We start from the raw sequence: 57,671 nt of genomic DNA, 5'->3' as shown, positions 1-57,671 counted from the left end.
GGTCGTGCAACGAGTGCGGGCGGAAGATGCTGAAGGCGTTGCTCAAGAGAACTATCGTGAAGCGGAATCGGCGCGTCAGGTGGCAGAAACGCAGCGCCAGATTGCCGTAAAAGAACGGACTCGTGCCGAAGAACAGCGCCAGATTGCTGTTACCCAACGGAACCGAGCTGAAACCGAAGAAGCAAAAGCTCTTGAAGCCAAGCAAGCCGAAGAATATGAGGCTTACGTGGCTCGCATTGGGCTTGCCAATGCGAAAATCGAGGAGAATGCCTTCGATCGGGCGCAGACTTTGCTCGATGAGTGCAATCCGGCTCTGACCAACTGGGAATGGGGCAGGCTCTCGTATTTATGTAATCTCAGTAATGAGACCTGGCAATTGGGCGGACCGGTTGAAGCCGTAGCCTATTCGCCTTCTGGCAAAAACTTTGCCAGTGGCGATCTAAACGGCAAAGTCACGCTGTGGGATGCCTCATCTGGAGAAGAACTTCACACACTTGACGCAGGTCAGTACGTGCATGGCGTCGCATTCGATCCAACAGGAGAGCGGCTCGCCGTCGGCAGTAGTGACAACAAGATCCGCATCTATCGGGTTTCTGACGGTCAGTTGCTTTCCACACTTGAAGGTCACACCGATGCGGTGCTTAGTGTGCAGTTTTCCGAGGACGGCGGCCAATTGCTCTCGGCAGGCTACGACAACACGGCCCGTCTGTGGGATGTGACGAGCGGCGAAGTATTGCAAACTTTACAGGGTCACAATTGGTGGGTCTGGTCAGCACAGTTCTCACCTGATGGGCGTCGCATTGTGACTGCTAGTCAGGATGGCAAAGCAATCGTCTGGGAGCAAGCTGATGAAGAAGGCCCCTACGTTGAGTCGACCCAGTTCACGCAACATCGCGGGCCTGTTTATGCGGCACGCTTTTCTCCGGACGGCTCACAGATAGCGACTGCAGGCTATGATCGCCGTGTTCTCTTGTGGAATCCTGAAAAGGTTCATCCCCCGGATATTGCTCGCCGACTCGATTCCTTGCCTGACCTGCCTTCGCCATTTGTTGAGCTAGGCATACACGAAGGTCCAGTGCGAGGTTTGTCGTTTGCACCTGACGGGGAAACATTAGCTTCCGGCGGACAAGACAATGTCGTTCGGATTTGGCAACTCGCCTCTGGCACTCAGGTCGCACAACTGCGCGGACATGCGAGTCATGTCCGTGATTGTGTTTTCTCACCCGATGGCGAATCGCTGCTCTCGGCTGGTCGTGATGCTCAGGTCAAACTTTGGCAACCGCAACGCTATGCAGAGATGGTGGTTCTCGAAGAGGGACCAAGGGGCGAAGCTGATGCGGTGCTTGCTGCGAGTTTCTCACGGGATGGGGAAGAAGTGGTTACCGCTGGTCGTGATCGCACCTCAACGCTGTGGAGTGTCGCTGATCGCAAACCACTTCAGCATTTTGCCGAGGGCCATGAGTTCCTGGCTTCGATAGCCCAGTTTTTTGATGATGGGTCACGTCTGGCAACAGGTGCCGGGGATAGCACGGTGCGTATCTGGGATGTTGCCACAGGAACTGAGTTACAAGTGCTGGAAGGGACTGGCTATACGGCTGCTTTAGCAGTCTCGCCAGATGGGAGGTGGATCGCTTCGGGAGGTGCGGAGAACGAACTGCAGATTTGGGATGCCAACACAGGGCAGCCTATCATCTCGCTCGCAGGGCACGAAGCACCAGTAACATCTTTGTCATTTTCCTCAGACAGCAACATGTTGGCCAGCGGCGACGATCGCGGGCGAATACTGCTCTGGCAGCGTGATCCGCAATCAGGAAACTGGTCGATCACGCATCAGTTGTCGGGCCACAGCCGTTCGATCGTGGATGTGGCATTTGCACAAGGAGACCGTTTGCTTGTCTCAGCCAGTGGCGACAACACCTGCGGCATTTGGGATGTCGCCACAGGCACCGAGCTACGTGATCGGGTACTGAAGCATCCGGAGTGGATCAACGCGATGGATGTTTCGGACGATGGCACCCAAGTGCTGACCAGTTGCGACGATGGTCGAGTGCGGCTGTGGTCTGTGGATGATGCCGAATTGTTGTCCACTTTTTCTCCAGCGGGAGAAGATGTCGTTTACACGGCAGTCGATTTGTCGCCCGATGGCTCGACTGCCCTGGTGACTTGTGCCGCAACGGGCAAAGTATATCTGTGGGATCTCACTTCCCAGGAGGAGATTGGCCCTGAGAGTTCCTGGCTTGACTTGGGCAAGGGTGTTTGGGCAGCGAGTTTTGCACCTTCAGGTGAGAGCTTGATCACCATAGGTGGGAACGATGCACGGCTCTGGGACGTTGATTCGCGCAAGCAGCTTGTGAGTTTTAGCCCTCATGGTGCCGTGGCCGATGCCGACGTTTCGCCCGATGGCCAATGGATCGTTACGGGAAGCTGGGACCAATCCGCCAAGATTTGGGATGTCCAATCTGGCAAGGCGATCCGCAAGCTTGAAGGAGTGCACGAAGGATATGTCAACAGCGTGCAGTTCTCGCCTGATGGCAAACAAGTGCTCACCGCAAGTGACGATTCCAAGGCACAACTTTGGGATGCAGCCACTGGCAAGCCGCTCGATCCAGCCTTGGTGGGGCACGAAGACCGTGTGCGCCAGGCTAGATTCAGTAGCGATGGCTCACGGATCGTTACGGCCTCAAACGACAAGACCTCCCGCGTGTGGGACACTGATTCAGCCCAAGAGCAACTTGTCCTGCGAGGTCACGAATGGGCCGTGCTCTGTGGCGAGTTTTCTCAGGACGGCACACGCATTATCACCGGTAGTGAAGACAACGTAGCGATCGTGTGGGACGCCACCACCGGCGAGCAAATTCTCAAACTCCCCGGTCACACCGACAGCGTGACCGCCGTCGCATTCTCCCCCGACGGCACTCGCGCTCTGACCGGCAGCCAAGATAATACGGTCAAACTCTGGGATGCCCAAACCGGCAAAGAGATTCTCACGCTAGAAGGCCACCGCGAAGCGGTGACGAGTGTCTCCTTCTCCCCCGACGGCCAGACGGTACTCTCCAGCGGCCGCGACGGCCAAACCATCCTCTGGCCAGCAACCCACTGGGACAACTAAAGCGAGCCGCGTCGTCCTCGACCCCGGTCAAACCGAAGTGAACCTCACGTTGTTGTAGTTCTCGTCTTCGCGGTAGCTGCCAAGCCTTGCCATCAAAAGTAATTCCTATCACTATCACATGCACGTAAAAGTGATGCTGGGGAATCCCAGAATTTGGGAACATATCGCTGGAGAGTTCTGTCCAGTTTCTAGCGGCGCTCGATAAAACCTCGGAACTACGCGGCAGACAGTTTCTAACTGAGGACGTGCACACCGATGCTAGTTAGCTGATGCCCAATTCGGCTAAGGTTGTGCAACCAGAGACATCTGAGTTCATCAGTAACGCCCCGCTGGCTACCGTTTTCACAGAATATCACGCGCGGCTTTGTGATTCCGCATCGCAGAAACTCGGGGCCAATGAGACGCCACCGCTCCTGCGATACGTACAAAGTCGGGGGTAATAGAATGCTATAAGGTGAGAGGTAGAGCAGTAGTAAGGTGACGGCGACATTATTGCCAAGCCGCAAGCGGTGGCGCTTCACCAGTTCGGTGCGGGATTTACCTCTTGAACGTCCTCCTGAAACCTGCGAGACCGACTACGCCTGCCCCAAGTAGGAGCATGGAGGCTGGTTCGGGGATTTCGGGTCTAGGTGGAGGGTCCAGGGTGCCTCCTGTTAGTGAAGATGGTCCTTGTGGATTGATCGCAAACTCATTGATGCTTGCGCCTGGTGTAAGAACGGTAAAGGTAGGGTCAGCGTAAGCGGCTGCACTGTAAAATGCATCGGGATTCTCATGCACTCCAGGCTGAAATTGAATCCGATAAGTGTCTTCTCCCCTAACGAACGCGTATAACTCGACCATGTACTGATAGTTCCCGCCAAGTTGATAGACTGCAGGTAGAGTCACTGTGGCTGTTGCGTTCAGCTTTTCACTACGTTGGTCATAGGTCACTCCTGGAAGAGGTTCGTCGAGATATGTGGATACTGAATCGTACCAAACAGGCGCACCATTGACGATGTTCCCCCCAAATGCAGCTGGAAAGTATTGATAGATACCTACTATAGCGCTTGTACTCACCGAAGCCTGGTTAATAGAAAATATTTCAACCAAGAGGTTATAAGATATCTCCAAATCAACATTACCGGTGCCCTGCAATGTGAATCCGGATTGCTGTTTGGCTGTTGCAACAACGCTAGAATGTGTTCCCTGAATGGAAGCCAAAGCATAGTCCTCGCCCCATTCGCTAATGGCAGCGTAGGCATCATTCGTGTCACCAGGATCATCCACAACGGTCAGTGACGTGTCCGACCCGTTAACTCGGCCATACTGGTCCGCTCCTGAAAACACGTAAGAGATTTGATAAGGAGTCGCAAAAGCAGAACCATCAAGAAAGAGCAATACTCCAAATACTAACAATCCAAGTTTTTTCTTCATTATTCTTGCTCCAAGTCTTTCAGTGATTTGCGAGTTGGAATGGCCAATAGCGACTCTGCCCCTCAAGCTTACCAGGTCACGCCATCCGGCTTACAAGTTATACCGATATCTGATAGGAGATCTGATTTCGGCCTGCCAGAAGTACAGTCTACTGAGGTAGAAGTACTAATTCAAGGAATTTTAGCCGATATTTCCTATTTGGGATTGCCTGGATACACACTACTTGGCGTCTTCAGATTTCTATTTCAGCAGATTGTTAATTAGCGGCGTTGAATCTGCGCACCGTACGAAACGGACTATAGAAATCCGCTAAATAGAGAGGCTAGTGTCGATGACCGACGGCTCGAACGGCATTTGTCTAGCAGCCTCGGGTGTGACACGCCCCAGCCATAAACAGCATTTTACTTCGGTCCGAGGGTGTATCTGACCTCCCCCAGAAGCGATTTTTCCGAATCCGCGGCGGTGAAAATAACCGATGCAGATACGGTAAGGGCCAGGACGCGGTGGTGCCACACCGCCGCTAGTAACGACAATTTGCCAATCGGCGGAAATCCGCTCGATCAGGGTTCACCCGCGTTCAATTCTTCTCACCCACTTACAAATACGTATTAATCAAATTCTCAATCATCTCCTGCCGTCCACTACGGTTGGCGGAAATTTCACCCTTGTCCAGCATGATCTTCTCCAGCGAAGCGAAGTTGTGTTTGCCGGCTTCGATCTCGGCGCCCAGGCCGGTGTCCCAACTGGCGTAACGTTCTTTGAGTAGTCCTTCCAACCGGCCATCAGAGCGAATCGCCGCGGCGATTTTCAGGCCACGGGCGAAGGCGTCCATACCGCCGATGTGGGCGTAGAACAGATCGATGGGCTCGAAGCTCTCTCGGCGGACCTTGGCGTCGAAATTGACGCCGCCGGTGGTAAAGCCACCATACTTCAGCAGCGTGTGCATGCATTGGGTTGTGAGATAGATGTCGGTAGGAAACTGGTCGGTATCCCAACCCAACAGCATATCGCCCGTGTTGGCATCGATGGAACCAAGCGCCCCCGAAGCCCCTGCGAGATCCATTTCATGCTGCATTGTGTGCCCCGCCAATGTCGCGTGGTTGGTCTCGAGATTGAGCTTGAGGTGGTCGATCAAATCATACTGCCGCAAGAAATTCAGGCAGGCCGACGTGTCGCTGTCGTATTGATGCTTGGTGGGTTCCTTCGGTTTCGGCTCAATGTAGAACTGCCCGGTGAAGCCAATTTCCTTGGCGTAGTCAACGGCCATGTGCAGGAACTGGGCCAGGTGATCCAGCTCCCGGCCCATATTGGTGTTCCACAAATTTTGATAACCTTCGCGACCACCCCAGAAAGTGTAGCCACCTCCAGCTAGTTCGAGCGTTACCTCCAAGGCCTTTTTGACTTGAGCCGCGGCATAGGCAAACGCATCGCTGTTGGGGCTCGTCGCGGCACCATGCATGTACCGAGGATTGCTGAATAGATTGGCTGTGCCCCAGAGCAGTTGGATACCGGTTCGCTGCTGCTCTTCTTTGAGCACCTTGGCGACCGCATCGAGATTCTTGTTCGACTCAGCAAGCGAAGCCCCTTCGGGAGCAACGTCGCGGTCGTGGAATGCATAAAACGGATTGCCGAGTTTTTCAAAAAACTCAAAAGCCACCCGGGCTCGATTTTGTGCGTTCTCAACGGACTCCGAACCGTCGTCCCAAGGCCTGACAGCTGTACCAGGTCCAAAGGGATCGGAGCCCTGTCCGCGGAAGGTATGCCAATAGACGACACTAAACCGCAGATGGTCTCGCATCGTTTTGCCTTCGACTTTTTCGTCGGCATCGTAATATCGAAAGGCGAGGGGGTTCTTGCTCTGGGGACCCTCGAAAGGGATACGTTCGATTTCGGGGAAGGCAGTCATGGATCAGTGAGTCTCTCGTTAGTGCAACCAATTTCAAGTCCAGTCCTGTCGCAGCGATTCTTTGTGACAGGCACGTAAACGTATGAATATAGCGGTAGCAAGTGTCCTAGGGCCAGTGGCGAATCTGTGGGAAATCTGTGTTGTCATAGGTAAACGCGGAGTTTATGGCCCGAATCGTACCGCACTAGCAATACTCCACCCGCCTGGCAGTGCCATTTGGTAGACCTTCTCAGTTAGGCAAGTTAGAATGAACGAACAGGTCGGACAGAGGCAGCGAATCTCTCATTCGCGTTGACCGATCCTGGTGGGGCATGTGGACAGAGAAGTGGGAAGCTTGGCAATGTTAAAACGACTGTGTGTCGCTCTAGCCATTCTGGCAATGGCGTGTTCTGCGTCGGCTGAAATTGTGCGCTTTAATACGGTACTAGGAAGTTTCGATGTTCAGTTGTTTGCCGATGTCATGCCAAACACTGTGCAGAATTTTCTCAATTATGTGAATACCGATCGCTACGACGGCACGGTAGTCCATCGCAATAGTGACACATTTGACTCGGGACTAGGGGGGTTCAGGGATTTTGTAATCCAAGGAGGAGGATTTACTCTACACGATCCCAATCCTCCAAGTACGACTATTACTTACTCATCGGTAACTACGGATCCTCCGATCAATGATGAACCAGGCAGTGGAGTCACAGGGCCATCAAATGTTCGAGGGACGATTGCTATGGCCAAATCAGGTCCGAACACCGTGACAAGCCAATGGTTTATCAACCAAGGAGACAACTCAGTACTTGATAGTCCTACTCGACCGGATGGCGGCTTTTCAGCTTTTGGAATGGTCCTAGGCAACGGGATGGATGTGGTTGATGCAATAGGCGACTTGCCATTGCCATCCGATTTTGGATTCTCGATCGGTGCACCGTTTAATGACTTACCACTTAGGAATTTTTCTGGAAGCTCGATCTCCGATATTCGCGTTGCGAATACTGTGACAGTCAACAGTGTCACGCAGTTGGCACTGGCTCCTGGAGACTTTAATCGCAACGGCGTGGTGAATTCAGCTGACCTAACAATTCTTCGAAACAATTACGGTATGTCTCAGGGGGCATTCTTCGACGATGGAGATGCTGATATGGATGGCGATGTTGATGGTGCTGACTACCTGCTCTGGCAGCGTAGTTTTGGCCAGCCGGCACCTCCGCTTGGTGCCATCAGATCCATTCCTGAGCCAGCCACTGCGATACTCGCTGCCCTTGGCTGTTTGTTTCTCGCGACACGCCGCCGATAGTCGCCTACTCGGCGATATATTCTGCGTACTTTTCCGCGAGTTTGGCTTGATTCTCATCTCCACGGTGTAGCACGATGCGATAGTGCAATATAAGGGATTCACCCGAAGCCAACGTCATCCGGAGCGGTCGTTCACGGACTCCGCCCTTTTCATTCGTGAAGGCAAGCTTACCCAGAGGGTTGCCTGCGAAAAGGCCATAGGTCCGCACGTGCCAAGGGGCAGGATAATCGAGGCTCTCAGGATGGGAGAAAATAGCCATGCCGACCTTCTCGCCATTAACAGGCCCTTGATAATCGACCCACTCTGCCGGTTGTGCCCATGCAGCGCCGTCAGTCAATCCACGACTTGAAACAATACGCCCTCCCTGCTTGTGGTCGACATTCATGCTGTCGGCTACTCGCACGGCGAAGAAGCCTTCTTTGCTGTCAGAGAGCCGGAGTTCACCCTCGCTCGCCGTGAGGACAAGTCGGCAATCGAGCCACCGCTGATCTCCATCGGTGCCGAAAGTCCAGGTTCGCTCATCTCCGCAGATTTTATTGCCTTCGCTATCCAGCCAATCCGTCGTTGCGACAACGATGGCAGAATCACCATCGCAATCAACCCTATCGAACGATCGGTGTACCTGCTTGCCAGCAGGGAAGGGACGGTTAACACCTTCTACTTTTGTATGCCAAAAGTCCGCTTCGTTTATCCCCTCGTATCCGATCCAAACTGAAAGGTGGTGGGGGTGGTCCTTGGCTTCTTCAAGTTTGGTAGGACCAACTGGCCAGGCGCGGGTCATGGGCTCCCCCGTTGGGCCGATGACTGGCCACAACACGGGTTTGTTTTCGGAGTTCGTCAGGTAGCGGGTGAATAACTCACCATCGATATTGACCGTGACGCCGTCAGCTTCTTCGGTAACCGACATTTTGCCAGAGGGTTCATCCTCTGCAGCGTTTGCTGGCGAACAGGTGAGGGATACTAAATTTGAAGAGCAGCAAATCGTGGCAAGGCCAAGCAATAATCGCGATACTGGATAGCGTAACAATTGTGTGTCTCCTAGAAAGTAGAGTTATTAATGAGTCGGCACGGCTAGTCTAGCACGTTCTTCCAATAGATAGAATTGGCTAAAAATCTAGGAAGGTAGTCTAGGTCGCAAGTATGCCGATCATTGAAAGCCTCCCTTTGCGCACTGACTCAGCGGAAATAGAATACCTGAAGGATCAATTTCTTGTAGTAGGTGGAAATAGCAATTAAAACTCAAAACGCCTGGGAAATTGTCGAAGGAAGTGGACCGATCATTGCAGCGGCGATACACGACGGCCATGCCGTGCGTGAGGAGCTATTGAGCTTGATTGCGCTTTCGGAGGCTGATCGGCTGCACGAAGAAGATCCACATACCTCTGTTTGGGCAAACGTCGCACCTTCACGCATTATAGGAAAACGATCTCGGTTCGAGGTTGATCTCAATCGTCCCCGGGAGAAGGCGGTCTATCAGGTGCCCGAGGATGCCTGGGGACTCAAAGTTTGGCACGAACCTTTGCCGCCCGATCTATTGGAGCGGTCTTTGGAGGAATACGATCAGTTTTACTCTGCAGTGGGCCAATTGCTCGACAATACGGTGAAACGCGAGGGTCGCGCTGTCGTCTACGATCTGCATACTTACAACCATCACCGTGCTGGCCCAGATGCTCCATATGACGACCCTTCTCTCAATCCTCAGGTGAATCTGGGTACCGGCACGATGGATCGTTCCCGCTGGGCAGTTGTGGTTGATCGATTTCTTGAAGATCTACAGGAGTTCGATTTCCCTGGTGGTCGACTTGATGTACGTGAGAACGTAAAGTTTCGCGGCGGCAACTTCGGAAAATGGATCCACGAGCACTATCCAGACTCGGTATGTGTGTTGTCGATTGAGTTTAAGAAGTTTTTTATGGATGAGTGGACTGGCGTCGCTGAGGAAGAAACGGTTGGCGCCATCAAGTCGGCATTGGAGTCGACACTCCCTGGAGTGCGAGAGGAATTGGCTAAGCTGTGACTCAAGCACCCAACTTGCCGTTAACCAAGGGAGATATTCAGGAAGTCCGAAAGCGACTCGAGGCAGGGCAGTCCGTGAGGACTGAACTGCCTGAGGGGGGGATGATCTACATGGATCGGCCACTCCCATTTTTGTGTGTCTATCGCGAACCACCTCACAATGATCTGGGGACCCGTGCCTTGGTGCAGGGTGAAGCAGCGTACCTAGTGGTCCCTCAGAGTGCGACGAAAAAGGAGATCGGTCCACTCGTTGAGACCATCGTGAAGACTCTTCGTAATCGATTCAATGGATTCTTAATCGTGGAAATCTGGTCTTCCGCCGACAGCGACGTCCAAGCGGCGTTTGCTGAAAGTGAGATGGAGCCCACCGAGCTAAGACCGAACTTCTCGATTGTCGCCCGTGGCCCCAACGCACCGATGCGCACGATAGAAACCCTTCGCCGCCAGCTTGAGCGTGTGACCTATCTCAAGCAACATTCAACCGTCCATGTCGACACTAGTTCCGACGCATTCGCTGGGAGTCTGACTACATTGCTCACCTCCAACAGCCTGCGGCAATGGGGCAGTGAAGTTATTGGACTTAGTGTGCGACCCATCTACCGCAATCCGCAAACTGGCGAACTCTATCCCGCCGTAATCCGATCCCTTAAGAGAAGTATCGGACGGGCACTCAAACAAGCCTTCTTTACCTTCTCCAAGACACATACGAATACAACCCCGGAGCATTTTTACTCGCTTGGCCGACGAACCATTTTCAAGTCAGTCAAGATGATTGATCGTCGACTCAATGAAATCAGCAAGAGCTTCAGTTTCCTGTTGCAAGTTACCCCTGTGAATGCGGATGCGGCCTGGGAGGAGTTTAAGCGGGGACGATTCGAAAGTGAGCCACGCTATTACTATCGCCCCTTATCGATCGATGCCACTGAGTTGAAACGGCAATTGTTTTCGATTCCTACCGGAAGTATTGAAGACCCCACTCTTGGTGAACTCTTCCACCAGCGGCAGGATGAACTCGATCGAAAAATTACGATGCTTTGTGATATCGGCACCAAGCGTTTCGTGCTCGGAAGTCGACAAGTCTATGGCGAAATCAATACGGATTTGCTTGTCCTGGCTCGCAACCTACTCGAACACATCAGCCCTCGCAGTGGAGAGGATCGTAGCAAACGCGAGCTAGATGCTTTTGCATTTGCCGAGCGAGCCACGCAAGAAATAGAATACTACCGCGCACAGCTACCCGAGTTTGCAGCCGAAGCGATTGTACGCGAAGACATGTACTCAGGACTTATGTGTTCTGATGGGCACCTCTTGATCGGACGTGAGACGCGTATCCCACATAGCCGTGTGGAAGCCCTGCTGCAACACGAAGTTGGTACGCATCTGCTGACCTACTACAACGGATTAGTAGAACCTTTTCAGCTTCTGCATACGGGGCTCGCTGGCTACGATTCATTGCAAGAGGGCATAGCTGTGCTGACCGAGTATTTGGTTGGTGGACTTAGCAGGCCACGACTGCGACTGCTGGCAGCCCGCGTGGTGGCCGTGCAGATGTTACTCTCGGGAGCAAACTTTGTGGAGACGTTTCGCACTTTAACCAAGCAGTACGGCTTTCGCCGGAGGACGGCCTATACCATCACGATGCGGATTTTTCGCGGGGGCGGTTTTACCAAAGATGCCGTGTATTTGCGTGGATTAGTTGAGATATTGGACTACTTGGGTGATGGTGGCAAGCTGGACCCCCTGTTCGTGGGCAAGATTGCCAGCGAACATATACGGTTCATCCGCGAATTATTGCACCGCCGGATGATTGAACCTCCCGCTTTGCTCCCTCGGTATTTACAGATGCCTGGAGTACAGGGAAGACTAGAAAAGCTAGGGGCGGGAATGTCTGTGCTAGAATTGATCAAAGGTAAAACTTAACAAGGAATTTGTATGCGTATTGGATTTGTCGTAAATGATGTTGCTACCGAAGAAGAAGGCTACACAACTACGCGTCTCGCCATGGCCGCTGTCAATAGGGGGCATGAAGCCTGGTTGATTGGCACAGGCGATTTTGCCTTTGACCCTGATGACTACGTACGCGCCAGAGCTCGATCTGCTCCAGGTTCGAAGTACAAATCTACAAAGACATTTCTACACGATCTGCGCGGTCCGCGCGGTAAAGCCCAGCGGATTACAGTGGACGATTTGGATATCCTGATGTTGCGAAATGACCCTTCGCAAGATCTGGGTCGTCGCAGCTGGGCCCAGCAGGCGGGGATCGTGTTTGGACGGGCGGCCATGCGTCGGGGTGTGATTGTGCTCAATGATCCGGAGGGTCTCAACAATGCCATCAACAAGATGTATTTCCAGTTGTTTCCCGAGGAAGTGAGGCCTGACACGCTCATCACGCGAGATCGTGATGAGATCAAAGAGTTCGCTCGCAAACATTCCAACGATGTTGTGATCAAACCCTTACAAGGTTCGGGAGGGCAGGGGGTCTTTCGAATTGTCGGCGATCAACTTGGAAACCTCAATCAAATGATCGAGTCGATTTCTCGCGATGGTTATGTTGTCGCACAGCAATACTTGCCTCTTGCCGCCGAGGGAGATATGCGATTATTCATGATGAATGGGCAGCCTCTGCGCTACAAAGGCAAGTACGCCGCGTTTCGCCGGGTTCGTTCCGGCGACGATATCCGCAGCAATATTCATGCTGGTGGTAAGAAGGCACAGGCAATCGTTGACGATAAGGCGTTGCGAATCGCAGAGATCGTGCGTCCCAAGTTAGTGGCGGACGGCATGTTCTTTGTCGGCCTCGACATCGTGGGCGACAAACTGATGGAGATCAACGTGTTCAGCCCCGGCGGTTTAGGAAGTGCTCAAAGCTTTGAAAATGTGAACTTCACCACCCCAGTGATTGAAGCCCTGGAACGCAAAGTGCAATACATGGGTCACTATCAACGCAACTTTAACAACGTGGATATGGCGTCGCTGTAGGCTATTATTAGCCGCGACGCGGCGGGCGAGTAGCACGAGTCCAAAGCGGAGCGAGATCCGAGAAAGGTAAAAACATGTTTGTCGTAACCGTGTATTTGTCAATCGATCCCCAGCAAGTAGCCTCCTTTAGGAAAACTGTGCTAAAGCATGCAAACAACTCGCTGACGAAAGAAGAAGGATGCCGCCGATTTGATGTTAGTTTTGATCCCGATAACGACACGCGAGTTTTGATTTACGAACAATACGACGACCGCGCCGCTTTCGACGTTCACACCGCCTCTGATCACTTCAAATGGTTCGGCGACACGGCTGGTCCATGGATTGCCGACAAGCAGCTCGATACGTGGGAATTGGCAGATGGATCATTAACGCAATAACCTGGACAATTAACCCTCCCTATGTACAATTGAAGATAGAAAGATTTCAGTTGCCATGAAGTCCTTATCTAGTATGTAAGCTGAAGCGTTGAATAAACGTGAGATTTTCACTTACGTTAGATATTCAATTGTCGGAAAGAGAATTCATGAGTAAGACTGCTTGTCTCGTTTTTCTGATTTCCTACGTTCTCTTTTTAATTCCTGAATCCTCTGCCGGTATTCACTCCTGTACATCTAATGGTCATGTGTGGTCCTGTTACTCGTCGCGACCTGTAACTGCGGAAGAGGCTGGGGCTATGGTTGATCCCGCACCTGCCGGAGGAACCGTTTTTGAGTTCTTTGTGACGACTGATTTTGACATCGTGGGGATTCACAATGTCATTGTTTCGCCAGCAGAGAGGTTGTTTCAAGCCCCAATGTCTTCAGACGTAAGTCCTCCAAATGAAGTATTAACGCCGTTTTTCCCGTCCATAACAGCGGATTCTTGGATCACCACTCCTGGCGACACAGTTCCAATAGGTGCTGATGATTATCATGCTCCTTTTTTGACTCCGAACAGTGCTTGGTTTGACTTAGACAACAATGGAGCTCAAAGCAATTTCAAGTTTGCACAGTTGACATTCGGCCCACAGGACTCGTTGAGTTGGCGTTTTTCTTTTAGTGTGGGTCTTCAGGACGGTTCGCGGTTTGAAAGCTATCCGTTCGATTTCATTTGTCCCGAGCCTAGCGCTCTCGCACTGGCAGGCATGTGTATGATTGGCTTGATTGTGCGCCTCCCGATCAAGTAGCAAGAACCTATGCTCCTCGCCAGTCGATTTTACACCATTGCGTCAACTATTTGTTGGCTTTCTGACAGATAAAGCCATCAGCTGCATCCCTAACTCATAAAATCGGAACGTGATTCCACATCGATACTGCAAACAGTCTTCAGTTTTTGAAAAGGCTCTGCAAGACTAGGGAAGTTAGGATGATAATTCGCCTCATCCGTTGGGGCAGCGATATGTTCCCGCCAGACTTAGCGTTTATGGTAATCGATCACCAAGTGGCCAGTGAGAGAACGCGAAGAGGTCCGTGGAGTTTCACCTTTGCCCTTTCGCCCACTCTGTGTATCGTTTGCGATAATCGTAGCCAAAATAGTCGATTGAGAACTCATTGCGAATCTTGTACTTCTTAAAGATCTTGATGATCCTCCCATCGGTCCATGCTGCCAGTGAATCCTCGCGTGCTTGAGCCATGCGATTCCAGAGGATTTCCTTTTCCTCGTCGGTCATTTCTGGGACCATGCCGACGTAGGCGTTGAAAGTCCGCTCAGCGCCGGGGGAGCGAGTGATGATGTCCAGCAGCCTGGTCGTTTTTTCTTCCCCGATCTGTTCCTTGAGCGCGATCAGTAGTCCTTGGATTTGCGGAGTGAATTGTGCATAGATCGGATCAATCTGCTCGGTCATAATCGTCAGTGCCTTCAGTTCGTCCTTCTGACCACCGCCGCCCCCGCGTGCTGCATCCCATGCGTCCCATGCGGCGTCTAATTCTTTGTCAACTTCCTGGTGCCAGGCCCACACCCTGGCAAAGTGCTGGCTGACGAGTGCAGCAGTTTCTTGTGTCTTGGACTCGTGTTTTAGATCTAATCTGTCCGCCAATTGCTTTCCTTTTCCTTCCACGTCGCGTTGGATTTCTTCTGGCAGTTTTGGAGCCCACCATGTCGGCGCGTTGCCTTTATCGATAGCGGCTTGTGTTCTGGCCGCGACAACCGCCGCTGTCTCAGCCACTGCGGATGAGAGAGACAAACTTACGGCGAGCAGTGAAACAACAGACAAAACTAAGTTGTGCATGTTAGACTTCCGATTGAGTAGCAGGGATGTGAATGTCAAATCATCGGTCGATTGGAACGAGTGTACTAAAAGAGAATCTATACAACCTACAGTCGCAAGAACTATCGAACACCCTGGTGCGAATATTGCACCATTTTTTGCATTGAAAGAGGAAGTCCAGCACTCCCATTCGGACCCTCGCCAAGAAAAGTGAAGTCTTTATGGTACCATGATCGCGAAATGGTGATACCATGAACAAGTCACTCGTCACTCCCACGATCAATTCGTGGTGATCATTGTGGAGTCATTTCAAATAGAGGAATAAGAATCATGGCGTTATCGAAGCAACTAATTTGTGGCATCCTAGTAGTGACTGGATTAGCTGTAGGCAAGGTACAGTCTCAAGAAATTGCCTCGACAAGTGATGACAAATCTGCTCAGCAGATCCAGCAGCCTGAACCCGGTATGGCACCACCGTTGCCATTCGAGATGCCCTTTGGTGTGCCGGCGTTTCCGGGGGCCTGGGGGGGCGGCATGTTCGCGACCGGGGGACGCGGCGGAAAAGTGATCGCTGTCACCAATCTGAACGACAGCGGTCCGGGCAGCCTGCGAGCTGCCATCGAGGCCGATGGCCCGCGTATTGTCGTCTTTCGTGTGGCTGGCATCATCCCGCTTGAATCCAACCTGGACATAGACAATTCCGATATTACAATCGCCGGCCAGTCAGCACCGGGGGATGGGATTTGCATCGCTAACCACTCACTCAATATCAACGCCTACAACGTCATTCTCCGCCATTTGCGTGTGCGGCGGGGCAACCCTTCGGGAGGGCAGGGGTCGGACAACATTGGTGGGAATCCCAGAGGCCAAATCATCGTTGACCACTGCACAGCCAGTTGGGGTCGGGATGAGAATCTCTCACTCTACCGATTTATGCATGATCGACCGGATCTGCCGCAAGTCAACGGAAGGGTTCAGCAAGTCAAGCATCCCGTCAGCAATCTGACGATCCAATACTGCATTTCGAGTGAGGCACTGGGGCCAGGCCATGAGTTTGGCGGAACCTGGGGTGGTCGGGACTCAACGTTCCACCACAACCTCTTCGCCTGCAACACGGGGCGTAACCCCTCGATCGGTATGAGTGGAGAATTCGACTATCGCAATAACGTTCTCTTCAACTGGAGTCACCGCACAATGGACGGTGGCGACGAGACTTCCTTGATCAATGTGATCAACAACTACTACAAACCCGGACCGGCCACCAACGACAACATGCGCAGCACCATCGCTCGGATCGAGCAGCGCGACATGTACTCACCCCCCAGACGCTTCCAAGAGGGGAATTGGTATCCCCAGACGGGCAAGCGACCGGGCAAATGGTATGTGGCTGGCAACATTGTTGAAGGTGATCCAGAGGTAACCGCAGATAATTGGAAGGGTATGCGTCTCCTGGACAGAGTTGGCACATCGGATATCGCGAGAGTCCACACCCCGTTCGAAGGTTGGCCGATCAATCAGCAAACTGCCATGGAAGCCTTCGAAGAGGTGCTGACCAAGGCTGGCGCAACCCTTCCTCGACGTGACACAGTCGATGAAAGAGTAAGTAAGATGGTTCGCACCGGCGAGGTGTCCACTGGCAATGGGATCCTGCTCAATCCCGACCAAGTCGGTGGCTATCCCAACTATGCGTTTTCGCCTGACGACGTACCCGCCGACACCGATGAAGACGGGATGCCCGATGCTTGGGAAAAAGAATACAGCCTGGATGCGAGCTCTGCAGAAGATGGCAACATCGATACGGATGGTGACGGTTACACCAATGTCGAAGAGTATCTCAATGGCACGAATCCCCAAGAGAAGGTGGACTACACCAACTTTGGAAACAACGTTGATACCATAAGCTAGCTCGCCTGTTTCACTCGGCTGCTTTTTCTTCCTTTGGAGGCATTTCAAGCCGATCTTTGGAAAGTGCTTCCGCCACTCCTGTCACCTCGTCGGCACCTACGGGGACGTGGATGCTGGAGCCTTCGAAGTCGTCGCCTACGGGCTCGACCTCGCCTCCTAAGTGTTCAGCGAGGAAGGCCTCGGTGACGGCATTGAAGGACATGCGGTTCTGCTCACCAGCAAAGCCGTGGCCTTCGTCAGGGTAGAGCACGTAAGTCACGGGAATGTGTTTGATCTTCATGGCCCCGACAATTTGGTCGGCCTCAAGTTGCGTCACGCGGGGATCGTTGGCACCCTGGCCGATCAATAGCGGACGGGCGATCTTGTCGACTCGCGTCAATGGTGATCGTTCCAAGAGTTCGGCCTGACCCTCCTCGGTTTCGACGTCTCCTACGCGGACCTTCATCACGGGCATAAACGGCACCCAGTAGGGCGGGATATTTTGTAACAGAGTGACTAAGCTCGAAGGCCCGACGATATCAACCCCGCAAGCGAACACATCGGGGGTGTAGGTCAGACCTACCAGGGTAGCATAGCCTCCGTAGCTGCCCCCCATGATGGCGATCTTATCACGCTGGGCGATACCCTCGTCGACGGCCCAGTTGACGGAGTCGATCAGGTCATCATGCATTTTGCGCGACCATTCGCCGTTGGCGGCGTTAGTGAAATTCTTTCCAAAGCCGGTCGAGCCGCGGTAGTTGACACTCAGCACTGCATACCCTCGATCCGCCAACCATTGATGGGTGCTGTTGAACCCCCACTCATCGCGGGCCCACGGACCACCGTGGACGTCGAGAACTAGGGGCAGTGGTTTGTCGGGTACACCGTCCCCATCAGGGTCACTTCCAACGGGAAGCGTGAGATAGGATACCAGATTGAGTCCATCGCGACTCTTGATCACTGGGGTGTGCATCTTGGCCAACTTGTATTGGTCCAGATCATCCCGGCTGCTGAACAGGAAGCTCGCCTTCTTGTTAGGACGGTCGTACAAGTAGAACTTGATCGGACCATCATCGAGCAGAAACGCCACGGTCCATAGTTTGTCATCTAATGTGCGGCTCGTGATGAGCACTTCACCATCTTCGACTGATTCCAGATATTCCAGATCTGCACGGATTGACTCGTCGAGTATTTTCCACTCGTCGCGGGTGTAGTTGAAGCTCACGGCCTGGATCGTTTTCTCGGTGGGATGCACGATCATGCTACCGACGTCAGCGCGAGGATCCTCGGCCACCAATTTCTTGTCGCCGGTTTCCAGATTGATCGCGAACAACGCCCCGGTGTCGCGTTTGCGACTGTCTTGCAGGTAGAGCACATTGCCCGACTTATCAAAGCCAGCGGGCCCGGTGTTCATGGCGTCCTCGGGACCCGTTTCGATAAAATTCTCCCACTCAGCCCCTTCACCAGTCTCGCCGGCTTGTTTGGGCTTCATCAACACGGTGCCCCCCTCGGGCGTGTAGTTGAAGGCAAATCGGACGTCGAAATCATCGTCGGTTACATAGGCAGCCATTCCCTCGTTCTGCTGGATGAGTTCGCGGTCTCCGGTCAAAATGTCTACGCGATAGATGTCGTGAAGTTGCGGGATACGATCGTTGAGGCCAACGAGGATCTCATTCGGAAATTTTTGGCTGACATCTTGGACCTGGGCATGAATGTTGTCCAAGGGCGTGAGGTCCTTGGTCTCACCGGTAGCGACATCGGTTACATAGATGTGCCAATTCTCGTCACCCGCTTTGTCTTGGGTGTAGATGATGTGATCACCCGTGTAAGCCCAATAGTGCCCACGAATGTCGCGCACTTTGTCTTTGGTAACCGGTTTGGCTTTTTCCAGGTCATCAATGGGCGCTACCCACACATTGAGAATGCCATCGACAGGAGCAAGGAAACTGAGCCATTTTCCATTGGGGCTCACGCGTGCATTGGCCCGTTGGGGGTTACCGAACAAAATACTACGGGGAATCAAGGTAGGCTCCTCGGTTGAATTGGAGGTGGGTTGTTCTGCAGTAGACGTCTGGCCCTCGGCTGAGGACAAAAAATGAGGCATCGCCAAACCGGCAACGATCACCAAAAGCATAGATCGGAATGACATGGGAATACAATCGGGTTGAAAACACTTCATGGGAGTCTGCTCCGGAGGGCTGGCCAAGGTCGTCAGTGGTGGTATTGTTCCCGCTTTTGCCCATTGCATCAAGCGGAGGTCGGATAGAGGACGCTTAGATAGTTCAAATGGGGAATCCACTGCGTTACACTAGTGCTTTGTCAGATGGCACCCCAAAAAAACGAAGTTGTCAAAGCACTAGGCAGCGGCAGTTCTTTTGAAATTCTCATTTGCGGTGGTTTTCGTCTTACTCTCTTATGTCTACGAAATCGAAGCAAGATCGTTCGCCAGTTTTTTCGCCCTCTTCGTGGCCTCTGCTTCTGGTAGCGATTTCCCTGATTATGGGGATTTCTGCAGATCGCTTTCTGGGAGATTGGCTGATCTCAGGACCGCTCACTTGGTGGCTGATCGCAGTCGTGGCAACCTCGGCAGCGATGACTCTGCTGAATTTTGGACGGTCTCAGATATCGATGGTTGCCCTCCTGCTCGCTGTTGTGGCCCTTGGCGGTGCATGGCATCATTTTCGCTGGAATACCATTGGGCAAGACGAACTGGTGCGGTTCGCTCCTGCAGTCGCGACTCCCGTTTGTTTGGAAGCAATCGTCACAAGTCCGCTGCAGCATTCTCCCGCCCCACCCTCCAATCCTCTGCGTGCGATCCCCGCAGATTCTCAGAGTCAGCTCTTGGTAGAGGTCACACGCATTCGCGATGGCACCAACTGGCACGACACTTCTGGCGAGACGCGACTCCGGATCAATGGCACACTTAGAGAGATCTCTCCCGGCGACCGAATTATAGTCTTTGGTCAATTGGGGAAATCTCGACCGGTCCTCAATCCAGGGCAATACGACTATGCGGCCGCCGAACGTTCAGGCGGCAGATTGTGCGAACTCTTTACGGGTTCGCCTGAGTGTGTGACCGTGGTTCAGAATGGAGGATCCTTTAGTCCGGGACGCTGGTTGGCCGCGATTGGCAATCGATGTCAGGCTCAGATTGCACGTTACGTAGGATCGTCAAGTGGACCAATCGCCCAAGCCCTCTTGCTAGGAACCCGTTCGGAACTAAGCGACGATACGCTCAAGTCGTTCATGAAGACGGGCACGATTCATTTGCTGGTGGTTTCTGGTTTGCATGTCGGCCTGTTGGCAGGCGCCGTGTGGTTGCTGCTTGGCGCGTTCCAGGTTTCGCAACGATGGTGCCTGGTCCTATCCGCCGCACTGGTCATTCTCTACGCTGCCGTTGTCGGTGCAGGTCCACCCGTTGTACGGGCGAGTGTACTGGTGTTGACGACCTTGTTGGCTATCGCAGGTTCGCGGCGGGCTTCGGCTATCAATCTCCTTGCTGCATCGGCACTGGTGGTGTTGGCGCTGAGTCCCAGCGAGCTGTTTCGCGGGGGTACTCAGCTGAGCTTTCTCGGCGTGGCGGTTGTGGTTGGCTGCGCAAAAACGGGGCTGATACAGGGGACTCCCGATCCGCTCCAGCGGATGATCGCCAGCTACATGTCGTGGCAGGAACTGACGATTCGCTGGCTTGCAAGCCGCTTCAAGAGTCTGGCGATCGCCTCATTCTTGGTGTGGCTCTTTGTTGCCCCACTGGTGCTTTATCATTTCAATATCATCTCGCCCAGCGGTTTCCTGATCACTCCGGTATTGTGGCCCTTCGTGGCCTTAGCGCTAATCGCGGGTTTAGGAATTTGCACGGTGGGCTTTGTCTTTCCGCCGGTGGCCTGGCTGCTGGGAAAGATCTGTGGGGCTTGCTTGTACGTGACCGAAGGCACCGTCGCTTGGGCCAGTCAACTACCAGCGGGACACACCTACGCCCCCGGCCCCACGCTCTGGTGGCTCGCGGTGTTCTATGGTGCATTGGGGCTGATAGCAATCTTCCCCCAGCTTCAAGTGCATAGAAAACTACTCGTCGCAGCAGCTGCATTGTGGGTAGCGGTTGGTTTCGGCGTTTCCGCCTGGCAGGCCACGCGCTCTGACGAGTTGCGATGTACTTTTCTCGCTGTAGGCCATGGCACGTGTGTTGTGCTGGAACTGCCGGGGGGGCAAACCATGCTCTACGATGCGGGGAGCCTCGGCTCGCCAGAGAGTGCTGCGAACACGGTCTCCGGTTTTCTCTGGTCGCGAGGCATCACGCATATCGATGCGATCGTGGTCTCGCATGCCGATGTGGACCACTACAACGGTGTGCCGGGTTTGCTTGAGCGCTTCGAAGTGGGGGCAATCTATGTGTCACCCCTCATGTTCGATCCGTGGGCGAACGATGGTGATCTCACGGCCCCGAATCTTCTCAAACAGAAGGTGCTTGAGGCCGACGTCCCTTTGCGAGAAGTATGGATGAACGACCGCCTGAGCGTGGCAAACACAGCTGTGACGATTGAGATTCTCCACCCGCCTCGCTACGGGGTACCTGGTCGCGACAATGCGAACAGCATCCTGCTCTCGGTGGAATTCTCCGGTGCCAGGATTCTGCTCCCTGGCGATCTTGAGTCACCGGGGATCGAAACTGTGATGGCGGAACCACCGCTTGATACGGACATCTTGTTGGCCCCTCATCATGGCAGTCGGTTTAGTGATCCTCCCGGATTTGCAGCGTGGTGTTCCCCGGAATGGGCCGTGATGAGCGGCGGGTCGTCGATCGACGCCACGAGCTTTGCTTCCACCTCGTACCGCACTGAAGGTGCCGAAATTTTGCATACTGCCCAGACTGGCGCGGTGGAGTTTGTGATCGGCCCGGGTGGCATCTCTCAGAGGAACTATCTGCCTTAATGCGAGACTGTCCTCGGATTCGGTAAATCTGCGGTAAACCCCGTAGATTAACAGGCATTATTTCCGTGCTAGCCCGCATGAGGAATCCGAACTTTTTGGCGGATATCCGGCCCAACGCCCTAGCGACTTTCCCACAGGTTTTCTATGCTATCGGCATAAAATAAGATTGAGTCTCAACTGCTAATATTTGCCTTGAGGTGAAGATCGAAATACAAAGACACATTCAACTTTGACCGCACGGAACGAATCCAGCTTTCGGTTTTACAAAAACATATAACCTCCCGCCTGAAACGCATTAAGGAGCCACGACAGTGTCCACTGTTTCCCCAAGTGAGCGCCCTCCCCGCAACCGCACAACTGAAATGTCAACTTCGATCAAACAAACAGGCACCGCTGCCGTGGCTGCCGCTAATGCTGCCTATGTGCGCGGCAAGCAGGCGTTTGATGAGTTGGGCATGAATTGGCCCATTGTCATCTGGATTGCTCTGGTGCATGCGTTGGCTGTTGCCGCACCGTTCTTTTTCAGTTGGCCGGCTCTAATTACCTGCGTCATCCTAGCGTTTGTGACCGGCAGCTTGGGTGTCTGCATGGGTTATCATCGTTTGCTAACGCACCAGAGTTTTCAAACCTACAAGCCAATTCGTTGGTTGCTCGCATTCTTGGGTGGACTGTCGGGCGAAGGCTCGGCTCTGACTTGGGTTGCCCAACATCGCAAGCATCACGCCCATAGCGACGAAGATGGCGATCCTCATTCTCCCCGAGATGGTAAGTGGTGGTGCCACCTGCTGTGGTTCATGCCAGACTTTGGTCGCAAATGGCATCGCGAGCTCTTGCACCGTTATGCTCCTGATATGGTCAAGGACAAAATGATGGTTGTGATCCATCACATGTTCTTGCCCTCGCATTTGATTTTAGCCGCCGTGTTATTCTTGATGGGCTACTTCGGTCCCACAAGTTGGGGCCTCGGCTCCGCCTGGGGTGGTTGGTCGATGGTCCTCTGGGGCCTGGGTGTGCGAATGGTCTATGTGCTGCACATCACTTGGTTCGTGAACTCGGCCACGCATCTCTGGGGCTATCGCAATTACGAAACGAGCGACAACAGCCGCAACCTCTGGTGGGTTGGTTTGTTGGCCTGGGGCGAAGGTTGGCACAACAACCACCACGCCTATCAACGCGTCGCCAGCCAGGGCCATCGCTGGTGGGAAATCGACTTCACCTACTGGTGCATCCTGCTGATGGAAAAAACGGGCCTCGCTTGGGATGTGATTCGCCTGAAGGATGTGCGGAAGCCGGCGATGTGAGTGGGTCAGTGGTCAGTGGTGAGTGGTGAGTGGTGAGTTGCTTCACAGTTCGCCATCGTTCTGACTAGCGCCTTGCGCATACCAAGATTCTTTGCAATATCTTGCGCACTGCGGCGAGAGAAATCTCTCGGTTCTTTTGTCGAAAAACCAGAAACGCAAAAAAAATTAATTGCACGCACTCTATAAAACTAATGTTTTTTCAAGGATTGCGACGTAGTTTTTGAAAAAAAACTCGCATCAACCTTCTTTGCTTTGAGACATCCCAGGCGAGCGTTAGTTCCCTGCATGTTACCACCCAACTTGGTGGCGAATCTATGCAAGGAAGTGCGCATGCAAAGGACTTACGTCCCCCGCCCGCCAGGGGTAGACGTATTCTGTGGATGGCCAGGTTGTCAAAGATCGTCGTAGGTTGTGCTGCGACATCCATTATCGTGATTGAAAAGATAATTTCCACGACGATTTTTGGGCCACGCCTCACTTGATAGCCCTGAAAGGGTGCGCTGCGATAGCCCGGGACGTAGTCCTGGGTATCGGATGCCACATAAGAATCTAGCCCTGAAAGGGCGCGCTCGAGTGCTTGAGCCAGCGCGCCCTTGCAGGGCTAACCTTCATGATCGCTTCCCCCCGGGACTGCGTCCCGGGCTATCACAGCGCGGCCGTACCGGCCTGTAAGAGTTGCTTCCAGATGGCAAAAAATCACCTCTGCTGAGTCTTTGCTATGCAAAAATTCGTAATTGGGTCATTGATAAAGAACAATATCGAGCCAGTAGCGAACAATTGAATTTGATATCAAATAAATCGTATCTTCGCCAGAAAGCTCAGCGTCCCCCTAGACCCGGCTCGAAGCCAAGGGAGTCTCACGGGCTCAGTTGCATCGAGCGACCGGTATTTCCAAGTCTTCGATCTCCGAAGTCTTAGCGGGCAAGAAACCGCTGAGTCGACCGATGATTCGGAAGTTGGCCGCTTGTTTTGGTGTCGATGTGAATGTGTTGGCGGTGAATATTTAACGGCTCTTGCTGAGCCGACGAGTAAAGCCAAGAAAAAGTAAAGTCAAGAAATACGTTTGACAGAACGGCTCTGGGACAATCAATGCGGCCTCGACAGAAGTCTTGCCATAGTTGGCCTGCCAATTGACAAGATCGCCTAGGCTCAGTGCATCTGGAGAGTTGCCGCGTTGCCACTCCAGGAAATCCCGGCCTTCTACAGTGCCATCATTATTGAAATCTGCCGTAGAATCCACCAATGTTAAAGTCACCATCGCATTCGGATCAAAGTAGTCATCCAGATCAAGTCGATTGGAGCTGAGGAGAAAGTCAAACGGCGTACCATCCGCCAAAGTGCCACTTAAAACTTGATCACGTGCCAACAGAGGAGTTTGCAAATTGTGAGTGAGTTCAGTAACTGGTTCGCCGTCCAGGTAGAATTCGGTTCCAAAAAAGTTTATTTCGCTTCATGAAAATGCATCAAAACGCTCACCAAAGAGGCCACCCGATATATTGGCAGTTCCACCTATGAATACGTCCACAAAATCGCCGATCGTTCCACCACTTACATCTAAGACGCTGCCTTCTCCTATGAATACGCCATCGCCGATGGTTCCTCCCGAAACATTGACGGTACTGTTGAGTTTGGCATCGATTGCACCACCGATAAACAAGCCTTGATGATCATGGCCAATTGTTCCTCCGGTGACGGTCAAGGTGCTATCGAGTAGTATCACTTCCTCAGCAAAGCCACTTGAAATTTTGACATTACTTCCAGCAATGGCATCAAAGTCAGACACAATCGTTCCTCCAGTCAAGTTGACAGTCGAACGGACGACTTCCAAGTTGTTCTGAACTATGCCTCCTTCTTGAATCAAAAGGATACTACCTTGGATAGCCGTGAAGTTCTTGCCTAGTTCAGCGCCGTCACGAACGATAATGATTTGGTCATTTCGGGCACCCTTTGGTGCAGGAATCGTACTAACGTCAATCACGGGTGGCCCAGGGTCCGGTAATGGTGATAGCACAAGTGAGAATGTGTTGTGAGGTTCCAAAGCGGCAATGAATCCTTTTGTCACGACAAATGCAAACGGAGTGCCGTCGGCAAACACACCGCTTAACAAGGTTTCAAATGGCACTTGGATAGTCGCGGAATCTCCCTCGTTAACCAGACCCTCGACTGGCACAGTATCTATCAAGAAGTCGCCGCCGAGAATAGTGAAAGAGCTCTGACTTTCAGCGCGAAGATAGTCACCGATGGCTCCCCCCGAAAGAGTTACGTTGCTGCCAGAGTGGGCTCTAATACTCCCAGTCGTTCCACCGCTAATATTTGCAGTCGCCCCTTGCTCAACGTTGAAACCTCCACCAATTTCTCCTCCTGAAATACTAATCTCCGAGCCATTCCAGGCGTGAAAGCTGGTACCCACTGAACCTCCAGGTCCGAGATTGAGCTGGGTTCCGGAAGTGATCTCTTGACCGTTTCCAAGATTTGGTACGGGTGGGACGTTTATGACCGTAGAATATTGCGCCCATAGAGACACATTATATACCAGAAGAATTATTGCATGCGCAAAGAAACAGATGATAAGTCGCAATCGCATGGCACCATCGTATTCACTATTAGAAGTCTATATCGAGTATACCAAGAGATGCCCGATGTTCAAGATAAATGTCTCAGTGTAATGAAGTTGCGAAGTTCGATGGACTAGAATAGTCATTGCGTAATTGATTCTGCAGCAACCCTTCTAGTCCGCAACGGCAGACTCGCAGTGGTAAACTTGCCCAGTAGCGTCGGCAATAAGGAGCAAAGAAGTTAGTTGCGGAGGAAATGTGACAAATGATGAGGAGAATGGTTAGGGTGGTTGGTGCTTCGCCTCTGCAAAGCGTAGTTCATTCTTGCGAATTTGCTCCTGCCATCGTACGAGAAAGAGAAAGGGACATTCTACTTTTTGTTAAAGTAGAAAGTAGAATGTCCCTTTCTCTTTTTCTCTAGGAGAGAGACCAAAAGGACAGGCATCTTTCGGAAAGCATCATTAAGGAACGTCGTCGTAAACCTTTTCCTCGAAAGGGTATACAGGTAATCCCGCTCACCCGCACGTTAGGCTTGGGACGAACTATGCCTGTCCTTTTCCTCCTTTTCCTTTATTTCTCAACAACCAGAGGCGCTTTGTTCCTTCGCCTGCGGAGCCAGTTGATTGAGTGGAGTACTGGGGGGTGGCTGATCAGTCGGCGCTCCAGCCGGAACTTGCCGGGGAAATCTAGGAGGGTGATACCCAGTAGAATGCACAAGAGACCTTGGCCAGGCAACACGAGCATCGCGAGTCCGAGCAGAACTAGTAGAACTCCTCCGGCATTTTTCGCCACGAGAAGGATCGCGCGCAGCACAGGATGCTCAGCGGACCATTCTGTAGGGGGACGTTGCACGTGTTGAAAGTAGTCGCTGGGGATGCGGGCTACGACCACTGGGATCAGGATCAAGCTGCCAAAGAACACCAGCAGCGAGATACCGCCCAGCCACCACAGGGGTGTTTGGTGAGCGTCTATCCAATCCAACCAGTGAGTTTGCATGGGAGGAAGAAGTTGGTGGTTATTGGCGGGGGCAGAGAAGTGACTCATTATAAGCGGTAGTTGGTGGGATACCACACGGAGTGTGGTGGTACATTGGGAGCATGGTGCAGGCTTGTAGCCTGTGATTACGATAGACAGGCAAGATGCCTGCCTCACAGAAAGCTGCATCCTATGCAGCTATGAGGAAGGTCATTCATCCACTTGGCCGATTGTGGAGTGAATCCTGCTTGTGGTAAATTCATTTTTGTGCGGGTCCTGAGTTCGGAATTTTCCTGGCGAAGGACCTGCCTCCTGATCTGAGAAATCTAGATTCCCTTCTCCCCACCAACAATGGAGTCTCAACGATGAGCTTTGTTACCACCCGCGACGGCGCTCAGATTTATTTCAAGGATTGGGGTAGTGGGCAACCGATTGTGTTTAGCCACGGCTGGCCGCTGAGTGCAGATGATTGGGACGCGCAGATGTTTTTTTTCGCGTCGCGAGGATTTCGCTGCATTGCCCACGATCGCCGGGGGCATGGCCGATCCAGCCAAACCTGGCACGGGAACGAAATGGATACGTACGCCGACGATCTCATGGATTTGGTGGAAGAGCTCGATCTGAAAGATGCCGTTCATGTCGGACACTCAACGGGGGGCGGCGAGGTGGCCAGATATATCGGCCGGCACGCTACGGGGAGAGCCAAGGGTCGAATTGCCAAGGCAGTGCTGATTGGCGCCGTGCCACCACTGATGCTCAAGACGGATTCGAATCCGGGAGGCCTGCCGATGGAGGTTTTCGATGGCTTCCGCACGGAGTTGTTGAAAGACCGCGCGCAGTTCTTTCGAGAAATCCCCACCGGGCCGTTCTACGGCTTCAACCGACCCGGTGCGAAAGTATCGCAAGGGATCATCGACAATTGGTGGCGGCAAGGGATGATGTGCGGGCTCAAAGCCGCACACGATTGTATCAAGGCATTCTCAGAAACGGATTTTACAGAGGATCTCAAGCGGTTTGATGTTCCCACATTGATCATGCATGGAGACGACGACCAGGTTGTTCCGATCGAAGCGTCAGCCATGCTGTCCGCCAAACTGGTGAAAGATGCGAAGCTGAAGGTCTATCCGGGTTTTTCTCATGGAATGGCTACGACGGAGAGTGAACGGATTAATGACGATCTGTTGGGCTTTCTCAAGTAGGGCAGAGTTGGCGTGCTTACCAGACCAGAAGGAAAGGCATCTTTTAGGAAGGTCGTCGTAAACCTTTTCCTGGAAAGGGCATATAGGAAATCCCGCTCACCCGCCCGTTCCTGGTTAGATGCTAGTCAGGAGGGCAGGGAAGGGCGAGTAGGTGGCGATGGTGAGGGATACTTTCGTCTGGGATGTGGGTCGTGTAGCATTGGAACGCATGAATGCGCGATAATGGATGCATTCGATTCCCTCGGTAAGTGTCAGAGCAGTTGGTATACGTGACCCAATCTTCGGATACATCTGAAAAGCGAAACTCTGACTTCGAGCGATCGGGATCTGCTGCCAAAAAAGGTGTCCCTCGATCGATTTGGTTTCACCTGCACTTCTGGCTCGGTTGGATCACGGCGATCCCTGTGATATTGGTTTGTATCTCGGGCGGAGTGTTGGCCTTCGAATCGTATCTCAGAAGATGGGAGTTTCCTGAACAATATGACCTGGTGGCCGACAGCGATCCGATGTCGGTTGACGAGGTGCTCGAGCTCTACCGCAGTGCGAAACCCAAGCTGGTTGTGCATCATCTCGGTTTTCCTGAATTGCCGACGCATGCCTATACGGCTTATGTATCGATGTTTGACGATAACGGAAAGCGGACTGGCGGTGGATTTGTTATCGCGAATCAATACACAGGTGAACTCACTTATGCGGGAGAAAAATTTACGATCTCTGGTTCGATGAAAGAACTCCATCGACATCTCGCCGCCGGGGAAGTTGGTCGGCAGATTGTCGCGATCAGTTCCTTGATTCTGGCGGTTACTTGTTTCATCGGCCTGGTGTTGTGGTGGCCGATGCGGGGTCGCACGTTTGCCCGGGCATGGAGGCGTGGAAGGGCACTCGATTGGCATAATGCAATTGGCCTGGTGACCTTGGGGCCACTGGTCATCATGGCGCTCACTGGGGTGCTGCTGACCTATTCAAGTCATATATTTCCCGTGTTGGACAAACTGCAAAGCGAGCCATCGAAGCCGCAGGATCCTGTCGTCGAAGTGGGCGAAGATCAAGAGAAGCTTCCTGTGTCGGTGGCGCTAGGGGAGATTGAAAAGAATTTTCCCGATGGCAAGATCACGGGAGTCCAGCCAACGGGGTCGAGCTCGACGCCTTATGTGTTCTTTGTGAATAACGATGGACTAGATTACCGAGTCTGTATGAATCCTTATACGGGTACCGAAATGTCGCGAGACGATGGCAGACCGAAGGGAGCTGTTAGCTGGTTTCGCAAGAATTACTTCAAATATCACACATTGTCTTTCAATCTTTTTACCAAGAGCCTGTGGGGCACATTGTCGGTAGCTGGTGGAATCCTCGGCATGACGGGGGTATTGACCTCGATGAGGCGGTGGCAACGGCGGGCGAAAAGCTCCTCATCGAGTTAGTGGGAAGGGAGGCCGCCTCGTTGCCCAGCGGCTAATATTCGCGACGCTATGTTTTCGGACGAACAAAAGGTCAGGCATCTTTCGGAAAGCATCTTTAAGGAACGTCGTCGTAAACCTTTTCCTGGAAAGGGTATATAGGAAATCCCGCTCACCCGCCCGTTAGTCTTGGGACGAACTATGCCCGTCCTTTTCCTCCTTCGGGCTAAGCGAAGTTTAGTCTAGCGAACTCGCGCTTGCCGTCGTACGCGGTTGTTTGTAGGTCTTGAAGGCGCTAGACACTTGTTGTTTGGGTGCTCGTCAGAAAAGACCTGCCGGGCGTTGCCCGGCGGCTAGGGGGGGAGTTTGTGATTTCGTATTGATAAGTTTTGGCATGTACCTTGAGTCTTGGTGATGCCTGTGGCTTGATGGTCGTGGTAAGTGGCATCAGCTACAGACCGAGCGCAGCTTGTGGCGTTAGATATCGCCGGATAGACTGTGGCCCTGGGGAAGCTCACTCAAGCTGGCCAGAAAGGGGGGACTCATCCTCACCCTTTGTGCATGAGCAGGTCTTATCTCCATATTCTGTGTCGAACAACAAGTTAGGCGGCAAGAGGTAAAGTGATGAACTCGACTGCGATCTACGAAGCGGCGTTGGCGACTTTGGCAGGAACCCTGCCGTTTCCCGAGATTGTGGCGAAGCTGATGGACGCGGGGGTAGAATACTATCACGTCGACTACGTCGGTGGCTGCAAGCGGTTCTACGACGGGCTAGGGGCGTGCGTCGTGACGCCTATTTCGTACGAAGATCTTCCGTCGATAGCGGCTGAGTTGGATCTCGATGAGTTGCGTGACGACATTCGCGACAGTCAGCAGAGTGGGCAGCACTACCGAGAATTCTCCATCCGAGCGATGCGGGCCGGAGTGCAAGGGTATTTCGCGTTCCTACGCGGCCAGCGGGTCACCTACTTTGGCCGCACCGGCGATCAGCACACAGAGTGGTTCCCTGGTGCCGGTCCTAAATGACCGTAGCCGCGTAGTTTACCCTGAGGAGTCTGCTAGTAGTGGGCTATCGCATTCTGTCTGGACCGATTGAAGTGAAGAGCAGAGAGGCGGTGGAATGATAACCTGGAGGGAAATCTACTGATGCCAAGAAATGTCTGCCTGTGGTGGAGTCTGCTGACCCTGTTTGTGCTTCCAGTTGCTTTCTCGGTTGGTGACGACACAAGCAGCGAACCACCGCCCAATCTGGTGGTGATCTTTGTTGACGATCTGGGGTATGGCGACCTGGGGTGCTATGGGCATCCGACGATTCGGACTCCTCACTTGGACCGCATGGCTCAGCAGGGAACTCGCTTCACCCAGTTTTATGTCGCGGCGAACGTGTGTACTCCCAGCCGGGCGGGTCTGCTGACCGGTCGCTATCCGATACGTTCGGGCATGGTAGAGGGGATGATACCCAGACGCGTGCTCTTCCCCGATGACACGATCGGTCTGCCGGCCGAAGAAGTTACCATCGCCGAAGTACTCAAGCAACGCAACTACGCCACCAAGGCCATCGGCAAATGGCATCTGGGGCACTTGCCCGAGTTTCTCCCGACTACCCAAGGATTCGATAGCTATTTTGGTGTTCCCTATTCCAATGATATGGACCACGTGAGGGGGAATGATGAAAGGCCCGCATACTGGAACGTCCCGTTGATGCGTGATTCCGAGATCGTCGAACGGCCTGCCGATCAAAATACGCTCACCAAGCGCTACACGCTCGAAGCTGTGGAATTTGTCCGTGAACATCCTGAGAACCCCTTCTTCTTGTATCTGGCCCACACGATGCCGCACATTCCTTTGTTTCGATCAAAAGAATTCACCGACATCAGCCTGCGGGGACTCTATGGAGATGTTGTCGAAGAAATCGACTGGAGCGTAGGGCAAGTGCTAGAGGCACTGCGAGAATCCAACTGTGCACAACGGACGCTTGTTCTCTTTACGAGCGACAACGGGCCGTGGCTCGTCCAAAACGAGGCGGGAGGATCGGCAGGCTTGCTGCGGGGAGGGAAAGGCTCTACCTGGGAAGGTGGTATGCGCGAGCCAATGATCGCCTGGTGGCCAGGTCATGTGCCGGCGAATCGAGTTTCTGCAGAACTTATCACTTCTCTAGATTTGCTTCCTACCGCGGCTGCGCTTGCCAATGCTCCACTTCCCGACCGTCCTCTCGATGGATATAACATGCTCCCTTTGCTTGAAGGCAAAGAGGATTCTCCGCGAGATACTTTCGTTTATCACCGGGGTGCTCATTCACATGCGATTCGCAAGGGTCCATGGAAAGCCCACTTTATTAATCAAACTTCTTATCCGACCAAAGATCCTGTGCATTACGATCCACCATTGCTGTATCATCTGGAGAAAGACCCGAGCGAGAAATACAACGTTGCTGAAAACCACCCGGAGGTCGTAGCGGAACTCCGCCAGCTGTTTGAGCAGCACGTGGAAGAAATCGCCAGACTGCCGAACCCCTTTGCCGCTACGAAGCCCTAAGGCGGGTTGAATAGTGTTTTGTGGTTAGGTATCCAGCGCCGCGCGGGTTCGGTTGACGAGTTTGTTGTCGGGGAGTTGCGAGCCGCGGAGCATGTAGATGTTCGAGGCCAGGTAGGTGTCCCTAAACTGGGGTGAGATGTGGTAGTAATCTTCTAGCACCGCGGAACTGAATTTGTAGTCGTGGGCGTTGGTGCCCTTGAGGAAGATCAGCACGCGCGCCGCATCGATTAGGTCCTTTGGGTTCTGTGTCTGTCCCAGATAGCCTAACATCTTGGCCGCGGCTGCATCGGGATTGTCGTTGAGGTCGGCAAAGATCTCGCCGACGGACGTCTCTACAGATTCACTAGTTTGCTGCGGCTGAAGATCCTCGAATTTCACTTCCTTCACGCGACCACGCCCCTCCATTGCCTCGCGAAACATGGTCAGGAAGGCGGCGTTCTGCAACATCACCAGGCGGCGGGTCTGGTCATTGCCGCTGGTTTGGTAGGCGAAGTGCAGCGCGTTGGTTGTGGTGACGCCATGGAGGGCGACGATCGCTGGTTGCCGCATTAAGAATTCGCCCGCCGCGACGAACAGGGCATCCCAGACCGCCTGAGGTCCAACGCCACGATTCAATAGTTCGACGACCTGGTCGCTGGCATCCTCGTAGGTGCCGGTTCGCAAGGTCGTCACGAGATCACGGGTTGCCTGGGGATCGACCGTTCCTGCTTGCCAATCGGCACGAATAGTGTCCACCAACTCTAGATTGCGGCGATAGGGGCGATCGGCCTCCGCATCCCGCTCGCTGGGATTGTTTCCTTCGTGCATGAGCAGGGCGTACGCGAGAGATCGCAGCACCGGTTCAGCATGTTGCCAGCCAATGCACTGCAGCGTGCGCCAACTGTTGGCCACGAAGATCGCTTTGTGGCCGATGGAGCGGAAATCGCGCATGCCGTAGCGGAACAATTGTTCGTAGACATCGACGGCGCCGGCGTAGCGGGCCATGCCGACGATTGCCGTATCGGCGGCGGCCTCGTCCCAGTTGTCCATCGCCTGAGTAAAGGCCTGCGGGGCTTGTAGCGGCGAAGGGAGAGCGGACTCGTCGACGGCCTGCATCGTCCAGTCGCGGCGCTTGTCTGCATCGGTTGCCGCGGCACTCTTGTAGTAGTCGAGTGCCCAGAAGATGGGAAGCCAGCGATGCTCTGCTGGAGACGAGATACTTGCCAGGTGTGCCGAGTTGACGACCAGTACCGTATGAAACTGGTGCCCGACGCTCGGCCTGGGCTCGACGTTTTTCACCCCGGCCAGCAGAAGGCCCGCCAGTAATTCTTGATAGCTGAGACCCTCGCGGATGCGTCCGGCCACGTCTTCCAGCAGCCGATCACGCGGCGTTTCCTCGATCAAGCGAACGACTGGTGCGATTTCGGGACGCAGCTGGACAAACTTGGAATCGATGTTTGCCTCGGCAGCAGAGACAGACTTCAACGAAGTGAGAAACCCGAGATCGCCCAAGCCGAGCATCGCTCCCGTCGTGGCAGTCGAACCGAGGAAGGCCCTGCGGGTGGTGGAATGAGACATGATTGCTCTCCCCTTGTGATCGTGGTTTGCGGTTTGCGAGTCTCCCACAGTCTTGTTGTAGCGGTTTTCTAGTGCAATGGCGGGGCGTCGCGGGCGATGGAGTTCGCGCTCTGCTGCGCTAAGGCTCCGCATCGCGGCTAACAATGGTCGCGCTCTGCTGCGCTGGGGCTTCGCATCGCGGTTAACGACTTTGCATGAGAAATGTTCTGATGCCGACTTAGTTGGTGGTCGCGAGTTGCTCAACGCCGGGTAAGGTGTTGGTCGTGGGGAGCGGGCAATTCTTATCGTGGACCAACAGTTTTTGATTGCCCACGAAATAGGTGTGGAATTGACCGACAACCAGGTTAAACGCTTGACTCTCTTTTCCTTCTTCGACCTGATGCAACTCGGGGTAACCTCCGAGAGCGACTAGGCGGTTTCCAGGTTTGAGGAACTTCGACATTTTCCAGCCACTATTCGCGACCCAGAATCGATGGCCACGGGTCGTGCCAAGTGTTTCATTCTCTATCTTGAGATTCAGGATGGGACTGGGGGGGCCGACACTGGTTTCCATCACGGGGCGATAGTCCAGTTCTCCCGTGAAAGGATCTTGGCTTAGCACCATGTCGCCAACCTGGACCGTTTCAATCGCAACCGGCCCAGTTTGAGTCCACACGGGAGTTCCAGCCACAAAGCAAGAGTATGTCCCCGGGGGGACAGGAGGTGGAGGAGGTGGGGTGCCAACCGAATAATTTCTGTGACGATATTGATACTGGTAGTAATACTGTGAATAGTCTCGACTATCCGCCGTTTCATAGACGGGAAGTTGTTCTGGCGTATAGAGTTCGTTGTAGTGCTTCCAGGAATCCCACCAAGCCTTGGGTTCGCTACCTAGATCCTTGCCCGTGACTATCTGGAGAACCTCCTGGACTCGCGAGTTGCGCTGTTCACGCAGGGCGTTTTCCTGATCGACCCGTTCGCGCGTGCTGGTTGCTTGGGCCGTAGCATTGTTAAAATCGCGTACTCGATCCGACCAGACTTTTGTTACCGACTGGCTATTAGTCGTCGTCTTTGGAGCATCTCTCCAGCTTCTCATGCCTCGGTAGTCTGTGACTGTCTTGCTGTCGTTCAACGTCAGAGAATATTGCGTGAGATATTTGCTGGTTTGAAAATGGCTTTTCTCAGCAAGTGGATGGATCTCCGCAATATCCTCGTAGACAGATACCTGTCCACTGGGGGCAACTCGGATCGAAATGGCAGCTTCCAGTGGAGAAGACATGGCTCCCATCAAGGCAGGCATGAAGCTGGTCTTCTCGCGTTCCTTAAGCCCTTCGGCAGCAAGTGTTGCGACGTCCGGTTGCGGCCACTCGACCGCTATTTCCAAGAGAGCCCGAGTTGCCTCTGGCTGCTTCATTTCACTGAGCGCCTGGACAACCGCCCGACGCAACTGGCCGAGTAGTTGGTCACCTTTTTCGTTCCCCAACTTCTTCTGAACCGATTTGTCGATACTCCCGTCGAGATAAAACGTATCCACTAGCGCAGGAATTGCCGCGTTGTCTTCAATGGCTGCTATCTTGTTGACAAGGGACTGCATGTCTTGAGAGTTGCCACGAATTGCGGTCTTGAGCCACCGATCGAATTGCTTGGTGAACTTCTTGTAATCGGCCTCGGCCTGTTCTTCGCTGCGTTCGTATTCGTCAATCTGTTCGGAAGTTAAGTATTGGCCTTTGTAGATTCGTAGTCCCAGGCTGCCTAATGCCTCACGATTCTTAGGATCGACTGCCAATACACTGAGCCAATGCCATTTCTCCTGATACGAAAGGTCATTGGAATGGCACCAGCGCGCCATGTCAGTTTGCTCCTGTAGGGAGTCGCCAAGCTGTGCCAGTCGCGCTTGATACTCCTGCCACAGTGGATTGGTCGAAACCGATTGACTTACGGAGTCGATGGACTTCCACTGACCATCGTATTCGACCTGTCCGCTATACCACCGCGCCAATTCGTAGTCTGGATACCTTTGCAGTGATTCGGCCAGCAGACGGTCGTGCAGAGCCGAGTCGCCCCGGACTGCAGCGGCCAATGCCTGACGAAATATTTCATCGGCGGCCGGGTTGTCGGTTGACTTTGCCGAGAGTTGAACCGTACTGAGAACGATCGCCAAGATGGCGATCACACGAGAGACGAGCGCTAAGCTTTTCATGTTCCTGCTCCGTTTCCTCCCCAGGATTAGAATTGGAAAACGAACTTACCTTCAATGTAATCTTCTTTATTACTCAGTGGCAAGTCAAAAAAGGGAGAATGGGGACAAGGAACAGGGGGTAGTATCAAAAAGTGGACACTCGAAAGTCGTATTACGCTCCACTGACTACTACTTACTCCCCACTTACCACTAATCTGCGATAGGCCTCCTTCACTACTGCCGTGCCGAATTCGCGTTCCAGGCGACGGATCGTGAAGTGGGCACGTGCGATGTCTTGAAAGTGGCCGATGAAGTAAGTGTTCACGAGTGCCCCGCCAACCGCTCCGATCACGGGAATCGCTTGGGCGGCCATCTTCTCGCTCACCACCAGGCCGAACCGCTTGCCGATCATGTTCAAAAGTTGCACCAAGGGGGGTGCCGCACGGTTCACTAGCCCGTGCTTGGCGACATACTTCGTGGCGTCGGAGATCTGTTTTCCCATCGCGATGCGCACTGCTAGGTATCCGATGTCGGCGTCTTCCCCTTCTTCGGCAGAGTCGCCATTTATCTTTTCGGCTGCCGCCGGAGCGGGACCGAGCGCGAGTACCTCCAAACAGGCGAGCCGCGGCTCGAGTTGACTCAGGTCTTCCCCTTGGCTGCGGGCGATGTCGGCCACGCTCCGCAGAATGAGCACGGTAGAGATGGGCAATTCCGCCGCGACAGTCAGCCCTCCCAGCGACCCGCCGGCCGCACCGCTGAGTCCTGCCAACACCTTGTGTGACATCAACCGGGGTTTCTTGATCAGGCCATCTTCTTTTCCCAACGAGGTGACAGCTAGATCGAGTCCCTTCTGCAACGATTTTTCGACGGCACTGTAGATAATCCGCTCGGCCGAATCCGGCAGCAACTTGAGCGACGCTGTGATGGGAGCTCCTATCAACTCAGTAAGCCTTTCAGCGAGGCCTTGATGTTCGAGGATTTCTTTCGCCTCGCTGAGTTCCTGCATGGCTGCAGAAGTGAGTTTCAGAGCAGGGGGGGTATCTTCATTCATGGGTGGTTTGTGGACTAAGCAGAGTTAAGAGGAGTTGAAAGTCAAATGGCAGTTTGTAGGTGTGCAGAATATAGTGGAATGATAGGCGCGAGATAAGGGGCCTGCGACGCGTAGCGTCGCGTCTATTAGCCATCGGGTATAGTGAGATCACATTTCAGGCTTGATGGCTGCCCCTGTGCTAAGGAGCAATCCCCACTGCATCGCTTTAGTCAAACGAATCGGCGCCGATCGCTCCGATAAGGGATGAAATGTAGTTTGGTGACTTCACGGTTTCGAGTTCTGCTTTAGCTATTGATTCTCGAGCGGCGAGGTCCATGCGGTTGACGACTTCACTGTTGTACGGATTCGCGTTGAAGTTTTTTAAGTAGTCGACATGCCTTGACCACAACTTGATATCGCGGTGTTGACGCGCCTCCAAACGCTTCTGATACCAATCACTTTTCAGGAGTGATTGGAGAGTAAACATCTCACGGATTTCGGGGTCGCGTTCGGTTTTGCCTTCGAAGGACCCTTCGGCCATGATTCGCAGGAGCGCCCGTAGAGGTGGGCAGGCATCTTCGATCGAGCCGTCATCGAGATATTGTTGGGCTACTTGTTTTTGGGCATCCGCTATGTAGAGGACTCCATCGGCAAAGGCATCGAGATCCTGTAGCTCGGGTCGCAAAATGGATTCATCGAACAGCTTGTTGGGATTGTCGAACACGCGGGCGAAGAACCAGCGGACGAATCGATAGGTGATGCGATAGCCCAACCTTCCGGCAGGTATTGTTTGGCCGTTGTGTTGGAAATCTTCGACTGGTTCGAGCAGCCGTTTCTTTATCAAAAACTCAGGCGTACGTTCCTCGGCAGACATGCGACACCAAACTTCGGGGATCAACAGACTGATGTCGTGGTCGACGCGTACGTTGGGACCAATATGGCCAGCAGCGGTCGAAAACCCACCGAGCCCTGTCAGAATAAAGCTCACGAGTGCAGCATTGAGATCAGCCGTCATGCGAAGTGCATTGAAGGGTCCTTTGGTGAGGGCACCCTCGCTGCCGAATCCGGTCGTCGATGGGCTGCGCCCTGTCAGTGATGTGATCAGGTCCATGAACAATTCGGGCAGTTCCTGGTAGTGAACCGGATTGTAAACGGCGAGTCCTCGAATTCCCTGGGCAAGATCAGGCGGGTTGTTGCGGCGCCCCATCAAAACCGCTCCAACTGGCCTATGGACGGGAGCATCGGCAGGCACGGCCCGATAGAGTCGCGTTCCCATTTCGGCGACATAGCCGTCGATTGGCCGCACCAAGTCGGGGCGGACTTGCAAGTAGCGAGGATTGCGGGTCGGCTTGCCGCCCACTTGTCGCGGGTTGGCCGAGCAAACCACGTAGCCATCTTCCTGCTTCTGCAAATCGGTCAGAAGATCTTGCATCGGCTGGCTGAAAGCGTCGAAGTCGACGACGTACTTTGCCATTTCGGAGACTTGCTTGAGGGTAAGCGGTTCGAAGTTCGAAATGAAATTCCCTGGCTGGGAGAGATCAAATTCTGCTTGCTTGTCGAGTCCGCGATGGATCGCATCGTCGGGACGTTGAAAGAAACGATACTCACAGTTTTCAACGAATTTATAGCTGTTCGCCTCACTGCCAGCAGCTAGATACTGTAGCCGATCGGCGGGAACGACCACCGAAGCGCTAATGTCATCTTCGGCTTGCATCTTCTCCGAAGCGATGAAGTCCTGTCGTAGTTTGAATGTTCGCCAGGCTTGCGGCTCTACGAGCCCAACTTTCAAATACGATGCGACGAGACTGCGGCCATGGTATTTCAGCTCATGCCCACTCTCTCCATTGATCACGTCCACGCCAAAGTGATCTTGCCATTGGTCGCCCCATTCTGGCTTATGGAACCGCTTGATGATGTACACCATCGCGTAGACATGTGCCGGGATTGTCTGCAGCCAGTCGTTGTATTCGTCGGTGTACTCAGGCGAAGGGGTTAGCAGTTTGATTACGCTGCCGAGTGAACGTCTTGGGCTCAGTATGCTGCGAGTCGGGGATTCGGAATAGTCGCGCTCGACCTTCCAGCGGTTCTGATAGTTGCGGGCAAAAATGTCATTGACCATCTGGGCATCTTCGTCGATATCGGCAACGAAGAACGGGCCAAAGTGCATGTAGTCGCGAATCGACTTGCTAATCTCGCTTTTTCCACCACCGCTCACAGTGCAAGGCTTGTGGCAGAAAACTCCTTCGCCGATCGTACCGACGAGTCGCCAACTCGGAGCCGCTGGATGCTTTTCCATTCGTAGCTGGTACCCCGAGGGCCCCATGTAGACTTTTCCCGGTAACAAAGGTATCGACTGTTCGACTCCTTCGTGCTCCCAGATGATTTGCTGACGAACAATGTCAGCACGAGCGTCCTCGCGAACATAAATCAGATCAGGAAATAGCTGATCTTCGGCAAAACCTTCCTGGTGCACATTGATCTGTGTGCCATAATCTTTGACGACATCAGCAAAAGTGCGGCCATTGTACCGAATGCTGTTGAACTGAAATTCGTCGCCCAAGTTGTAGCTTGGAAACGCGATCGTACCGCCAGCGTGTTCTTCCTCGTAGTTGCCCGAGAGATTGGCCGCATAGCTGATCTGTGTTTTCACTTCTTTCTTGCAATAGCCAAAGTAATTGTCAGAGATCAGCGTGACAATTACCCCCGATGCATCGCGGCATGTGAGCTTGAACGGTTGCCCCCCGTTGTAGAGTTCATCTTTTTCTCGCCAACACATCTCGTCACGACGCTGACGCTCGGTTGCTTCGTCGTAGTGGGGGAGGCCGATTTCCTGCTTGGTAACCGTCTCAAGATGCGGCGCGAGAATCACGGCACCCGTGTGCCCAGTCCAATGTTCGACATCCAGCCCGGCATCGTTTTCGGGAATATAGGGATCCCCCGCGTTTCCGAAGATGGACTCGACGAAATCGAGATTGCTAACCAACGTACCTGGAGCGAAGAATCGCACCTCCATCGACTTGGCGGGGGTAACGCCTCTCACCTCGGGACAAACTAAGGGTCGCAGTAGCAACGATACGAAGCAACTCGCTTGCTCTTCTTGTTGCGATGTGAACGGAAGGCGTTTCAATTCCTCAGGAGGATCCAAGGCACGTCGTAGCAACTCAGCAAATGCGCGTTTAGGAACAGCGCGCTTTTCGTAGGGAATCGGCAACCCGCCTTCGGTGACATGGAAGGTCCCCTTGGTGGTTCTTTTGTCATGTCTGGGATTGTGCAGGACACCGTTTCGCACACGAAAAGATTGAATAATATCTGAATGATATTCATCTTCATTCGCAGGCAGCGCCATTTCGCGAGCCATCCCATGCCGATCGACTATCAGCGTGTGTGATGGCAATCGAACTGGGTCAGACAGATTCAAGTCCTCAAAGTACTTTTCAAGAAAAGATTCGATACGCTCATCGACCGGGCAGCGATGATCTGACAACAAACGCGTTTGTGCTCGATGTTGGTCCAGGAGTCCGCGCGCCATCTCGGCAAAAGGGCTGTCGCTCGCATCAGCGGCATGGGGTAGCCCGCTAGCGATGAGTTGCAGGTTGATGTACCGAATCAATTGCTGACGAATCGACGCGATCTCTTCTGGATCTGAGTTGTTATTTATGCCCAACGACTTGCTGAGATCTATAGACATCGACATGAATTATATTCGTTTGAAAGGTGTGAAAAAAACAGCTCAGCTGCCTGATATGCGCGCAGAAAACGTCCTGTCCTGCATCGCAAACATGCAGCACGAACGCAGTTTAGCAGAACTGAGGGTCAATTCTGGGTAGTGCGAATTTTGTTCCGTTGTAGCTGAGGCAATCAAATTGGCCCCAGAGACGGCAGGAACTCCTATAGCAGGAACTCCTATAGAATGTATCGCTTCCCTCGCTACCCGGTCAACTAGACGAACGTGCGTCTGATCAGTCAAGCTAGTCTACATTACCCCTTTCCGGGCTATAAGCATATGAAAAGGAGATTGCCATGAGGTACCAGGTTAAAGATTGTGTGGCCCTTGTTACTGGAGCGAATCGCGGGATTGGCAAAGCAATTACAGAAGGATTGCTGGCGCGTGGTGCGGCGAAAGTCTATGCCGCGGTGCGCAAGCTATCCTCCGTTGAAGAGCTAATCGATCAATATGGAGATCGGATTGTGCCAATCGAGATTGATCTTGAGAAGCCAGCAACGATTGAGTCTGCGGCCAAGACTGCTGAGGATGTGACACTCGTGGTCAACAACGCGGGCGTCCTGCGCACTGAGTCGCCGCTTTCTCAGGAAGCGGTCGACGCGCTAAATTTCGAGATGAACGTAAACGTATATGGTCTGATGCGAATGGCTCAGGCGTTCGCGCCGGTTCTGAAGAAGAACGGTGGAGGAGGGTTCGTGCAGCTCAATTCGGTAGCGTCGCTGAAGAGCTTTCCAGACTTTGCGACCTACTCGGCCTCAAAAGCTGCTGCATACTCCATCACACAAGCACTCAAGGTGATGTTGAGCGATGAGGGTATCCAGGTCGTTAGTGTTCACCCGGGACCAATCGCGACAGACATGGGCAGCCAAGCCGGTTTGGACGAAGTTGCCGAGCCACCTGCGCTAGTGGCAGATGCCATTGTCGATGCGTTGGCTACGGGGAAGTTCCATGCGTTTCCCGATTCGACGGCGAAGCAAATCGGTGCGGCTTATGAGAGTTTTGCTAAATCTGTCATCGAAGCGGAGATGGATGAAGGCTGAGGTTACTCACTTGGAATCGTGTTTTGGTAACCCATAGCTTTGCCACAGCAATGTGGTTCGTGCGGAGCCGTATTTCACTTCCAGCTATTGGCAGATTTTACTGATCGGTCTGAGAAAGCACGATTGCATTCCAAGTTGCAGTGCCGTCCGTAAAGTGGGTCGATGTGCCCGCCGGATGTTAGCGGGGCAGGTCTCAGCCAAGCCCAAACTCACCGAGGTGATGTACACCGCGGGGAGTTACCGAGTGGCCTAAGTGACCGAGGTTGGTCCATCCGCTGTTAGTTTGAGTTGTGGCAAATTGCCGGCGGTGTTGCCGACCGATGTAGGACCCGTTATCTGCGAGAGCGGGCTGCGAGACAACCTGCACGGTGGAGTCCGTCGAGCAGCGCGCAAAACGCCTATTCCGCTGGTCCGGAACCAGCCTCGACGTCGCCATTCTGCGGGGGTTCGTTGAGACGCACCAACAGCCAATGGTCGGTCTTGCCATTCTTGTGGACGAGCGCAGGGGCTGAACTATCAGTGAGGTTATTAAGACCCGCTTCCATGACGGTTTGATGGTTGTCGCCCACGGTCCAAGCGGCCCGCTGGGTCTTTTTGTCCACTGCACCATGGATCGGTGAAATGCGATCGGTGATTTCGTCAGTGAAATTGCCCCGTAAGATGCCCTTTTCATTGATCGCCAATTGCAGAATCAGTTGCGGATGTTGTTGTTCGTTGCGAACCATTGCGTACACGCCCAAGGCCAACCATCGATCGGTTGCTACTTCGCTCGCCTCAGAGCCCAGGTTGGCGAGATCGGCAGCTTGCTGACTGAACTCCTCAGCCGTCCCCATGTTTTCGCCATCGACGGTCACTTCATCATTCTCACAAGTCACGTTCACTCCGTAGTCGTATGAAATTGGGGTAGCATCGGAGTAGCCAAAGTGACGAGCTATTCCGGCTTGTGAAACCCCTGCCCAGGCTGCTCCGGTAGTCCAAGCTGAAGGAGCCCATGCGGTCGGATGATTTCCATACCACTGTCGGCCGAACATATTCGGATTGTCAAACGAATTTTGAATCGCTGCATATCCGGCGGCGCCCGACATTGCGGGTTCATTGCGATCGGCAACTGCCGCACCAGCGGCTGCGCCCTGCGCTCCGCTATACTGTGGCGCGTTGCGTTTAGAGACGGCCGCGCCAGCGGCGGCACCTTGTGCTCCGCTGTATTGAGGTTGATTGCGATTGGAGACAGCGGCACCGGCAGCAGCGCCCTGTGCTCCGCTATACTGTGGCTCGTTGCGTTTAGAGACGGCCGCACCAGCGGCGGCACCTTGTGCTCCAGATGCTTGAGGCCCACGACGCTTGGCAAGGGCCGCGCCTCCGGCGGCACCCTCTGCACCGGATTCCTGTGGCCCGCGACGATTGGCAATGGCTGCACCTCCGGCGGCACCTTGTGCACCAGATGCCTGAGGCCCGCGACGATTGGCGAAGTCTGCACCACCTGCTAAACCTTGCGTCCGGGAGGCCTGTGAAGCGTTACGACCGCCTCGATTTTCAGCAGAGCGTCCCCCAGAATGATATTGTCCGCCCGTATGGGCTTGTCCTCCCGCGCGTGACTGGCTCCCTCCATGAGATTTCTGCGACCAGGATCCGCCAGGAGATCTTCCGCCACCTCCTTTACCGCCCCTCCCAAAAGATTGGCAACAGGCGAATACAAGAGAAATTGACAGACACGCCACGAGAACTCTCACAGGATTGATTTGTCGAGACATTTATATTGTTCCTTCATGTTAAGGTCGCCAGGCGAACTGGGTTCAATGGGGTTCGCCAAGTGGACGCATGTGTAAGTAACTCAGAGATTCGCTACAGTTCCCAAAATCGGGGGAAGAGACTTTCTTCTTCACCTCGCCGTAACATCGTGGGCAATGAACGTGACGGTCTGCCAGCCCTCCTGCCTTGCACCTTCGATAAACGACATCAACGCCCATGCAAAGCGGAATCTTGTCAGTGCCAATGCGATGGCTTTCGCCCGCCGGCGTGCCATTGAGAGCCGTCGCGTCGAGCTGCAAGCGCGCTGTTCGCACAAACCGCCGCGTATGGAGTTGAGACTAGGGACTCGCCGACTTTAAAGTATGCCAACTTTCATCAAAAAGGTCCGCATTTAGAGACTGCCGACCGAATCGTCTACCGGCAAGGATTATGCTGATGGCCTGATCATAGGTCCCCGATCGCCGTCAGTCAATCATGGCTCGCTTCGTATTGGTCACTTGGTTTGTAGGCCGGATTTTGGCGTGCACGATAAATCGAACGTCGGAACTTAGTCTAAACTAAGCCGAGCACAGGCGGCTACGTACTAGGGCATTACGCGCATTCTGGTCCACGAGTGTGCATTTGGTGGCACTTTACTCACATCCCATGGCCAATCCGCCTCAGCCCTTCCCAACCGTCCAAGGAGGGCGTGAACTGTGTGGCTTAGGAGATTCGTCCAGAGTTTTTCATGCACCAGTCCGATGCGACTTACGCCGATTTCCAACTGAACGAAGATGCATCACCCGTCCCCTAGAAGAGAGTTTGCCAAAGCGCAGGTGTCAAATCTCGCACAAGACCTCAGCAGCTAAGTCGGCTGGCTAAGACGCTGAAGCTGGTCCAGTCGCCAGCAATTAGAGAACGCGGAAATGCGGTCGGTGTGCTCACCACCGGGCGAAGAATCTAGGTAGTCGGTTATTGGTCTCTCAACGATGTCGCATGTGGAGCGTCAGCAGGAATTCGTGGGCCCGATCCTTCTAGGGTGTGTGAGTAGTCATTTCTAGCGGCAGATAGTACGATAAGGAATTGTGTCGATTACGATTATATGAATAAACCGTGCACCGCTAGGCCTTTGTCGTGAACCCATCTTCATCAGACGAATCTGCAAGACCTGAAAGCGACTCTGAAAGTCCTGTGACACCGCGTCCACTCGATGAAACAATGCTCTTGGGAGGCGATACAAAACCAGCGTCTATGAGCGGGCTACATCGCAGCCCAGAGGAGTGGGTGGGACGTCGGATTGGAAAGTACGAAATTACAGCACTTCTCGGCCTGGGAGGAATGGGGGTTGTGCTCAAGGCCTACGATCCGTCTATCGAACGTGACGTCGCAGTCAAGGTGTTACCTGCAGAGCTGTCGGCCGACAAGAATGCACTTCATCGCTTTCTCGCCGAAGCCAAAAGCGCCGGCAAGCTCAATCATCCCAACGCGGTCACGATCTACGAAGTAGCCAACGAGGAGGAAGTGTATTACCTCGTCATGGAAGTCGTGTCAGGGGGCAGCGCGGGAGACCACTTAGAACAATCTGGCGCTTACACGGTGAGTGAAGCGACTCGCCTGACCATAGAAGCCTGCAAGGGACTCGCTGCCGCGCATAAACAGGGCCTCGTGCATCGCGATGTAAAGCCGGCGAACTTGCTGCTGACAGAAAATGGCGAGGTAAAAGTTGCTGACTTTGGTCTGGCAAAACGAGCTGAAAATCAGTCGATGATGATGACCCAGGCTGGCCATCTCGTCGGCACTCCCTATTACATGAGTCCCGAACAATGCGAGGCAGGGCAAGTCGATGCCCGCAGCGATGTCTATTCTCTGGGGGCCACTTACTATAGCTTGCTTACGAGTCAGTGTCCGTTTCAGGAGAGCGGGAGCGTTGTTCAAGTGATGTTTGCGCACTGCCACGCAGGGCCTCCTGACCCACGAGCAGTGAGAGCGATGGTTCCAGCGGCCTGTGCAGCAATCATTCAGCGCGCGATGGCCACAGATCCGGAAAACCGATACCAATCGATGGATGAAATGCGTGGCGATTTGGAAGCCATTTTAGCAGCCATGTCGGGTGCGGGCATCCAGCTTCCGAGCCAGTCGTCTGCCACCTTGGTTCGACCCGCGCCTGCAGCAACTGCAAAGAGCAGACGGAGTTTTACCACTGCCCTCATTGCTGGTGCAGGGTTACTTGCGTTAATCGGTGCAGGAGCCGCCTATGTCTTTTCTTCTGGACAACGCGATCGTGGACTGGCTGATACAAAGGCCTCAGAGATCACGCAAGACGCCATCGTCGTAGTCCCGCCCTCGGGAGAGCCTATTCGCATCGGCATCTTACAATCGCTTACCGGGACAATGGGGCACAGCGGTACTTCAGTCGCTGACGCCACCCTTTTGGCAGTGGAGGAACTGAACAGTAGTGGCGGCGTGCTGGGAAGACCAGTGGAGGCTGTAGTGGCTGACGGTCGTTCCGACCCAGCCAGATTTGCGAGCGAAGCAAGGCGTCTCATCGAGGAAGAAAAAGTTTGCACGGTTTTCGGTTGCTGGACGTCGGCAAGTCGCAAAACCGTCGTGCCTGTGTTTGAGGAGCTGGACCACCTGCTTGTTTATCCTGTGCAATACGAAGGAATCGAGGAATCTTCCAATGTCATCTACACGGGGGCTGCACCCAACCAGCAGATTATCCCCGCGGTGAAGTGGGCGTACGCCTTTGAGAACAAGCGGCGTTTCTTCCTAGTAGGTTCCGATTATGTTTTTCCGCGAGTGGCGCATGCCATTATCAAGGATCAGTTGAAAGAGCTTGGCGCAGAGCTTGTTGGCGAGGCGTTCCTACCGCTCGGAAGCTCTGATGTCCAACCCATTATTGAACAGATAATCGCCGCTAAGCCGGACGTAATCTTGAACTCCATTAACGGCGACTCCAACCGGGCGTTCTTTAGTGACCTGCGCGCGGAAGGGATTCTTCCCGAAACAACCCCAACGATCTCGTTTAGCGTTGAAGAGGAAGAACTTCGCCAGCTGGACGCCTCTGCAATGGCTGGCGATTACGCTGCGTGGAACTATTTTCAGAGCATAGATTCGGAAGAAAATGAGCTGTTCGTGGCCAGCTTCCGAAAGAAGTACGGGCCGCAGCGCGTTTTAACCGACCCAATGGAGTCCGCCTACTTTGGTGTCAAGCTCTGGGCGCAAGCGGTCACTGAAGCCGGGACCACAAACGTGCGTAAGATTCGCCGAGCCATGCTCAATCAACGCATGAGCTCACCTAGTGGCGAGGTGCGGATCGACCCTGCGACGCAACACACCTTCAAGACGCCCCGCATCGGCCAGGTAAAGTCCGATGGCCAATTCGAGGTGGTCTGGACTGCCGCCAAGCCGGAGCCGCCTAGCCCCTATCCATCTTCGAGGACAGCGGAAGAATGGCGTGCGTTTCTACACGACCTTTATACAGGTTGGGGCAATCGCTGGTCTGCCCCAAACGAATAAGGGCCTGTTGTGGATAACTATGAAGACATGTAAACACTAACTCCGCAATCTGCAGAGGTGTGACGACCGATCGCATTCGGCGTCCCATTAAACTTCTGGCGGGTGCATCAACCTCGCTCAGCTTCCGATCTCGCTAAGTCGCGTCGGATGTCACAACCTCTTTCAGACACGGAACTTCCGAATCCGCGTCGGTGCAGCTCACCTCGGGCAGTTCCGGAGCTCCCAAACCTACCTCAGTTTCATGGCCCGAGGCTGTTTTCGTCCAGCTCCTAACTATCGGTGGTGTGCACCCCCACATTACTAAGGTTCGTCCGGAACTGAGGTCGAATTGGCCTCAAATCGGCCAAATGGACGAACAGTTTTCGTGCGGGAGGTGTCCATGCCCGCCGGCTCGAACCGCAATTGGCACTCCAGCACTGGGTGATGCTGATCCATCTGGCAAAAGTATAACCTTGCCACGAGGCTGTTGTCTGCTTGGAGGCAGCGGACTCTTTTCGAAATCAGTCGTGAACACCATTGCAACTGGCGAAGGGAGCTAATAGTGCACCTTTTGAAGGCAATGGTTGGCCTCACTCCAGCGGAATCGTGTAGCTGATCGCGCCGATGGGTTCGCCCTTTTCTACGTCTCCATAGTGGTCGTGGCACATGATGCAGCGCTCCATGACGACAGGTACCGGGGTCATGGATCGTAAGAACTGTTTGCCATCTTTGGCCTCGACTTGGTCGTAGGTCTGCTTGCCAGCCTTGATTTGCTTGAGGGCTTCACGCTCGAAGTCGTCGCCCGCGATGTTGTCCGGGTTGTAGGGTTCGCCGGTGGCGTCGATCAGCCGCACTGTATGGGAACCGTTCTCAGAGATGTTCTTGAACAGCAGGACAGCCGCGCTGCCGGCTGCGAAATCGTCGGTATCGTGAACGTATTTATCGGTGATCAGGACAATCACCTGCTTGTAGATGTTGTCCAGCATGGCGACAGTCTCCCTGGCTTGCTCGACAGCTGCTGGCGAGGCGTTGTCACTCGAGTTGGCAATGGGTTGTTCCTTCTCAGTGGCCAAGGCCAGAGAGATCGCCAGGGTAATTGTCAGGCAGAGAGCAGGCGCTAACACAGTTTTCATTTCAGTTCCTTTGATTGTCTATTTCCAGTAATCGGGTAAATCGGTTTTGGTTTCCCGCAGGATTTCGAGAATCGCTCGGCGGTCGGCAGAAGTTAGGTGAGCATACTTTTCGTTCGTATCGGTACCGCTCAGGATGTCGTACAAACGGCGGTAGATTTGTTCTTGTGTTGCGACAGGAATTCCTGCAAACGGCTCGGAATAGATCAGATAACTGCAGGGATACTTCATCAACCTCTGAGAGAGATCAAGCTGGCGGAGTGATCTGCCCTGAGAATCTTGCGGGCCAATTTCGGAAAATTCTTGAGAAAATGTCGAGCTCCCTTCGATGGGATCATTCAAGGGATATTCGTCGACAAACAATAGGCCATCGATCAGCTTTTCGACCACGGCAGCGATTCTGCGCTCGGTCGATTCGCTGCGTTGGTCGAGTGGGCGCTCCAAGGCCTTGTTCATGATGCGGTCGTAGTGGCAGGCAGCACGCGTTTCGAAATTAGCGCGGGTGATGAGGTTGTGCATCCTTGTCTGATGCTCTAGGACCATCAACGCCACAATATCGCTGTGAGAAGCTAAATAGGGGGAGGTGTTTAGCAGTTCGCTGAGGTCGGTGACGTTGGCTCCCGCCTCTCGATCAAGTTCTTCTGGATCGTCTTTGCCTTGCACTACGACGTTGCCCATGTGCCGTTCCTTGCCGTGGGTGCCGGTGACATACCAGCCCCCCCATCGTTCGTGAAAGGGACTGCGATCGTCGGTCGTGAAAGTCCCAGCACCAAAATACGGCTGGCCTGACGGGGCAGGGTAGACCGAGCGCACCAGATGCCCTGGCACATCGGCGGTACGTGAAGATGCGTGGCAGACGATGCATTGCCCTCGGTCTTGTACAAGAGTCGGTTTCGCTGCCGCCTTCTGTTCCAGAGTATAGAAGACTGCACCCAACTGAGGGTCTACCGTCGAGATTTCTAGCACGTCTCCCCTTTGAACCCAGCCCACATAGGCATCTTCGCCAAAATAGACGGCACGAGGTCGGCGCGGAGATATTTTCTGAGGTTGGAAGCTCGTTTTGGAGAAAACAAGCATCTGTGATGAGGGTGAAATACCCAGTTGTTCAAGTACCGATGCCAGGTAGCCACGATTTTCGTCGTAGGTTAATTCTACCTCGCCGCTATCCAAGCGAGCTTGCAAACGCGACACAGGATTGTCTGGTGTGGCTGTAGAATAGTTGATCGGGGGGCGTTCGAAGTCTATCTGGGCGCTGACTGGTCCACATGTAAACAGTAGCGTTGCTGCCGACAAAGCGGAGAATATTGCAATCCGAAGGTTGATACTTGTGGGTGGAGATACCATGAAGGTTTAATCTGAACAACGGATGAGTTGGTAGCAGTACTTATTTCGTGACCGCAGTCTTGCTGGCGTGACGGTCACCCGGTGATTTCTTGACGGCGTGGCAAGTGTCGATATTCATCACTTGCTGCTGCTCGCAGAGAGGTGTGACGCTGCCTGGTTCGGAGAGCAGTTCGGCGATGGTGGTGTTCTTGAATTGTTCTTCGACATGGGCCATCGCGTTGTCGAGGCGCCGATGCAGCGGGCAGAGCGTTTTGGCGTGGGACTTGAGGCCGAGCGGGCAAACATGGATTCGTTGCATGGGGTCGACCGCCTCCATTACTTCCCAGACAGTCAGTTCCTTGGCCGCTTTGGCGAGGACAAACCCCCCGTGCAGGCCTCGCTGAGAATTGACGAGTCCCGAACGCGCGAGCCCTTGCATCATCTTCGAAAGATAGGGACCCGGAACCTGGGCGAGTTTGGAGATCTGCTGGGCCGTGCGCGGTTGGCCATCGTGTTGGGCAATCGTGACAATAGCCCGCAGGGCATATTCGACAGTTTGGGAAAACATAGGCGTTTTGCAGGGGATTTCAATAAACAGACAAAAGGACCTTTACATCCTTTATAGCGAGTCGTAGATTGGGTGGCAACCAGGGAGTGGGAAAAGGCATGCATTCGTGCTAAAAGTGCCTCCCAGTCTTCCATTCTCCATTCGGATGCAACGCATGAAGCCTCACGCCTTTCCTCGGGAGTCAATTAAAGCCGGCTTGAGCGGGTTGGTGGCGACCCTTTTACTGGTAGGTCTGATCATGCTCGGGTCTCGGCGGTTGTCGCATTTTGATGCGGCTCTGGTCGGATACACCTTCGCCAGTCTGTTTGCCGTCTTTGGAATCACTTATCGCTACGCGATGTGGCTACAGCGTCCGCCGACGGCCATGTATTGGAAGCGTGGCTGGCAAGTGTTTTTGAATCCCAAGGACCTGCCGCGAAACTTTTGGCTATGGGTACGGCGGATGGTTTCGGTTTTCTTCGCTAACAGTTTTATTTGGCGGCGAGGGATTTCTCGGGGGGCGGCACATTGGCTTGTGATGTGGGGCTGTCTGCTCGCAGCGGCGATTACCTTCCCACTGGTGTTCGGGTGGGTTCATTTCGAATTTGTCGGTGATCGATTCGATCTTTACCAGGCAAATGTATTCGGGTTCCCTGCTTTTACTTTCGCGGTCGATTCCCCGCTTGGTTTCTTGATCTTTCATGGACTTGTCTGGGCTTCATTCTTGGTTATCCCCGGTGTGATGTTGGCCATGCGTCGCCGCATGCGGGGCCGAGATGCCTTGGCACTGCAGCGATTCGGCGAAGATTTCCTGCCGTTGATTTTGCTCTTCGCCGTGAGCATCACGGGGCTCATGCTGGTAGTTAGTTACCAGTGGCTCGAAGGGTACGCCTACGAGTTCCTCTCGATCACGCACGCAGCCACGGTAATATTCACGTTGCTTTGGTTGCCGTTTGGCAAGTTGTTTCACTTGTTTCAGCGGCCGGCGCAATTGGGGGTGTTGTTTTACAAGGACGCGGGAGCGCGAGGGGCTCAGGCAACATGTGCGCTGTGTAAAGAACCGTACGCCTCTCAAATGCAGGTTGATGATTTGATTGAGGTTGAACGGCAGTTGGGATACAAGTACGAAATGAATGATTCACGCGGCGATCACTATCAGCGGATCTGCCCCAAATGTCGTCGAGTTTCGCTGGCATTGGCGCAGGGGCAGCTTTGGCATGCGGAGCGTCGGATCGAATCGTAAGAGAGAATAAGCACATGGCCCAACAACCGACCGCCACACTTGACATCATTGAGCAATTCGGCCCCCATTTGGCGTTTTCCAGTGGGACGCGGCTTGATCGGGGTGTCGAACCGGATCGGTTGGTGAAAACCCATTGCTGCTTTTGTGGGCAGCAATGTGGCATCCAGCTGAAAGTGAAGGACAACGAGGTTATCGGTTTCGAACCTTGGGAGGAATTTCCTTTCAACCAGGGAATGCTTTGCCCAAAAGGTGTGAAGCGATATCTGCAAGGGTCGCATCCAGATCGTTTGGTTAGTGCTCAAGAGCGCGCTCCGAATGCCCCCGGCGGATTTCGTCCAATCGACTACATCGCGGCAATTCGTCGCACGGCCGATGCGATTCAGAAGATCCAAGCGGAGCACGGCAACGGTGCAGTGGGAGTATTAAGCGGTGCAAGTCTGACCACAGAAAAGACCTATCTGATGGGCAAGTTCGCCCGGGTTTGTCTGAAGACGCCGTTTATCGACTACAACGGTCGGCTCTGCATGGTGAGTGCTGGGGCAGGAAACAAGAAGGCGTTTGGCATCGACCGGGCGGCCAACCCCTGGTCGGACATGCTTGGTGCTGACGTAGTATGGATCAGCGGGGCAAATGTCGCAGAGTGCGCCCCGATTACGACGAACTATGTGTGGCAAGCTCGTGAGAACGGCGCCAAGATCATCGTCGTCGATCCACGGATTACTCCGATTGCTCGCACCTGCGATTTGTTCCTGCCCGTGAAACCGGGGCGGGATGTGGCCCTATTCAACGGCATCCTGCATTTGATGATCGAGCACGATTGGCTTGATCACGAATTCATCGAAAAGCACACAATTGGTTTCGAGGCACTCGCAGAATCGGTACGCGAATGGACTCCAGCCCGTACCGCTGAGGTGACAGGTATCGCCGAGAAGTCGATCCGCCAGGCAGCCGAGTGGTGGGGACAAGCAAAGACAAGCTTTCTGACCCACGCGCGAGGCATCGAACATCACAGCCACGGTGTGCAGAATGTGCTGGGGGCGATCAACATCGTACTCGCCTCGGGGCGCATCGGACGAGAGAACTGCGGTTACGCCACGATTACTGGTCAGGCCAATGGCCAGGGGGGCCGCGAACATGGGCAGAAGTGCGATCAGCTTCCTGGTGCGCGAGATTTGGCCAACCCCGAGCATCGTGCTCATGTGGCCAAGGTGTGGGACGTCTCCCCCGACGATCTGCCAGAGCCAGGTGTGGATTGTTATGAGATGTTCCGCAAGATTGAGCGCGGTGAGATTCGTGGGCTGATTTCGATCTGCTTCAATCCGCTGGTGTCGCTGCCAGACAATAATTTCATTCAGCGGATGCTCGATAAACTTGATTTTTATGTGGCGATCGATTTCTTTCTCAACGATACGGCACGCCATGCGGACATCGTGCTGCCGGGCTCTCTTCAGGAAGAAGATGAAGGAGTGGTCACGCAGATTGAAGGGAAGGTGATCAAGATCAACAAGGCGGTAGATCCCCCAGGAGATGCACGGCAGGATTGGCGAATCATTCAGGACATAGCAGCCGCAATAGGTCGCACGCATGGAATGACATTCCAAAATCCTCGCGAGATATTTGACGAGTTACGACGAGCAAGCAAGGGGGGCGTGGCGGACTATTCGGGGATTACCTGGGAAAAGATCGAAGCGAACTATGGCATCTGCTGGCCCTGCCCCTCGGAGGATCACCCCGGTACGCCCCGCTTGTTCGAGCTCTGCAGCGACAATCCGATTGCCAAAGTGGCCGGTCCGTTTTACTTCCCGGATGGCAAGGCGCGATTCAACGTTGCCGAGTACACGCCACCGACTGAAGAAGTGGATAGCGAATTCCCAGTCATCTTGACCACAGGAAGAGTCGTCAGCCAGTTTCTCTCAGGCACGCAGACGCGGCGCATCGGACCGCTAGTGGAACAGTATCCTGAGCCACGAGTCGAGATCCATCCGCAGCTTGCCCAGCGGCTTGGCATCAAGGAGGGAGACTGGACTACCGTAGCGTCACGCCGCGGCGAGATCACGGTGAGGGCGCAAATCGTGAAGACGATTCGACCTGACACGGTCTTCGTACCCTACCACTGGGCGGGAGTGAAGAGCGCGAATCGGCTGACGATTTCTGCTCAAGATCCGATCTCAAAGATTCCTGAGTACAAAGTGTGTGCCGTACGGTTGGCGAAGGCGACTGCCGCGCCTGAGTATGCAGATCAACTTGAACCACAACAATCGTGACCTAGCATGCCTGTTCCCGATACCAAATACTTTTTCATCGACCCAAATCGCTGCATCGGCTGCGAGTCGTGTGTGCAGGCCTGCTCGGAATGTGATACGCATAAAGGGCACTCGATGATTCATCTGGAGTACGTGAACCGGCGCGAATCGCCGCAGACGTTGCCGGTGGTTTGCATGCATTGTGATTCGCCGACCTGCGCCGAAGTTTGCCCAGCCGACGCGATCAAACGTACCGAAGATGGCGTTGTGCAAACGGCCCGAAAGCCAAGATGTATCGCCTGCAACAATTGTGTGCTGGCGTGTCCGTTCGGAGTTCCGAAGATGGATACCCATATGGAACTGATGATGAAGTGCGACATGTGCTACGACCGTACCTCGGAGGGGAAGCGGCCCATGTGTGCGACGGTTTGCCCCAGTCAGGCCCTGTTCTTTGGTACCCGCGAACAGATTGCAGACTTGCGTCCCCGTTCGCGGCCGATCAACGAATTTAAATTTGGCGAACAGACGATTCATACGAAGGTTCGCATGATGGTTCCCCGCGAGGCGACCGTAAACCACCTTGACGTTACCGACGGTATGTTCGACAGCGGCGACGATCCGCAAGCCGACGACATGATGGCCGCCACACTGTATGAACTGCCGATAATCTCGTAGTCAGAGAGTCTTAACCCATGGAACACGATAAAGCCCCTAAAGTCAGTTTTCCCGATGGTCGTCCGGAGTGCGAACAGCCGAAATGGAGACGCGATTTTCCGATTGAAGTCGAGGCAGATGAATACGGTGCCCGCCGGGACTTTACCAAGTTTATGGTGCTTACCAGCTTGGCGTTCGTCTGCGGGCAATTTTGGATTGCTTTGCATACATTCTTTCGAGGCTACAAACCGGGCGAGCAACGGATTGCGAAGGTAGACGACATCGCGGTCGGCGAAGCGATGAGTTTTCACTACCCGACTGACCGCGATCCCTGTCTGCTGATACGTAAGTCTGAGGACGACTTCGTGGCCTATTCCAGTCAATGCACGCATTTGATGTGTCCCGTGCAGCCTGATCTGGAGAACGACCGTTTACACTGCCCCTGCCATCGGGGCTTCTTTGATGTCGCCACGGGGCGACCGACGGCTGGACCGCCCCGGAGGCCTTTGCCGCGGATCGAATTGCGAATCGCGAAAGGGAATATTTACGCTACCAACATTGAGGTAAGTGCATCATGAGCGATCCTTCGCATACCCGACGCCAACGGTTGGCAATTGTCTACGGCATTCTCTGCATCGTGTTGCTCCTCGTTGTGATGCAGCTTTGGCTGCTAACGGCGACGATGAATGCTTTTTTGGGAGGCAACGAAACTTTTGTGTGGCCTGCCGCGATTGCCAGCCTTGCTTGCTTGTTGCTTAATGTCGGTCTGCTGTACTATTTGGTGTCGTTAGATGAATGAATGGGAATCGAGTAACCCGTGAACGAGGCGATCGTGGACAATCAGCAGGGGCGCTTGTCTCCCTTTCAAGAAGACCTGGCAACGCTCAATCCGGTCTATTTTGCGCTGGTAATGGCTACCGGGATTGTTTCCATTGCGTGCCAACTTCTCGAGATGCCCTGGATCGCGCAGACGCTGTTTTGGATCAACATCGGGGCCTATGTGATATTGGTGGCTCTCACTTTTATGCGGCTGGCAATGTTCCCAGGAAAGTTTTTCAATGACCTGGTCGACCACAGGCGAGGAGTGGGATTCTTCACTACGGTCGCCGCCACATGCGTGTTGGGAAACCAGTTCCTGCTCATCGGCCAATTGCGCTTCGTCGCTGTGGCGCTGTGGTGTCTGGGGATCGTGTTGTGGTTCCTGTTGAACTACACGATTTTCACTGCCTTCGCTGTGAAGGAAAAGAAGCCAACACTCCCTGAGGGAATCCACGGCGGTTGGCTCGTCTCTGTGGTTGCTACCCAATCGGTGGCTCTTCTGGGAGGTCTATTGGCCGATGGGTTTGGCGAATATCGAGAGCAGGTCTTATTCTTTTCGCTGGCGATGTGGCTCAGTGGTGGGATGCATTACATCTGGATCATCTCGCTGATTTTCTATCGGTACAACTTCTTCTCGATGAGTCCAGCAGATCTCGCGCCGCCGTATTGGATCAACATGGGGGCGATGGCGATCTCGACGCTGGCTGGTATTGTCCTGGTTTCTGCAGCCGACGGTTCGGCGATCCTCACTCAGTTGTTGCCGTTTCTCATAGGTTTCACGCTCTTCTTCTGGGCAACGGCCACGGCGTGGATACCGATGCTAATAATCCTCGGGATCTGGCGACACGTCTACATGCGGTTTCGACTCACCTACGACCCCCAATACTGGGGTGGGGTCTTCCCGTTGGGCATGTACACCGCTTGCACCTATCGGCTAGCAACCACACTCGATTTGCCGTTCCTGCTATTCATTCCTCAAGGATTCATTTACTTCGCGCTGGCCGCTTGGCTAACGACATTTGTCGGAATGACACGGTCGTTGGTGCTGAGCGTGGGGAAGGAGAGGTAGTGCGAATCCCAGGATTCAAGCTAGCTCTTGTCTGCGTGGCCGAAAGCCGGAATGGACTTCAAGCAAGCAATTACTGTACAACGAAACTATGGCAACATCCACGGATCGATCCGAATCGGCAATCCTCGCACGGGCGTTGAGTCTCGACGAAGGGAATCTCTCTCCTGAACTGGCGGAGCATGTCTTGAGTGTTGGATTGACCGAAGAGGATAAAGAAGCTGCCAGAGAGTTGTCGAAACTTGCCAGTTGCAATTCTCTCACCGAGGAACAAGCCATTGAATTAGAGAACTATCGTCGCGCAGGCAGAATCTTCGAACTGCTGAAATCCAAGGCCCGTCTCGCTTTGCAGAACGCCTCGCGAAATCCGGAATGATCGCACGGACCAGACAATAAGTTTGGGAGCGGGCACAGTTTGTTTGCGAATATTGTCAGCTACCAGTACAGTTTTCGGAATTTGGATTTGAGGTTGACCATATTATCGCTGAGAAGCATGGTGGAGAGTCTTCACTGGAGAACCTTTGTCTCGCCTGCTTCTACTGCAATTCATACAAAGGCCCTAACCTTTCGGGCGTCGATCCAGATACGGGCCAGATTGTGCCGCTTTTCAATCCCCTTAAGCAGAAATAGAATCGTCATTTCCTCTGGAAAAGACCCTATCTGATCGGAAAGACACTCTCGGGAAGAGCAACCATCGAGGTATTGAAAATCAATGAGGAATTCGCCGTCGCCGTGCGGCAGTCACTAATGGCAGAGGGAGTTTTTCCAAATAGTGATAAGGGGTGATGGCAAATAACTGGCAGATAGATCCCAGTACTCAGAAATTCAATTCCCACTGCGAATAGAAAAAGTCCGCGTCAGTGGGGGCGAGGATTTTGTCGCCGCGCCAGAAGTGGGACCAACCGAAGAGGATATTTGAGCGAGGGCCCCACTGGTAGGTGGCCAACACATCCAGTTCGTCACCGAAGTCGGTACTGGTCAAACTTTGTGGTGGGGTGCCTCCGATTGAGGGGACCACGTCGCCGGCCTGGTTGGCCATGAAATGGTAGTACCAAAAAAGCAAGCTGAGCTTTTCCGCTGGCTTCATGGTAAGCAGGATATTGGGAGACTGAATGTTCGACCTCTGCACAGCGTCGATAAAGCCGAGGTATTTGTGTGCCAAGGGGAACAGTTGGTTGAATTGGTTGAAACTACCGCCGGGGGCGTTGCCTGAGGCGTAGTCGTAGTAACCCCACAAGGTTGGTGACCAGGGGAGTTGTGAACCAAGGCTGCGCCCAATGCCGCAAGTGCCGAATGCTGCATCTTGATCGACACCCAGTGCGCTTTGGCGTCCAAACTGCGGCCCCCCAATCATCTCGAAGAGCCAATCGTCGATCCCTCCATTGACCCGCATACCGACGGTATGCAACGAAAAATCGCCCGAACCGGCGACAGGACCGGCGGGATTCTGGTTGTCGTAGCCGATGTAGAAGGGCTGGACGACGAAGTTATCAAACCCGCTATAGGACATGTAGCAACCATAAAACGGCTGATTGTAATCGGCCTCATCCAGTTCGTTGGGGACTACGGGTACATAGTGAGTGTAGAATATGTCGGTCTCCCAGTCCCCCGCTTTAATCATTGCCTTGGCACCTTCGAAGGTGCGCCGAGTGTTTGCCCAATCGAGCGGTGATATCAATCTCTGGTTGCCGTACAACAGTTCCTGGCGACCCACGCGGAGCGTCGTGCTTTCGAGCAATTTGAGGTCGACGAAAAGATTGAGGAAATCGCCAAAGTTGCGGTCGATCGGTCTAGGGATATACGCTGAATTGGCGGCAGCAACTTGGGCGTCGATCCCTTCGACATAGAAGCGGAGGTGGTCGTTGACTTGCCAGTTACTATAAAGCCTCACGCGCGAGAGCAGGAAATCGTTGGTGGTCGGTTCAAAGCGAGTTTCCCCCGCTTGCTGTCCCATGCCGACTTCATGGTGGTAGCGGAGTCGCAGCTGTCCACCGATGTCGAGTGTGCCCCAACGATTGTCCTGGCTCACGGGCATGAGTTTCAGGCAGTCACCCAAGCAATGCCCTTTGTAGCAAGGGTCCTTGAGGTAGTTGAAGTCGTTGTCGTAGAACAGAGCTTTATGTGAACCGGCACAGGGATTGGGTTTCTTGCCACCCTTGCCGCTTACTCCATCGCCGCAGCCTACCGTGTCGCCACAATCACATGACTCCTCTGTACACCCTGCTGTGAGTTGGAATTCC

Annotated in this window: 40 protein-coding genes and 2 pseudogenes (2 of these 42 cut by a window edge); 25 read left to right on the top strand and 17 right to left on the bottom strand. The window is 53.7% G+C overall.

The window, feature by feature from the left end:
- Positions 1 to 3,109: the 3' portion of a WD40 domain-containing protein gene (locus tag Pr1d_RS19600; protein WP_148075100.1), read on the top strand. 1,835 nt of this gene lie to the left of the window's left edge; only the last 3,109 of its 4,944 coding nucleotides appear in the window; the start codon falls outside the window, past its left edge; its stop codon occupies positions 3,107 to 3,109.
- A gap of 537 nt (positions 3,110 to 3,646) precedes the next feature.
- Here the strand turns inward: Pr1d_RS19600 and Pr1d_RS19595 are convergent.
- A complete protein-coding gene (locus tag Pr1d_RS19595; protein WP_148075099.1) occupies positions 3,647 to 4,522 on the bottom strand; it encodes a PEP-CTERM sorting domain-containing protein in 876 nt (291 codons plus the stop codon).
- A gap of 595 nt (positions 4,523 to 5,117) precedes the next feature.
- Positions 5,118 to 6,428, bottom strand: a complete 1,311-nt coding sequence (gene xylA, locus Pr1d_RS19590; RefSeq protein ID WP_148075098.1) for a xylose isomerase — start codon at positions 6,426 to 6,428, stop codon at positions 5,118 to 5,120.
- Between the two features lie 340 nt (positions 6,429 to 6,768).
- On the opposite strand from xylA, the gene Pr1d_RS19585 reads away from it, so the two are divergent.
- Positions 6,769 to 7,716 carry a peptidylprolyl isomerase gene (locus tag Pr1d_RS19585; RefSeq protein WP_148075097.1) on the top strand — a complete coding sequence of 316 codons (948 nt, stop codon included), beginning with the start codon at positions 6,769 to 6,771 and terminating at the stop codon, positions 7,714 to 7,716.
- A 4-nt stretch (positions 7,717 to 7,720) separates the two neighbouring features.
- Here the strand turns inward: Pr1d_RS19585 and Pr1d_RS19580 are convergent, their stop codons facing one another.
- Complete coding sequence (locus tag Pr1d_RS19580) at positions 7,721 to 8,743, bottom strand: DUF6807 domain-containing protein (RefSeq protein ID WP_148075096.1); 1,023 nt, start codon at positions 8,741 to 8,743, stop codon at positions 7,721 to 7,723.
- A 192-nt stretch (positions 8,744 to 8,935) separates the two neighbouring features.
- Between Pr1d_RS19580 and Pr1d_RS19575 the strand changes: the two genes are divergently transcribed.
- From Pr1d_RS19575 to Pr1d_RS19555, 5 genes are all read left to right on the top strand, one after another.
- A complete protein-coding gene (locus Pr1d_RS19575; RefSeq protein WP_238476541.1) occupies positions 8,936 to 9,733 on the top strand; it encodes an N-formylglutamate amidohydrolase in 798 nt (265 codons plus the stop codon).
- Positions 9,730 to 11,652 (top strand): flavohemoglobin expression-modulating QEGLA motif protein, encoded by a 1,923-nt coding sequence (locus Pr1d_RS19570; protein WP_148075095.1) that lies wholly within the window; start codon positions 9,730 to 9,732, stop codon positions 11,650 to 11,652. The genes Pr1d_RS19575 and Pr1d_RS19570 overlap by 4 nt, the downstream gene beginning before the upstream one ends.
- A 12-nt stretch (positions 11,653 to 11,664) precedes the next feature.
- Positions 11,665 to 12,711, top strand: coding sequence for a glutathione synthase (locus tag Pr1d_RS19565; RefSeq protein ID WP_148075094.1), 1,047 nt, complete (start codon positions 11,665 to 11,667; stop codon positions 12,709 to 12,711).
- A 74-nt stretch (positions 12,712 to 12,785) separates the two neighbouring features.
- Positions 12,786 to 13,088 carry a putative quinol monooxygenase gene (locus Pr1d_RS19560; RefSeq protein ID WP_148075093.1) on the top strand — a complete coding sequence of 101 codons (303 nt, stop codon included), beginning with the start codon at positions 12,786 to 12,788 and terminating at the stop codon, positions 13,086 to 13,088.
- A gap of 146 nt (positions 13,089 to 13,234) precedes the next feature.
- A complete protein-coding gene (locus Pr1d_RS19555; protein WP_148075092.1) occupies positions 13,235 to 13,876 on the top strand; it encodes a hypothetical protein in 642 nt (213 codons plus the stop codon).
- 291 nt (positions 13,877 to 14,167) lie between these two features.
- Here Pr1d_RS19555 and Pr1d_RS19550 read toward each other — a convergent pair whose 3' ends face one another.
- Positions 14,168 to 14,917, bottom strand: coding sequence for a DUF3826 domain-containing protein (locus Pr1d_RS19550; protein WP_148075091.1), 750 nt, complete (start codon positions 14,915 to 14,917; stop codon positions 14,168 to 14,170).
- Between the two features lie 309 nt (positions 14,918 to 15,226).
- Here Pr1d_RS19550 and Pr1d_RS19545 point away from each other — a divergent pair, with 309 nt between their 5' ends.
- Positions 15,227 to 16,801: a polysaccharide lyase gene (locus Pr1d_RS19545; RefSeq protein WP_148075090.1), complete on the top strand. Its 1,575-nt coding sequence runs from the start codon at positions 15,227 to 15,229 to the stop codon at positions 16,799 to 16,801.
- A gap of 10 nt (positions 16,802 to 16,811) precedes the next feature.
- On the opposite strand, the gene Pr1d_RS19540 is transcribed toward Pr1d_RS19545, so the two are convergent.
- The gene (locus tag Pr1d_RS19540; protein ID WP_238476540.1) at positions 16,812 to 18,929 is read right to left on the bottom strand and encodes a S9 family peptidase; all 2,118 of its coding nucleotides are present in this window, start codon (positions 18,927 to 18,929) and stop codon (positions 16,812 to 16,814) included.
- A 350-nt stretch (positions 18,930 to 19,279) separates the two neighbouring features.
- Between Pr1d_RS19540 and Pr1d_RS19535 the strand changes: the two genes are divergently transcribed.
- The 3 genes and pseudogenes from Pr1d_RS19535 to Pr1d_RS26770 form a co-directional block, all read left to right on the top strand.
- A complete protein-coding gene (locus Pr1d_RS19535; protein WP_168205361.1) occupies positions 19,280 to 21,709 on the top strand; it encodes a ComEC/Rec2 family competence protein in 2,430 nt (809 codons plus the stop codon).
- A 311-nt stretch (positions 21,710 to 22,020) separates the two neighbouring features.
- The gene (locus Pr1d_RS19530; RefSeq protein ID WP_148075087.1) at positions 22,021 to 23,010 is read left to right on the top strand and encodes an acyl-CoA desaturase; all 990 of its coding nucleotides are present in this window, start codon (positions 22,021 to 22,023) and stop codon (positions 23,008 to 23,010) included.
- An 851-nt stretch (positions 23,011 to 23,861) separates the two neighbouring features.
- Positions 23,862 to 24,017, top strand: a pseudogene (locus Pr1d_RS26770) (helix-turn-helix domain-containing protein); the annotation flags it as partial.
- On the opposite strand, the gene Pr1d_RS19520 reads toward Pr1d_RS26770, so the two are convergent.
- From Pr1d_RS19520 to Pr1d_RS19510, 3 genes are all read right to left on the bottom strand, one after another.
- On the bottom strand, positions 24,014 to 24,376 hold the full coding sequence (locus Pr1d_RS19520) for a hypothetical protein (RefSeq protein ID WP_148075085.1): 363 nt from the start codon (positions 24,374 to 24,376) through the stop codon (positions 24,014 to 24,016). The pseudogene Pr1d_RS26770 and the gene Pr1d_RS19520 overlap by 4 nt on opposite strands.
- 84 nt (positions 24,377 to 24,460) lie before the next feature.
- Entirely contained in the window at positions 24,461 to 25,420 is a 960-nt protein-coding gene (locus Pr1d_RS19515; RefSeq protein WP_148075084.1) for a hypothetical protein, read from the bottom strand.
- A gap of 715 nt (positions 25,421 to 26,135) precedes the next feature.
- The gene (locus tag Pr1d_RS19510) at positions 26,136 to 26,609 is read right to left on the bottom strand and encodes a PGPGW domain-containing protein (RefSeq protein WP_210417781.1); all 474 of its coding nucleotides are present in this window, start codon (positions 26,607 to 26,609) and stop codon (positions 26,136 to 26,138) included.
- 296 nt (positions 26,610 to 26,905) lie between these two features.
- On the opposite strand from Pr1d_RS19510, the gene Pr1d_RS19505 reads away from it, so the two are divergent.
- The 4 genes from Pr1d_RS19505 to Pr1d_RS19490 all read left to right on the top strand — a co-directional run bounded on the left by Pr1d_RS19505 (position 26,906) and on the right by Pr1d_RS19490 (position 31,671).
- Complete coding sequence (locus Pr1d_RS19505; RefSeq protein WP_148075083.1) at positions 26,906 to 27,739, top strand: alpha/beta fold hydrolase; 834 nt, start codon at positions 26,906 to 26,908, stop codon at positions 27,737 to 27,739.
- A gap of 269 nt (positions 27,740 to 28,008) precedes the next feature.
- Complete coding sequence (locus Pr1d_RS19500) at positions 28,009 to 29,160, top strand: PepSY-associated TM helix domain-containing protein (protein ID WP_168205360.1); 1,152 nt, start codon at positions 28,009 to 28,011, stop codon at positions 29,158 to 29,160.
- A gap of 600 nt (positions 29,161 to 29,760) precedes the next feature.
- Positions 29,761 to 30,162 (top strand): DUF1398 domain-containing protein, encoded by a 402-nt coding sequence (locus Pr1d_RS19495; RefSeq protein WP_148075081.1) that lies wholly within the window; start codon positions 29,761 to 29,763, stop codon positions 30,160 to 30,162.
- A gap of 120 nt (positions 30,163 to 30,282) precedes the next feature.
- The gene (locus tag Pr1d_RS19490; protein ID WP_148075080.1) at positions 30,283 to 31,671 is read left to right on the top strand and encodes a sulfatase family protein; all 1,389 of its coding nucleotides are present in this window, start codon (positions 30,283 to 30,285) and stop codon (positions 31,669 to 31,671) included.
- 24 nt (positions 31,672 to 31,695) lie between these two features.
- Here the strand turns inward: Pr1d_RS19490 and Pr1d_RS19485 are convergent, their stop codons facing one another.
- The 4 genes from Pr1d_RS19485 to Pr1d_RS19470 form a co-directional block, all read right to left on the bottom strand.
- Entirely contained in the window at positions 31,696 to 33,360 is a 1,665-nt protein-coding gene (locus tag Pr1d_RS19485) for a hypothetical protein (protein ID WP_238476539.1), read from the bottom strand.
- A gap of 85 nt (positions 33,361 to 33,445) precedes the next feature.
- The gene (locus tag Pr1d_RS19480; protein ID WP_148075079.1) at positions 33,446 to 35,407 is read right to left on the bottom strand and encodes a polymorphic toxin-type HINT domain-containing protein; all 1,962 of its coding nucleotides are present in this window, start codon (positions 35,405 to 35,407) and stop codon (positions 33,446 to 33,448) included.
- Between the two features lie 172 nt (positions 35,408 to 35,579).
- Complete coding sequence (locus tag Pr1d_RS19475; protein WP_148075078.1) at positions 35,580 to 36,437, bottom strand: EcsC family protein; 858 nt, start codon at positions 36,435 to 36,437, stop codon at positions 35,580 to 35,582.
- A 205-nt stretch (positions 36,438 to 36,642) separates the two neighbouring features.
- Complete coding sequence (locus Pr1d_RS19470; RefSeq protein ID WP_148075077.1) at positions 36,643 to 40,110, bottom strand: hypothetical protein; 3,468 nt, start codon at positions 40,108 to 40,110, stop codon at positions 36,643 to 36,645.
- Between the two features lie 326 nt (positions 40,111 to 40,436).
- On the opposite strand from Pr1d_RS19470, the gene Pr1d_RS19465 reads away from it, so the two are divergent.
- Positions 40,437 to 41,180 carry an SDR family oxidoreductase gene (locus Pr1d_RS19465; protein WP_148075076.1) on the top strand — a complete coding sequence of 248 codons (744 nt, stop codon included), beginning with the start codon at positions 40,437 to 40,439 and terminating at the stop codon, positions 41,178 to 41,180.
- 398 nt (positions 41,181 to 41,578) lie between these two features.
- Here Pr1d_RS19465 and Pr1d_RS19460 read toward each other — a convergent pair whose 3' ends face one another.
- Positions 41,579 to 42,931 carry a hypothetical protein gene (locus Pr1d_RS19460; protein ID WP_148075075.1) on the bottom strand — a complete coding sequence of 451 codons (1,353 nt, stop codon included), beginning with the start codon at positions 42,929 to 42,931 and terminating at the stop codon, positions 41,579 to 41,581.
- A gap of 1,111 nt (positions 42,932 to 44,042) precedes the next feature.
- On the opposite strand from Pr1d_RS19460, the gene Pr1d_RS19450 reads away from it, so the two are divergent.
- Positions 44,043 to 46,427, top strand: coding sequence for a transporter substrate-binding protein (locus Pr1d_RS19450; RefSeq protein WP_210417780.1), 2,385 nt, complete (start codon positions 44,043 to 44,045; stop codon positions 46,425 to 46,427).
- 569 nt (positions 46,428 to 46,996) lie between these two features.
- On the opposite strand, the gene Pr1d_RS19445 is transcribed toward Pr1d_RS19450, so the two are convergent.
- From Pr1d_RS19445 to Pr1d_RS19435, 3 genes are read right to left on the bottom strand one after another with little or no spacing between them, the layout of a single operon-like run.
- Positions 46,997 to 47,539 (bottom strand): c-type heme family protein, encoded by a 543-nt coding sequence (locus Pr1d_RS19445; protein WP_148075073.1) that lies wholly within the window; start codon positions 47,537 to 47,539, stop codon positions 46,997 to 46,999.
- A gap of 18 nt (positions 47,540 to 47,557) precedes the next feature.
- Positions 47,558 to 48,880, bottom strand: coding sequence for a hypothetical protein (locus tag Pr1d_RS19440; RefSeq protein WP_238476538.1), 1,323 nt, complete (start codon positions 48,878 to 48,880; stop codon positions 47,558 to 47,560).
- 40 nt (positions 48,881 to 48,920) lie between these two features.
- Entirely contained in the window at positions 48,921 to 49,427 is a 507-nt protein-coding gene (locus tag Pr1d_RS19435; protein WP_148075072.1) for an RrF2 family transcriptional regulator, read from the bottom strand.
- A gap of 154 nt (positions 49,428 to 49,581) precedes the next feature.
- On the opposite strand from Pr1d_RS19435, the gene Pr1d_RS19430 reads away from it, so the two are divergent.
- The 8 genes and pseudogenes from Pr1d_RS19430 to Pr1d_RS26765 all read left to right on the top strand — a co-directional run.
- Positions 49,582 to 50,649 carry an MFS transporter gene (locus Pr1d_RS19430; RefSeq protein ID WP_148075071.1) on the top strand — a complete coding sequence of 356 codons (1,068 nt, stop codon included), beginning with the start codon at positions 49,582 to 49,584 and terminating at the stop codon, positions 50,647 to 50,649.
- Between the two features lie 14 nt (positions 50,650 to 50,663).
- The gene (locus Pr1d_RS19425) at positions 50,664 to 52,913 is read left to right on the top strand and encodes a molybdopterin oxidoreductase family protein (protein WP_148075070.1); all 2,250 of its coding nucleotides are present in this window, start codon (positions 50,664 to 50,666) and stop codon (positions 52,911 to 52,913) included.
- Positions 52,914 to 52,919: 6 nt separating this feature from the next.
- Complete coding sequence (locus Pr1d_RS19420; protein WP_148075069.1) at positions 52,920 to 53,567, top strand: 4Fe-4S dicluster domain-containing protein; 648 nt, start codon at positions 52,920 to 52,922, stop codon at positions 53,565 to 53,567.
- Positions 53,568 to 53,584: 17 nt separating this feature from the next.
- Positions 53,585 to 54,124, top strand: a complete 540-nt coding sequence (locus tag Pr1d_RS19415; protein ID WP_148075068.1) for a QcrA and Rieske domain-containing protein — start codon at positions 53,585 to 53,587, stop codon at positions 54,122 to 54,124.
- The gene (locus Pr1d_RS19410) at positions 54,121 to 54,345 is read left to right on the top strand and encodes a DUF6755 family protein (protein ID WP_148075067.1); all 225 of its coding nucleotides are present in this window, start codon (positions 54,121 to 54,123) and stop codon (positions 54,343 to 54,345) included. Before Pr1d_RS19415 ends, Pr1d_RS19410 begins: the two co-directional genes overlap by 4 nt.
- A gap of 18 nt (positions 54,346 to 54,363) precedes the next feature.
- Complete coding sequence (locus Pr1d_RS19405; RefSeq protein ID WP_210417779.1) at positions 54,364 to 55,434, top strand: tellurite resistance/C4-dicarboxylate transporter family protein; 1,071 nt, start codon at positions 54,364 to 54,366, stop codon at positions 55,432 to 55,434.
- Between the two features lie 88 nt (positions 55,435 to 55,522).
- Complete coding sequence (locus Pr1d_RS19400; RefSeq protein ID WP_148075066.1) at positions 55,523 to 55,807, top strand: hypothetical protein; 285 nt, start codon at positions 55,523 to 55,525, stop codon at positions 55,805 to 55,807.
- Positions 55,808 to 55,863: 56 nt separating this feature from the next.
- A pseudogene (locus Pr1d_RS26765) lies at positions 55,864 to 56,061 on the top strand (HNH endonuclease); the annotation flags it as partial.
- A 187-nt stretch (positions 56,062 to 56,248) separates the two neighbouring features.
- Here Pr1d_RS26765 and Pr1d_RS19390 read toward each other — a convergent pair.
- Positions 56,249 to 57,671, bottom strand: partial view of an alginate export family protein gene (locus tag Pr1d_RS19390; RefSeq protein ID WP_148075065.1) — the 3' portion only. The gene runs 176 nt beyond the window's last position; 1,423 of the gene's 1,599 nt are visible here — the last part of the coding sequence; the start codon falls outside the window, past its right edge — the gene reads right to left on this strand; the stop codon is at positions 56,249 to 56,251.

Source organism: Bythopirellula goksoeyrii (assembly GCF_008065115.1).
In the GTDB taxonomy this organism is placed as follows: domain Bacteria; phylum Planctomycetota; class Planctomycetia; order Pirellulales; family Lacipirellulaceae; genus Bythopirellula; species Bythopirellula goksoeyrii.
This window is presented reverse-complemented; position numbering and strand designations above follow the sequence as displayed.

What these genes read in the sequence shown, in the direction of transcription:
- Pr1d_RS19505 (WP_148075083.1), top strand. Translation starts at nt 26,906, where the DNA reads ATGAGCTTTGTTACCACCCGCGACGGCGCTCAGATTTATTTCAAGGAT.
- Pr1d_RS19490 (WP_148075080.1), top strand. Translation starts at nt 30,283, where the DNA reads ATGCCAAGAAATGTCTGCCTGTGGTGGAGTCTGCTGACCCTGTTTGTG.
- Pr1d_RS19535 (WP_168205361.1), top strand. Translation starts at nt 19,280, where the DNA reads ATGGGGATTTCTGCAGATCGCTTTCTGGGAGATTGGCTGATCTCAGGA.
- Pr1d_RS19545 (WP_148075090.1), top strand. Translation starts at nt 15,227, where the DNA reads ATGGCGTTATCGAAGCAACTAATTTGTGGCATCCTAGTAGTGACTGGA.
- Pr1d_RS19420 (WP_148075069.1), top strand. Translation starts at nt 52,920, where the DNA reads ATGCCTGTTCCCGATACCAAATACTTTTTCATCGACCCAAATCGCTGC.
- Pr1d_RS19460 (WP_148075075.1), bottom strand. Translation starts at nt 42,931, where the DNA reads ATGTCTCGACAAATCAATCCTGTGAGAGTTCTCGTGGCGTGTCTGTCA.
- Pr1d_RS19475 (WP_148075078.1), bottom strand. Translation starts at nt 36,437, where the DNA reads ATGAATGAAGATACCCCCCCTGCTCTGAAACTCACTTCTGCAGCCATG.
- Pr1d_RS19425 (WP_148075070.1), top strand. Translation starts at nt 50,664, where the DNA reads ATGGCCCAACAACCGACCGCCACACTTGACATCATTGAGCAATTCGGC.
- Pr1d_RS19435 (WP_148075072.1), bottom strand. Translation starts at nt 49,427, where the DNA reads ATGTTTTCCCAAACTGTCGAATATGCCCTGCGGGCTATTGTCACGATT.
- Pr1d_RS19465 (WP_148075076.1), top strand. Translation starts at nt 40,437, where the DNA reads ATGAGGTACCAGGTTAAAGATTGTGTGGCCCTTGTTACTGGAGCGAAT.
- Pr1d_RS19595 (WP_148075099.1), bottom strand. Translation starts at nt 4,522, where the DNA reads ATGAAGAAAAAACTTGGATTGTTAGTATTTGGAGTATTGCTCTTTCTT.
- Pr1d_RS19560 (WP_148075093.1), top strand. Translation starts at nt 12,786, where the DNA reads ATGTTTGTCGTAACCGTGTATTTGTCAATCGATCCCCAGCAAGTAGCC.
- Pr1d_RS19485 (WP_238476539.1), bottom strand. Translation starts at nt 33,360, where the DNA reads ATGCGGAGCCTTAGCGCAGCAGAGCGCGAACTCCATCGCCCGCGACGC.
- Pr1d_RS19445 (WP_148075073.1), bottom strand. Translation starts at nt 47,539, where the DNA reads ATGAAAACTGTGTTAGCGCCTGCTCTCTGCCTGACAATTACCCTGGCG.
- Pr1d_RS19540 (WP_238476540.1), bottom strand. Translation starts at nt 18,929, where the DNA reads ATGTCATTCCGATCTATGCTTTTGGTGATCGTTGCCGGTTTGGCGATG.
- xylA (WP_148075098.1), bottom strand. Translation starts at nt 6,428, where the DNA reads ATGACTGCCTTCCCCGAAATCGAACGTATCCCTTTCGAGGGTCCCCAG.
- Pr1d_RS19415 (WP_148075068.1), top strand. Translation starts at nt 53,585, where the DNA reads ATGGAACACGATAAAGCCCCTAAAGTCAGTTTTCCCGATGGTCGTCCG.
- Pr1d_RS19430 (WP_148075071.1), top strand. Translation starts at nt 49,582, where the DNA reads ATGAAGCCTCACGCCTTTCCTCGGGAGTCAATTAAAGCCGGCTTGAGC.
- Pr1d_RS19440 (WP_238476538.1), bottom strand. Translation starts at nt 48,880, where the DNA reads ATGGTATCTCCACCCACAAGTATCAACCTTCGGATTGCAATATTCTCC.
- Pr1d_RS19550 (WP_148075091.1), bottom strand. Translation starts at nt 14,917, where the DNA reads ATGCACAACTTAGTTTTGTCTGTTGTTTCACTGCTCGCCGTAAGTTTG.
- Pr1d_RS19555 (WP_148075092.1), top strand. Translation starts at nt 13,235, where the DNA reads ATGAGTAAGACTGCTTGTCTCGTTTTTCTGATTTCCTACGTTCTCTTT.
- Pr1d_RS19470 (WP_148075077.1), bottom strand. Translation starts at nt 40,110, where the DNA reads ATGTCGATGTCTATAGATCTCAGCAAGTCGTTGGGCATAAATAACAAC.
- Pr1d_RS19565 (WP_148075094.1), top strand. Translation starts at nt 11,665, where the DNA reads ATGCGTATTGGATTTGTCGTAAATGATGTTGCTACCGAAGAAGAAGGC.
- Pr1d_RS19495 (WP_148075081.1), top strand. Translation starts at nt 29,761, where the DNA reads ATGAACTCGACTGCGATCTACGAAGCGGCGTTGGCGACTTTGGCAGGA.
- Pr1d_RS19410 (WP_148075067.1), top strand. Translation starts at nt 54,121, where the DNA reads ATGAGCGATCCTTCGCATACCCGACGCCAACGGTTGGCAATTGTCTAC.
- Pr1d_RS19400 (WP_148075066.1), top strand. Translation starts at nt 55,523, where the DNA reads ATGGCAACATCCACGGATCGATCCGAATCGGCAATCCTCGCACGGGCG.
- Pr1d_RS19480 (WP_148075079.1), bottom strand. Translation starts at nt 35,407, where the DNA reads ATGAAAAGCTTAGCGCTCGTCTCTCGTGTGATCGCCATCTTGGCGATC.
- Pr1d_RS19585 (WP_148075097.1), top strand. Translation starts at nt 6,769, where the DNA reads ATGTTAAAACGACTGTGTGTCGCTCTAGCCATTCTGGCAATGGCGTGT.
- Pr1d_RS19510 (WP_210417781.1), bottom strand. Translation starts at nt 26,609, where the DNA reads ATGAGTCACTTCTCTGCCCCCGCCAATAACCACCAACTTCTTCCTCCC.